Raw genomic sequence first — 49773 nt, 5'->3', positions numbered from 1 at the left:
CACCAATGCCCCCGCCTCGCACTGCGACCCCCGCCTCAACCCGGCTCAGGCCGTCGAGGTGGCGCGCGCATGGGCGACGGCCCGGGTCACGCGACCCCCCACGCGCATGGCAGGCTCCGCGCTCCACTGAACGAGCCCGCCACCGCGCTGTCCGTCCCGAAGTCCCCTCATGACCCCGAGGTCCGCCCGCGCGGGCCAGGAAAGGAACCACACCATGAGTGAAACCGTGATCCGCACCGACGACGGCACCTTCGCCATGATCAACGTCTTCGACGTGGAGCCCGACCGCCAGAAGGAACTGGCCGAAGTGATGAGCGAGGGCGCCGACCGTTTCATCCGGCACCGCCCGGGGTGCATCTCGGTGAACATCCTCACCAGCCTCGACGGCAAGCGTCTCGTCTACTACGCCCAGTGGCGCAGCAAGGCCGACATCAAGGCGACCATGGGCGACCCCGACGTCCAGTACTACCGCGACAAGGCCGCCGAACTCGCCAAGCCCGACCCGCACGCCTACACGGTGTTCTCCGTGCACCACCCGGAGAACTGACGCGCAGCCACCGGAACGGAGAAGCCAGGTCGGACAACTGCCGACCTGGCTTCTCGGCCAACCGCTAGCTTCCGATCTCCTGGCTCAGGCGTGGTGCACCTGACGGAGGAAGGCCTCGGAGAGCCGCGCCGCGGCGAACCGACCTCGACGGATCGAGTGCCGTTCGGCGAAGCCGAGGAGCTTCAGCCCGAGTTCCTCGGCGGAATCGGTGTACCCCTCGCCCAGTCCCAGTACGTCGCCCATCCCGTGGCCCCAGACCAAGGACGCCAGGGCCAGGACCCGGCCCTGCCCCATGGCCGACTGGACCCGGCCGGCCCAGTGGTTCGCATCGAGCCAGACCACTGCGTTGAAGCAGGACCACGCACTCCGCAGGCTTGCGGCAAGGCGTTCCTCCTCACGCAGTCCGGACGGCCTTTGGAAGCAGGGGACGTCCGTGTCCGAGCGCCATTTCAACGGCACCATGCTGCAGAGCCATTCCGCCTGTTCGAGGTGGAACAGAGCCAGTTGGTGGACCGATTCGACATTCGCTCCGGCTGTCTCCAGTCCCGCTACGAACGGCTCCATTTCGACGCTCGACGTGTGCTCGCCAAGGTCCGTGAGAGCTGCGGCCAGCTCCAGGAAGCCCGCGCTCTCCTCCGCCGTAATCAGGGCATTCAGATCTGCCACGGCACCGAGCTGCGGAGCCAGTGAGGGGGTGTGCCCCCGCGCCGTGCGCAGTCGCAGCACCGAACTCCAGTGCCCGGGCGCCGCGTAGCGCGTCTCGGCGAGTTCGCGATGCGCTGTCTCCAGCAGACGGCGCTGGACTTCGCCCGGGTACTCGTCCCACAGTGCTTGCCGCAGAAGGGCGTCGGCGCGGACGCCGACGAGCTCGCTCAGCTTGTGTTCAGGGATGCTCCGGCGTTTCGGCTCCGCGGACTTGGCCGCCTTGGCGAACAACCAGGAAGCCAGGTGGTCCTTCGCCCTGATCACGCTGAACTCGGAAATCGGGTTCGGTTGTCTGCCGCCGAGAACCCGGTAGATCTGCTCGACCTCGTCCACGTCAACGCTCTCTCCCGTGAGAGCCGCTTTCTCGTGGAGGACCCGGCTCTCCAGAGCACTGAGCATCCTGAACCAGGTCACGTCCTGCCCGTACGCCTGTGCAAAGGATGCGACCTTGGCGTGGCGTTCCTCGTACACATGGCGTAGGTGCGCGGCCTGTCCGTCGTCAGGGACGTGGCTGAAGATGCGCGGACCTGGCAGGACGAGCGGAGCATCCACCTCGTGCAGCAGCTCCAGGCCATGGAAGGGAGCCCATGCGTCCGCGTCCGCGTCGGCGCCGCCGGCCGACTTCACCACGGTGGTCCACTGCTTGAGCGCCGGCCCTGCGGAGTGTGTGAGTTCCGAGGACCACGACCGCTCGCGCAACATCGACACGATGGTCAGCCAACTTCTGAGGATCATCCAGTTCGGGGTGTCCATGAGCGCCTGGTCCAGGGACTCCTTGAGGGCCTTGAGGCCGTGCAGCACCTCCTGGTGCTCGCCCTGGGCATCCCGGACCGAGGCCATGAAGGAGGTGAAGAAGGAGCCGAACACGGTTTGGTCGTCGGCGGAGGACCAGGTGGCGGCCGCGTAGCGGGCGACCTCGTCCAGCGCCGCGAGCTGTTCCTGGGCGGGCAGGGAGGCTATCTGCCTCTTGTAGATGTTGGCTGCCTTGGCGGCGGCCCGCCAACGGGTGTTCGGTGGAATGGCCTCCTCGAATGCGTCGTCCTCGTCCGTCAGCAGGAGGGCGAGGAGCGCACCGAGCACCCTTCCCGCGGCCTCACCGCTGAGGATGCGATCGAGCACCTCATCGTGCTCTCGCCATGCCTGCGTCTCACCGCCTCGCGTGCCGTGCCGCCAGGCGTCGATCAGGTGCTCTGCCGTCTCCTGGGGATCCCAACTGGCCTTGGCATGCAGCAGGCTCAGCCGGTGCATCAAGTTCCGGAGTCCGCCACTGGGGGCGGCCCTGATCGACTCTTCGAGGCTGTCGATCAGGGACTGGACGAGTCGCGCGGTGCGGGAATGCAGCTCACTGTCGTCAGAGAGTTCGGCGGTACCCAGGCCCCAGCCGGCGAGGGCGAGGGTTCGACTCACCCGGCCGGGGGTGAAGTCCTGTGTGACGGCGTGGGAAACACCTTCCAGCACGAGGTTGCGGAATTCGGCCACGTCGCTGATCGCGTCGAGACGCTGTGCGCACATGAAGGTCAGCCGGTCGAGTGTGTTGATGTCCTCGTGGCTTTGCAGTGGCTGGCGGGAGAACTCCTCCCAGAGCTGCGTGAGCACCTGAGAGAAGCTGTCGTGGATGCCCGGCGTATCGGTGGAGAGCCGCGATACCACGTTGAGCTGTGCGATCCCGAGCTTCACCCCTGACAGCGGCTTGCGGGCCGTCGGGTCCGACATGCGGCCGTGGAGTGCGAGGAGTTCGCTCTCCGCGTCCTTGAGGTCGACGGGCAGGATCAGCGCGTCGTCCGATCGGGCCAGCAGGTTGGCCACGACGACCGATCGGGTGCTGGACCACTCGTTGGTGGTCAGGCCCTTCGGGAGTTCATCGAGGTCGTCGAGTGCCCGTTCCAGGGCCCGCACCACATGGAATCCGTCATGGCCCTTGCTGTCCGTACCGGCGAACTCGTGCACGTGGTTGAGCAAGTGCGCGGTGGCGTCGCCGATGATCCGGTCCACTGTTGTCTCATCCGGTTCCGGCACCCCGCAGAGAAAGTCCGGGAGATGGTTCTTCCCGAACCGGTCCTCCGGCGGCATCTGGAGTCTTCTGTGGATCTCCTTGAACGCCTCCGCGGCAGCCGGGCTGATGGCCACCTCTGATGCCTCGCCCGGCACGCTGTCGACGAGCACGCCCGACTTTCGCAGCCAGGGAATGGCGCTTTGCAGGGAACTCAGCTCGGGGGGCAGGCCGGTCACCGAAAGGGGTGGTGATCCCAGCTGCGCCCACGCGAGAAGAAAGGCGAGGGCGCCCGGGCGGGAGTCTTCCTCCAGGCGGCAGCCCGATTCGATGAGCGCCGGGCCGACCACGTAATGGGTGGCCCGGCGGATTTCCTCGGCGAGCATTCCGTCGTGTGCGGTGGTGCCCCCTGCGGTGAGGCGGAGGCCGAGCGCGGCCACTGCCTGTGTCAGCACCGTCGGGCGGAACGCGATGGACTCGTCACCGGACAGCCGCAGTGCGGCAGCCGGGTCGACGCCCGTGATCTCCCGCTCCTCCAGCAGGAGTCGCAACAGCTCAGCGCACTGGTCCAGGCTGAGCGGAGGCACGTTCACCGGCGCCGACGGCAGGAGCTGGCCGGCGCCGGTGAGCCCTTCCAGATCGCGCGCGGAGACGACCAGGACGATCGCGTCCCGGAAGACCGGATAGGCGAGGAGCCGTTCCAGGTCGTCATGGATCTTGCGGCGCCCGGAGCGGGGCGTACGCAAGGTGATGTACACGACCAAGGGCCGGCCGCCGACCCGTCGGGCCAGCTGCGCCACCGCCTGCTCGCGCAACTCCGCGAAATCGAGGGAATCCTGTGGGGTTCCGCCATTCCGGTACCGGTCCAGACCCAGCGTGAACTGAAGCGCACGAAGGGCGGGTACGGGGCTCTTGTACCGGATGAGATCGAGGTCGAGCCGCAGCACATAGGGGTCGCTGGGCATGACCGCGCGCGAGCCGTCCCGCTCCCGCACGAACATCTCCGTGAGGCACTTCTTGCCGACCCCCGGCTCGCCGGTGATCGGTACGACATTCCCCGGCCGCGACCGGGTTTGCAGCTGGCCGAACTCCTCCGGGCGGGGGAGGACGGGGCGCAGCGGCGAGGGGTAGTCCCACGGCCATTTCAGACCGAACGGAGCGGCCTTCTCGACAACGGGAGCGGCCTCAGCCGCCGCACCACTCGCTTCGGACGGGGGCGCGGCTTCGGACGCCGCTCCACTCTCCTCGGACGGGGCTACGGCTTCGGACGCTGCCCCCTTCTCCGCCGCAACCTGTGCCGGAGCGGTGCAGGGGAGAGACAGCTCCGCTGAACCGGGCGTCGGGTGGGCTTTGTTGGGCAACCAGGGGTGGTCCGCCACATGGCCGTGCAAGGTGAGTGGGATCGGTACCCGCTCATGAAGATCAGGGAGCCGCAGTCCCTCGTTGTGCTGCTCCGCCTGCTGTTTCACGGACTGCGCGAGGTCGCTGAGGCTCAGATGGGACCCACTGCGCGGGGCGGGCCGACCGGCAGCCGCGATGAACGCACCGGTGAAGAAGCTGGGCCCGTCTTCGGTGGGCGACTTCGCCTTCCAGCCCTTGTCGGCCGCCACCAGCAGAGCAATGCTCACCCCTGTTTCGCCCGGCGGCTGAAGGACCGGACGCACATGGGAGACGGCCGCTCCCGCGTGACAGCAATCCAGAATCACCATGATGTGATCGGCCTGAACTGCCGGGTCCTGCAAGATGTTTGCGATGAGGCTGAACGCCAAGCTGCCGTGATTGTCCCTGACGGACTCGGTCTTGCTGAGCGCGAGGTACAGCCCCTGCCCGTCGGCAGGTTCGATCGTGTAGCCGTGGCCCGAGAAATAGACGAGCAGGAGATCCGAGCGTTCCTTCGGCCGCAGCGCGGCGTTGCGCAGTGCTTCTCGGATGGTGTCTGTGGTCAGCGGTCCGTTCCGGTCGCTGACCGTGTCGCAGTTGCGGCTCGGCATCCCCCACTGGTCCAGCAGGTCGCGCATGGCGTCGAGGCTGTGCGGCACCGATGGTAGGTCGCCTAATCCCTCCTGCTTGAGGTGGGGATGGTAGGTGGAACACCCGATGAGGACAGCCCGTGATCGCGCCGGGTCGAAGGGGACAGGCTCGCCGGTTATGGCCAAGTCGATACTCGCTTCAGTCCTCGTCGGGCTCTGTGTCCTCGTCCATGAGGGATGACAGGGCCTCCAGGGCCTCCCGGTCCAGCTTCCTGGTCCTGACCTGCACCGTACGTGTGCCGTTGGACACCGTCCACACACTCGGCTGGAGGCGTGCCTCCAGCCACGCACCGAAGACGGAAAGCCCCGTTTCGATCAGCTGGCGGTTCTCGCTGGCAAAGACGATGGCGTCATGGAGCACGCCCATGTCGCCGGGTGCGCCGGGCTTCGTCAGCAGCTGGGGGTTGAGGCCGGCTCCGTGCCTGTGCCGACGGAGCATCTCCAGGAGGGAGGACACCTCCTCGTCGGTGCCCTCGTCGCAGGTCAGAGTAAATCGCACAGAAATGGCCCCCCAGTCCCGGAACTTCGAGCAGTTCATCAGCATAGCGGTCCGCGTGACGCCATTGGGGCGCAAGCCGTCAGCCGTCGCGATGCCGGCCCGTAGAGCTGCCGGCCCCCGTTCTGTGCGCGCTGACCTGGGCATGGCCGGCCTGCCGGGTCGTGGCGCCGCCGACCCGCTGACCGAACGGGCGTGGCCGGGCGCCGGGTTACGCGCTCACTCCGTGGGGGACGTCCGCCCCGTGCCGGTCGTCGTCTCAGCCTCAGTGGCCGGTGCGGGGGCATCTGCCGGGGAAGTGCGTGCGGCCGTGCGGGCGAGGCTGTCCTCGATACGGCGCAGGGCGTGCAGCGTTTCGGCCTGCTGATCGGGGGTGAGGTCGCCGGTCGAGGCCTCTTCGAGCTCGGCCCAGATGCGTTCGACCTCTCGGCGCAGCGCCTGGCTCGCGGCAGTCGGTTCGATGATGACGGCGCGTTTGTCGTCGGGGCAGGGGCGGCGGCGGACGAAGCCGGCGTTCTCCAGGCGTTTGATGCTGCGGGTCATGGTGGCGGCGTCGGAGTCGATCAGGCGCACCAGATCGGTCTGCCGCTGGGGGCCGATTTCCCACAGATGCATCATGACCAGCTCCTGGCCCAGGTGGAGGCCGACGCGGCGCAGCAGCTGCCCGGCGATCATGCGGTGCAGGCGGGCCACGCGGAAGATCGAGTGGCTGACCGGCCCCGCGTGGGCGGCGGCGGGCACCGGCACCGAGGAGGTGGCCGACGCCGCTGTCGGTGGCTGGCTCGGCTGGCTTTGCGCGTTGCGGTTGGTCGCCCGGCTCATCAAGATCCCATCCTAATCTCCGGCTGAAACTGATCGGACAGTAATCAGGATAGCCGCCCCTTCGCCCCTTAGGGCATCCCTGTAGGTGGCGGGTAATTCCAGGTGAACAGTGGGCGAGTGACGTGCCTCACTCATCGATGTGGGAAGCGGCAGCGTGTTTTACTTGTTCGGACAGGTAATGGTGCCTGGCGCACCAGCACGCCGATGGAGCGCCGCCGGACCGGGCGGCCTCCCGCTCCTCACCAAAGGAATGATCATGACGACCGCGTTCGACCCGATCGAGCTGGGCGGCAAGCGTCTGGCCAACCGCATAGCGATGGCGCCGATGACCCGTAGCCGCGCCTACGGGCAGGGGGCCACCGCGACGGAGCTGATGGCGACCTACTACGCACAGCGGGCAAGCGCCGGCCTGATCGTCACCGAGGGCGTCCAGCCGTCGGTGGTCGGCCAGGGCTACCCCGACACCCCGGGCCTGCACTCCGCCGAGCAGGTCGCCGCCTGGCGGCAGGTGACCGACGCGGTCCACGGCGAGGGCGGGGTGATCTTCGCGCAGCTGATGCACACCGGCCGGGTCGGCCACCCCAGCCTGCTGCCCGACGGCCTGATCCCGGTGGGCCCCTCCGCCGTCGCCGCGAAGGGCCAGGTGTACACGCACCAGGGTCCCCAGGACTTCGTCACGCCGAAGGAGCTGGCGCACGACGAGATCGTGCGGACGATCGCCGACTTCACCGACGCGGCGCGCAACGCCGTCGCCGCCGGCTTCGACGGCGTGGAGCTCCACGGCGCGAACGGCTACCTGATCCACCAGTTCCTCGCCCCCAACGCCAATCAGCGCACCGACACCTGGGGCGGCGACGTCGCGGGCCGGGTGCGCTTCGCCGTCGAGGTCGCCGCGGCCGTCGCGGAGGCGATCGGCGCCCACCGGACCGGTATCCGTATCTCCCCCGGCACCCCCTTCAACGACATCGCCGAGACGGACCCGGCGGACCTGGCGGAGACCTACACGGCCCTGGTGGCCGGTCTCGCCCCGCTGGACCTGGCCTATCTGCACGTACTCGAAGGCCCGGACCGCAGCCTGACCGAGCGCCTGCGCAAGGACTGGCCCGGCACGTTCGTCCTCAACCCCTTCACCCACCCCGCGCCCACCGGCCACGACTCCCTCGGCCTGATCGAGGACGGCGCCGCGGACCTGATCGCCTTCGGCGCGCTGTTCCTGGCCAACCCCGACCTGCCCCGCCGCCTCGCGGCCGGCGGTCCCTACAACGAGCCCGACCGGGCCACCTTCTACGGCGGCGACGAGCGCGGCTACACCGACTACCCGGCCCTGCCCGCCTGACCGCAGGTCACCGCCACCGGTCGGGGCACGGCGAACCGGCCCTCCCCGGCGGTCCCCGCCGAGCCCCGCCCCCTCTTCGACACCTTCGCCTTCGATTTCACCTTGACCTTCACCGCTCACCCGAAGGACCCGCCATGACTGCCCTCGCCCGCAGACTCCAGCACGCCGCCTACGGTGGCCCCGACGTACTCGACGTGACCGAGGTGCCGCTGCCCGAGCCCGGCCCCGGCCAGGTCCGCGTCCGCATCCACGCCGCCGGCGCCAACGCCCTGGACTCCAAGAAGCGCCGGGGCCTGTTCACTCCCGGCCAGGAGGCCCCCGCCGAACCCCAGCCCCTGGGCCTGGAGATGGCCGGAGTCATCGACGCCCTCGGACCCGGCGTCACGCAGTGGAAGACCGGCCAACCGGTGCTGGGACGCACCGCCCAGCAGGACGCCGTCGCCACCCACGCCCTGGCCGACGACGACACCGTCGTCGCCAAGCCCGACTTCCTCACCTTCGAGCAGGCCGCCGCCCTGCCGATCGCCACCGAGACCGCCTATCGCACCCTGCGCCAACTCGGCCTGGTCGCCGGCCAGACCCTGCTGGTGCACGCCGCAGCCGGCGGCGTCGGCCTCATGGCCGTCCAGCTCGCCCGCGCCCTGGGCGCCACCGTCATCGGCACCGCCGGCGAAGCCAACCACCCCTTCCTCCGCGACCTCGGCGCCACCCCCGTCACGTACGGCGACGGCCTGGCCGACCGGATACGCGCCGTCGCCCCGCAGGGCATCGACGCCGTCCTCGACGCCTCCGGACGCGACGTCCTGCCCCTGTCCGTCGAACTGACCGGAAACCCGGACAAGGTCCTCACCATCGCCGACCTCGACGCCGCCCGGCACGGCGTGCGCTTCTCCCGCGAGATGCTCCCCCTGCCGCAGGTCATGGACGACGTGCTGCCGATGATCGAGGACGGCCGTCTCCACATGCCCATCGAAGCGGTCTTCCCGCTGGAGCAGGCGGCCGACGCCTACCGCCGCCTCGACGACGGCCACCTGCGAGGGAAGATCGTCATCACCACCAGGACGCCCCTGGACCCGGCGGCGCGGGCGGTGCTCGACATGGCCATGCAGCCCGGTGTGCCCCAGCTGCACGAACTCTCCGCGGCAGAGGCCCGTTCGGTGGGGGACGAGATGTGGGTCAACCTCGGGGGCGAACCGGCCGCGGTGGCCCGGGCCGAGGACGCGGTGGCCAACGGCGTTCCCGTCAAGCTGTATTGGCCCGAGGGCGAGGGCCCGCACCCCGTACTGATCTGGATCCACGGCGGCGGCTGGACGGTGGGAAGCGCCGCCGCATCCGACGCGACGGCCCGGGACCTGTCCCGTCTCGCCGGATACCTGGTGGTCAGCGTCGACTACCGGCTCGCGCCGGAGCACCCGTTCCCGGCCGCCGTCGAGGACGTCAGGGCGGTCGCGACGTGGGTGTCCAGCGAGATCGGGGTGCTCGGCGGTGACACCACCAGGATGGCCGTCGGCGGGGACTCGGCGGGCGCCAATCTGAGCGCCGTACTCGCCAACGAACTGCCGGGCACCTTCGGCCTCCAGGCCCTGGTGTACCCCGCGACCGACCTCACCCACCCCTTCCCCTCCTACGAGGAGAACGGCGAGGGCCTGCTGCTGACCAAGGACGCGCTCGCGTGGTTCCAGGGCCACTACCTCGGCGAGGACGCCGACCCGAGGGACCCGCGCGTCTCGCCCCTGTACGCCGATGCCGCCACCCTGGCCGCCGCCCCGCCGGCGCTGGTGATCACCGCGGGGTACGACCCGCTGCGGGACGAGGGCGAGGCGTATGCACAGCGCCTGCGCGAGGCCGGTGTCACGGTGGAGCAGGTGCGCTACGAGGGCCAGATCCACGGGTTCTTCAGCATGCCGGCAGCCATCCCCACGGCAAGGGAAGCCATCGAACGCGTCACCTCGGCGCTGCGACGGGCCTGGGCCTGATGCGACGCTGACGGGCCCGGCGGCTGATCCGCCGGGCCCGTCCCGTGCCGTGTGCCGTCTGCCCGGACTCGATGCGGCCGGAAGCTGCACCGGCGGGCCCGGTAGTGGTCAGGCCCGCCGGTGTTCGGGGCCGATCCCGTGGGGTTACAGGATGCCGCGATTGACGAACGCGGTGCGTACCGAGTCCGCGGCGGCGGCGCCGTACAGGGAGTTGGCGGCGTTCACGGTGGCCTGGGCTGCCGCCGCGAACGTGGTGTTCGGCGCGTAGGAGAACTGCGACTCCAGGATCAGCGTGTCGCTCTCGGTGCGGCCCAGCGCGGCGTGGATGTCGTACAGGGCCCGTGACCAGATCTCGCCGTCCGCGTGCACCTCGCCGGCCATGTCCTGCGGGTAGTGCTTGGTGCCGTCGACACGGCGCAGGCAGTGCGGGGTGGTCGAGGTGTAGGAGGTGGCGTCCCAGTCACCGATGCAGGCCAGCGGCGTGGTGGCGGTGTCCTGGCTCACCGGCTTCGAGTTGGTGTAGGCCCAGTAGTCACCGAAACCCTCGCCGATGGCGCTGGACTCCTTGGTGGTCCCGTAGCCAGGCACCTGGGCGTCCTGGATGGCGTGCCCGTACTCGTGCCAGATCACCTCGGCGTCTTCGGCGTCGTCCACGCCGCCGGTGCCGAACGTGATCTTGTCCGTGGGCCCGTCGTAGTTCGAGTTGTCAGCGGTGAGCCCCGTGGTGCGGTAATCCTGTGGCTCGTTGTTGACGTCGCTGAAGCCCAGGCTCTGGATGTACTCCTGCGTGCTGGTGATCGCGTGGTAGGCCATCGTCTGCTCGAACCCGTCCTGGGACCGGTTGTACAGGAACGAGTTGCTGGACGAGCTGACCTGTTTCCTGCTGACGTTGTAAGCGGAGGGGCCTCGCAGGTAGCCCGTTCCGTCCAGGTTCTTCAGCGTGACCGTCTTGTAGGCCGGGCCGAACACCGCTGAGTCGGCATTGTTGTTGTCGGTGAGGGATTCGTTTTGCAGGGTCACGACCGCGTTGGGCGAGAACACCTTTCCGGTGCCGTCGATCTCCTTCACCATCGACTTGCTGGACAGCACCTTGCCGCTGTCGGCGTCGACCACGGTGCGCACCGAACCGTGGCCGGTGTCGTCGAGCACCTCCCAGGCCAGCCGGGCCGGACTGCCCGGTACGACGGACAGCGTGGCCCGGAGGTTTTTCCGGCCATGACTGCGGGCCGCGGCGAGTGAACGGGCGCGGTCGGCGCCGACGGCGGCGTTCGAGTGGGCCAGCCCGGAGACCTTCACCCGCCCGTCGGTCACGGTGGTCTTGCCCGTGCGTCGGTCCACATGCGTGGCGTAGAACCCGCCCAGGACCGGGTGGCCTTGGTAGGTCTGCTTGTACCAGTAGTGCTTGGCCAGCAACGACTGCTTGGTCGCGACCAGTTTGAGGTTGCGCGGTGCCGCTTGCGCGTGAGGTGTTGCCATCAGGGTGCCGGCTATCGCCGCCGCACCGGCCACGGTAGCCGTGGCCCATCTTCGCTTCGCCATGAACGCCTCCAGGCGTGTATGGGTGGGGGAGCGGGGGCGAATTTAGGCCAACGTGGACCTGAAGGAAAGAGGTTGATAGTAGAAGCCTGGAACATCAGGAAGATTTTCACGGCACTGTCATGCGATCCGCTCTTCTTCCGGAAGGGCGGGTCAGCCCTCAACTCCACCGTCGCTGTACGTGCGAGCGTCACCGTCCGACGCGCTCCCGCACCTCACGCGGAGGGCGGCCTCCGTGGTCAGCCGGTCACCACCAACCCCACAGTGCGGAGCAGACCAAACGAGCACGACGACCACGGCAGGGGCCTGCGTGGCAACCCGCGGGCGTACAGTCGCGCACAATCGACGAGCGCGACGCGGTCCGCGGTTTCCGCGAGCACACTCCGCCCTCGGGCTCGTGGACCTTGGGGTGCCTGGACGGGGCCGGCGGTCTCTCCCAGCCGTCACCGACACTGAGGCTCGTCTGGCCGCAGGGGCGGGGGCTTTCCTGGACCGTTAAGGAATATCCGAAGTGCGAAGAAAGCGCGCTCGATGTTCCCAGGATCTTCCCATTGGGCACCCGAAGGCCTTCCAGAATGGTCCCCTGGAAGGCCTTTAGCGCGCTGTCCTGCAATGTTGTGGTGTCCCCGGGGTGTGGCCGGAGTGACCGTCAGTAAGGAGGTCGCCCCAGGCCCAGCAGACGACTGGGAAGCCCAAGGCGTCGAGGGCGAGGCGGGCGGTCTTCACGTCGGAGGGCTTGGTGCCGGTGGCCTCGGTTATCAGATCCAGGACGTAGTGGAGGCCGGTGCCGACGAGGGCGTACCACTCGCGGTTCTGGCTGAACGTCATGCTGTGTGCTGGGGAAAGGCGTGAGGCGGCAGCTTCGACCTGGGCCCTGGTGATGGTGTGGCGCGTACCGCCGGAGATGAACTCGGCGGGTTCCGGCTTGTTTCTCAAGACTCTTCACCTTCTTCGTGGCGGGACCGGCCGGACAGATCAACCGTTCTTCTGAGGCATTTTCGTCGCACGAGCAGCGACCCGATTCTGCCTCGGCCGGGGCGCTGCGTCGTTCAGATCGCTGCTGGCCAAGTGCGAACGGCTTCCGCACGGACCTCACGCACCACCTCGTACTCGTACGGTTCATCGCCGAGACGGGAGGTCGGGTCGTCACAACCTTCGGTCCATCCGGGACCGCGTCCGACCACACCCGGAAGCGCTCGCGCTCTTCGTGCGCACGCCGAGCAGCTCGCAGATGACCATGATGGGCAGCGGGAACGCGAGGGCATGGTTAGGGGGTGTTGGTGCGAGATCGCGGAACTCCCTGACGGGATGCGTCGCAGCATGTTCGAAGCCTTCAGGCTCCAGATCCACTACGACAAGCCGCACCAACAGCGCTCGCTGCCGAGTGAAGCTCACCAGCGACACGATCGACGCAACGGCGAATCGTGACAGAGGCGATGCGAGCCGACCGTACGGGGATTCGTTTCCCGTCTGTGTTGTGCCCCCGGCAGGATTCGAACCTGCGACACCCGCTTTAGGAGAGCGGTGCTCTATCCCCTGAGCTACGGAGGCGGGGCCTTGCGCAAAACGTGGATGAATACCCTGAGTGATGTTCATCCAGTCCCCGGCAAGGGAGCGGACCGCCGCGAGCGGCGGTCCCAGACAGGGTAGCGGATGGGGCTGGGGAGCGGTGGGCGCCTTGCTCAGTTCATGATCGCGAGGCCGCTCGTCGGTCGCTGCTGAGGTCTGCTGTGCAGCGGCGGGGCGGGCGCCGCATCTTCACCTCGCACGCCGTCTCGCCGGGCGCCCTGCGCGGCGTCGGTGTACCGCTCGTCTGGCTCCCGTACGCCCAAGTCGCCGATTTGGTGACGGGGTTGGGGGGTGTGGATCTGGGGCTGTTCCTGGAGGGGTATGTGGACGGCTGGATCCGCGACGGCTGGATCGCCTTGCAGTAGTGCCGCCCGTCAGGCGCCGGCAGCTCGGCTGTCGCGCGAGGCGCGGCATGCCACGGGCGGGGTCGGTCAGCTGCTGCCGCAGGTGCAGCCGGAGGTCGGCTCGGTGGGCTCGGCGGCGGACTGGCTGCCGCAGCAGGCGTCGCTGCCCGGGATGTTGCTCTTGCCCATCTGGCTGGCGTCGGCCTTGACGACGTAGACCTCCCAGGGTTCCTTGCCGGGGCCGTGCACCCAGACCTTGTCCTGGAGGGCGTAGCAGCAGGAGGTGTCGTTCTCCTCGAAGGTCGCAAGCCCCGCTTCCACCAGGCGGTGGGTGGCGGCGTTGACCTGCTCGGTGGAGTCGACCTCGACGCCGAGGTGGTCCAGGCGGGTCTCCTGGCCCACCCTGCCTTCAATGAGGACGAGCTTCAGCGGCGGCTCGACGACGGCGAAGTTGGCGTATCCGGGGCGGCGCTTGGCCGGCTCGACACCGAACAGCTTGGAGTAGAACTCCACCGACGCGTCGAGGTCGGGGACGTTGAGGGCGAGCTGCACACGGGGCATGACGGCCTCCCAGCGCGTTGCATTGATGTTTATCGATACAAGCTTGCGCCTTGAATTGAAGTTCGTCAACATAGACGTATGTCGAAACAAGAGCTTGAGGTGCTCGGTCAGACCCAGGAGTGCTGCCCGGGGCTGCTGACCGCGCCGCTGGACGAAGAGCAGGCCACCGAGCTGTCGAAGGTCTTCAAGGCCCTCGCCGATCCGGTGCGGCTGCGACTGCTGTCGATGATCGCCTCCCGGGCCGGCGGCGAGGTGTGCGTGTGTGACCTGACGCCCGCCTTCGACCTGTCGCAGCCGACGATCTCCCACCACCTCAAGCACCTGCGGCAGGCCGGACTCATCGACTGCGAACGCCGTGGGACGTGGGTGTACTACTGGCTGCTGCCGGAGATGACCGACCGCCTCGCCGGCATCCTGACCCGGCCCGCCGGCCAGCCCCTCGCCCAGCCCGCCCAGACGCCTGCCGGGGCGGCTTCATGACCGCGAAAGCGACGGCGCAGACCGCGCCTGCGGGGCCGGTCGCGGCCCGCCTGTCGTTCCTGGACCGCTTCCTGGCCGTGTGGATCCTGCTGGCCATGGGCGCCGGCCTCGGCCTGGGGCGACTGGTGCCCGGTCTGGGGGACGCGCTGGCGAAGGTGACCGTCACCGGCGTCTCGCTGCCGATCGCGCTGGGTCTGCTGGTGATGATGTATCCGGTGCTGGCCAAGGTCCGATACGACCGACTGGACACCGTCACCCGCGACCGCCGCCTGCTGATCCCCTCCCTGGTGATCAACTGGCTCCTCGGCCCCGCCGTGATGTTCGCGCTCGCGTGGATCTTCCTGCCCGACCTGCCGGAGTGCCGGACCGGGTTGATCATCGTCGGGCTGGCCCGCTGCATCGCCATGGTCATCATCTGGAACGACCTGGCCTGCGGCGATCGCGAAGCCGCTGCCGTCCTGGTCGCCCTGAACTCCGTTTTCCAGGTCCTCGCCTTCAGCCTGCTGGGCTGGTTCTACCTCTCCGTTCTGCCCGGCTGGCTGGGCCTGCAGCAGACCGGGCTGAATGTCTCGGTGTGGGAGATCGCCCGCAGCGTCCTGATCTTCCTCGGCATCCCCCTGGCCGCAGGCTTCCTCACCCGCCGCCTGGGCGAGAGGGCCAAGGGCCGCACCTGGTACGAGACGAAGCTGATCCCCCGCATCGGCCCGTTCGCCCTGTGGGGGCTGCTGTTCACCATCGTCGTGCTCTTCGCCCTCCAGGGCGACGCCATCACCTCCAAGCCTCTCGACGTCGCCCGGATCGCGCTGCCCCTGCTCGTGTACTTCGCCCTCATGTGGGCCGGGTCCATGGCCCTGGGCAAGGCCGTCGGCCTGAACTACCCACGCACCACAACGCTGGCGTTCACCGCGGCAGGCAACAACTTCGAACTCGCCATCGCCGTCGCCATCGCGACCTTCGGCGCGACATCCGGCCAGGCCCTGGCCGGCGTCGTCGGCCCCCTCATCGAGGTGCCGGTACTGATCGGCCTCGTCCATGTCGCCCTCGCCGCCCGCCGTCTCTTCCCCGAAAACGACCCGGCCGCCGAGCCGGCCGGCCTCCAGGAGCCCGCCCGTGACTGACCCTCGCAAGCCGTCGGTGCTGTTCGTCTGCGTCCACAACGCCGGACGCTCCCAGATGGCCGCTGCCTTCCTCACCCACCTCGCCCAGGACAAGGTGGAGGTCCGCTCAGCCGGTTCCGCCCCCGCCCCCGCCGTCAACCCGGCGGTGGTCGAGGCGATGACCGAGGTCGGCATCGACATCTCCGCCCAGAGGCCGAAGGTGCTGACCACTGAGGCCGTCCAGGCATCCGACTACGTCATCACCATGGGCTGCGGCGACGCCTGCCCGATCTTCCCCGGCAAGAAGTACCTCGACTGGGCCTTGGAAGACCCCGCAGGCCAGGGTGTTGAATCCGTCCGACCCATCCGCGACCAGATCAAGATCCGCATCGAAGCCCTGATCGCCGAAATCGACACGGCACCGGAGGACTGAACGTCGTGCTCGCTGCCGACGTTCACTCCTCGATGCACCACCCGGTGCGCGCGAACGTCACATAGCGCCGTACTCCAGAGCACTGGGCCCCGATGGCCAGGACGGGAATGGCCGGCACATTCGCTTCGGCATGCACACCGGCTGCACCCCCGCCGCGCGCCGGCCGAGTCGAACGGTGAGGCGTGCTGCTGTATCGCCTGTCGCTCTGCTGTGCAGGGATGTCGCGTTGTTCAGAGCGCCGGGTGTCGTTCGCGGACCCGGCTTACGGATTCCAGAAGAGTGCCGAGGTGGAGCAGTGTGGCCTCGTCGTACCACTTCGTCACCAGTTGTACTCCGATCGGCAGCCCCTCGGGACTTGAGCCGAAGGGCACCGAGAGTGCCGGCAGGCCGGTCAAGTTGAACGGCACGGTGGCGCGCATGACGTTCCACGGCGGCACCGTCACTCCGTCGACGTCGTACTCGGTCTGGCCGTGAAGGGGGGCGGGCATGGTCACGACGGGGCACAGCAGCGCGTCGTAGCGTGCGAAGTACGTCGAGAACGCCGACTTGAGGCCTTCGACGGTGCGTTGCGCCGTCACGTAGTCGGCCAGCGGGACGTCCGGCAGCGACAGCGTGTGCCGGAGCACCGCGTGCAGTTCGTCCTCCCGGCCCGCCGTGTGCTCTTTGAAGTACGGAAGGATTTCCGGGAGGAAGAGGGTGGCGCTCAGTTGCGTGCTGTCGCAGGCATCCAGTTCCGGTAGGCGCACTTCCTCCACGTGGCAGCCGGCGTCCTCAAGTGCCTCCGCGGCGGCGGTCACGGTGGCCGACACCGCGGGGTCCACCGGGCCGAAGCCGGGCCGCACCAGCCATCCGATCCGCAGGCCCTCCCGCGAGGCCGAAACCTCCGCGGGTGCGGCGGCGACCGGGAGGTCCACGGCGTAGCCGTCCAGCCCATCGGGGCCGGCGAGTACCGCATAGGCCGCCTCGATGTCCCGGACGCTGCGGGCCATCGGGCCCACGTGCCAGTAGCGGCGCAGGATGTCCGGCCAGTGGCCGGTGAAGGGGATCCGGCCGTGGGTCGCCTTGAGTGCGACGATGCCGGTGTAGTGGGCCGGTCCGCGCATCGAGATCGCGACGTCGCTGCCGAGGCCGAGCGGCGACAGCCCCGCCGCGATGGCTGCCGACTCCCCGCCGCTCGACCCACCGGGGGTTCGCTCCGGGGCCCAGGGGTTGAGGGAGCGGCCGGAGACGAGGTTGTCGCTCTCCGTCCAGTAGGAGAACTCCGGCAGGTTGGTCTTCCCGATCGGGATTGCGCCGGCCGCCTTGAAGCGGGCCACCGAGGTTGCGTCCCGGTCCGGCACGTGGTCGGCAAACAGGTGCGAGCCACGCATGGTCCGGACGCCGGCTGAATCGAGGGAGTCCTTGATGGTGAACGGGACGCCGTGCAGCGGTCCCAGCGGCTTTTCGTGCAAGACCGCCTCGGTCGCGGCCTTCGCGGCAACCAGGGCCTGTTCGGCGGTCACCGTCACAACGGCGTTGAGCTTCGGATTGGTCTCCTCGATCCGGTCGAGGTGCGCCTGGACGACCTCCAGCGGGGACAGTTCCCGCCTCCGGATCCGAGCGGCCAGATCGGTGGCGTCCAGGAAGCAGATGTCGGTCGGCGTCATCGGCATTCACCACACGGAACCATGGACATCTGAACTCCCTTGCCTTGATTGATTCGAATGCGTGTTTGATAACGCTACCTGGGGGTGGGTGGCCCGATCGGCAGTTGCCTGCCGGGAGGTCGAGGTCTAGGTATTTCCCGGTGGCGAAGGCGGAGAGGTCCGCCTCGGGGGAGTGCGGCAGGGCTCAAGCCTGGGGAGGGCGTCCGGTTGGGCGGTCAGGACCCCTCGGCTGGGGCAAGTGCTGCTCGGTGCGGGCGGGTTGCGCCCCTGGCATGCCGATGGCGGTGGTCGGGAATCGACCACCGCCATCGTGATGCCTGACGCCATCGTGGTGCCTGACGCCGCGGTGCGGGGGAGGGGGCGTCGTCGCGGTCGTCGCCGCAGTGATCGCGTCCTCGTGCGGCGGGTGTCAGCCGCCGATGTGCCAGCTGACCGTGCCGTCCGTCGTGGTGAGGAGGGCGAGGAGGAGCAGGTCGACGGCGCCGAGGGCGATGCCCAGGAGGGCGCGGCCGCGGCGGTTGGTGCCGCGGGCCAGGGCCAGGCCGCCGAGGGTCAGGGCGCAGGGGCCGAGGAGGAGGTTGAGGACCAGGGTACCGAGCAGGCCGAGGACGAAGGAGGCGACGGCCATGCCGTCCGCGTGGTCGCGGAGGCGGGAGGCGGGGCGCTGCGGGGTCTCGGCTGCTGTGGCCGGTGCGGGCGTGGTCGTCCGCGCGGTCTGGCTGAGCGTGGTCATCGGGAGGTCACCTCGTCCTGGTGGCGGCGTTCGCGGAGGAAGAAGACGAGCAGCCAGCCGGCGATGACGGCGGCAGCGAGGAGGGTGACGGGGATGGGGAGGTGTGCCGCGGTGCCCAGCATGATCCCCATCAGGAGAAGGGCTGCGACGAGGAAGAGCATGATCTTCCTTTCCGATTCCAGAGGACAGTTGTTCACTCAGTTCCTTCAGTCTACGACTGCGCAGGAGTGGAGTAGTTCGGAGAACGGTTGTTTACTGGATGACATGAGTCACAGTCTTGGAGTCCGGCAGGCCCAGAAACAGAAGACCCGTCAGGCGTTGCTCGACGCGGCCCTCGGACTGCTGGAGGAACAGAGCCTGAGCAGCCTGGGGCTGCGGGAGGTGACGCGGGTCGTGGGGATCGCCCCGACCGCGTTCTACCGGCACTTCCGCGATATGGGTGAGCTGGGCGTCGTGCTGGTCGAGGAGGCGTTGGGGAGCCTGCATGTGATGGTGCGGGCGATCCTCGCCGAGCAGGACGGGGCCGAGGAGCGGATCGACCGTACGGTCGCGGTAGTGGAGCAGCACGTCCGCCGGTATCCGCTGCACATCCGGTTCGTCGCACGCGAGCGGCACGGTGGCGTACGGGCCGTACGGCAGGCCATCGCGGGGGAGCTGGACCGGTTCGCGGAGGAGGTCGCGGCGGCGCTCAAGTCACAGCCGGTGTCGGAAGGCTGGTGCGATGACGATGTGCGGATGCTGGCGGAGCTGTATGTGGACCGGCTGGTGACGACGGCCGCGGCACTGCTCGACGCCGAGGCGGACGGGGCGGAAGGCGCGGCCGAGCAGGTGGTCCGGGTTGCGCGTCGGCAACTGCGGCTGATCAGCATCGGCCGGCGGCACTGGCGGGAGGAGCACCAGGAGTAGGTCGTGTGCGCCAGGTCCCGCCTGGCCCGCGACTCCCGGCCTGCGATGCCTGGGCCGCGATACCTGGCCTGCGGCGCCCGACCGCGATGCGTGGCCTGCGGCGCCTGGACCGCGATGCCTCCGTGATGCGTGGGCCGCGATGCCTGGTGGACGTCCGGCTGTGTCTCGTCCGCGCGCCCGGCGTTGCGTCAGTCGCGTGCCGGGGTCACCCGTACGCGATAGGTGCCGTCGGGGTTTTCCGTGAGGACGGTGACGGCCGCGCCGCTGGTGCGGTCGGTGAAGGTTTCGCCGGGGCCGAAGGTGGCGTCGGTCAGCTCCGGGTCGACGTATTTGTTGTCCCGGTAGCAGCCGCCGCTGCGCGGGGTGGCGTCCACGATGCGGAGCGGGCCGCGGCCCGAGGGGACACGGGTGGCGACGCGGTAGATGAGGACGCCCGGTTGGCAGACCGCCGGGTCGAGCAGGCCGCGGATGCGGGCCTCGACGACCAGCGCGGTGCGGGGCGAGGTCGGGATGACGACGATCTTGGTGCCGCCGGGGGTGGAGATGGGGGTGAGGGTGTGTTCGCCGGGGGTTCCGTGGCGCGGTGCGCAGTGCACCTGCTCGGCGGAGAGCCAGCCGAGCTTCCACTTGTGCCAGCCGACGAAGTCGTTGCTCGGCCCCCAGTCCTCGTCCATCGGGTCCCAGTGCCCTACGGGGGGCGAGGAGTCGCGGTCGTCGGTGTAGTAGAGATCGGGCAGGCCGAAGCTGTGGGCGTTCTCGTGATTGAGGACGCGGAAGGCGCTCGTCCCGATTTGCCGGCTCCAGATGAAGGACGCGTTGCGGAACGGCACCCCGTCGGCGGTACGCAGCCCCATGTCGCCGCCGCTGAAGGTGACCGACAGGACCGTACGGGTCGCGGGCGGGCCCGCGTTGGGGGTGGCGATGACGTTGATGACGTCGTAGTCGCGGAAGTCGACGAGCGGGTCGACGGCGCGGACCACCTCCCGGGAGAGGGCGTGGTAGCCGCCGTCCGAGCCCGGGTCGAAGCTGGCGCCCCGCCCGATGCCGTACGCCGCGAGCGGCCGTGACATACGGAGCCACCGGAACAGCGGTATGGGGCGGTAGGTCAGCCTGCCGTACGAGCTGACGCGGAAGTACTCCGTCGCGGCGGGGAAGAATTCGGCGAAGCGGGCGCGGGGGGACAGGGTGGCGTGGGCGTCCGGGAAGTCGATGAAGAGGGTGAGCGCCCGTACGTGGCCGGATGAACGGGCGAAACCTGTCGGGGTGTCCGCGGATTCGGCGACGTCGTCGCTGATGCCGCGCAGGGCACACGGGCCGCTCGGCGGGGAGCCGGGCCCGGTGGGTATGGCCACGGCGCTGGGCGGTGAGCCCAGGGCTATCGCCGCGGCCGCGGTCACCGCTCCTGCGGCCAGAACCGCGGATACCTTGTGCTTCATATCGATCACCTTGTGTCGACGGGTGATCGCTCGCGCGCGGGGTTACGTCAACCGGAGTCATGGCGGGGCCGGACGGGTCGGTCCGGACGCGGGGGCCCACCCGCGCCGGTCGCAGGTGGGTGGGTGGGGTGAGGTGTGGTTCAGGTCACGTCGGGGCGTGAAATATCCGGGGAGGGGGTCCCCGTTTAACCAGACGTCGGATGAAGCGGGGAGCGTTTCCCCGGTTCGTTCGGTGCGCAGGGGACGGAGAGGTCCCCGACACCGGTCGTCTGACACCTGACACCTGACGCCTGACCGGGTGGTCGGAGATGTGCCGAGAACGCTGAGAGACGAGAGGAGCCAGCTGCCGTGGCCGCCACCACCGCTTGTGCGCAGTCCGGGAACGAGCAGTCCGGGAAGGAGCGGTCCGGGAAGCGGCAGGCCGAGAAGGGGGAGCAGCAGCCCCGTCTGCGGGCCGATGCCCTGCGCAACCGGGAGCGGATCATCGCGGCCGCCCGCGAGACGATGGTCGAGTTCGGGGCCGGGGTCCCGCTCGATGAAATCGCTCGACGCGCGGGCGTCGGCAATGCGACGCTCTACCGTCACTTTGCGGATCGTCTGGAGTTGATCCACCACGTCACGCTCTCCGTCATGTCCCGTACCGCGGACCGAGCGGAGCGTGCCCTTGCCGAGGAGTCCGATGCTTTCCAAGCGCTGAGGCGCTTCGCCCACGCCGCGGTGGAGGAGCGGATCGGGGCGCTGTGCCCCCTGCTCTCCGACGGCGTCGACCGCGACCACCCCGATCTGCTCGCGGCGCGCGATCGTCTGGAGGCGGCCATCGAGGCCGTCATGGGCGCCGCACGCGAGAGCGGCCAGCTGCGTACCGATATCGCGGTCGGCGATCTGATGGTCGCGATCACCCAGCTGACCAGGCCGTTGCCGGGATGGGGGTCTCCCCGGACCGAGTCCGGGGGAGGCTGCATGGACTTCGACACGTTCGTGCACCGGCATCTGCAACTGTTCCTGGACGGTCTGCAGACGCCCGCCCGCTCCGAACTCCCCGGTGCCGCAGCCACCTTGGAAGACCTGAGGCGGCGGAGCTCGTGACCCGGGCGAGCGCCATGCCGTAGCGCCTCACCTGCCGTAGCAGCTCGTCCGCTGAAGTACCTCGTCCGCCGTAGCACCTCGCCCGCTGAAGTGCCTCGCCCGTCCCGCCGTCCCGTCGATTCCTCCTTCCCGTCGTCCTGTCGTCCCGTCCTGCGTTCCCCGCGTCCCGTCGGCCGCTCGGTGCGCCGGTCCTTCGCTCCTGTTCGCTCACCGCACCACTAGGTGGATCCCGCCATGCCTGAAACAGCCACATACGTCGATCCCCGGCGCTGGAAAGCGCTGATATTCATCGCTCTCGCCCAGCTGATGGTCGTGCTCGACGCGACCATCGTGAACATCGCGCTGCCCTCCGCCCAGGAGGATCTCGGTATCACCGACGCCAACCGGCAGTGGGTGATCACCGCCTACGCACTGGCCTTTGGCGGGCTACTGCTCTTCGGCGGACGCGTCGCCGACCTGTGGGGACGCAAGCGGACCTTCATCACCGGACTCCTCGGCTTCGCGATCGCCTCCGGGCTCGGCGGGGCCGCCGCCGACCAGGCGATGCTGATGGGCGCGCGGGCGCTGCAGGGGGTCTTCGGCGCACTGCTGGCGCCGGCCGCGCTGTCCCTGCTGGCCGTGACCTTCACCGAGGCCAAGGAGCGCGCCAAGGCGTTCGGCATCTTCGGTGCGATCGCCGGTGGCGGCGGCGCCGTGGGTCTGATCCTCGGCGGGGTGCTGACCGAGTACCTGAACTGGCGCTGGACCTTCTTCGTGAACATCCCGTTCGCCGTGGTCGCCGCGACCGGTGCCCTCCTGGTCGTCCGCGAGCCCGCGGAGAGCCGTAACACCTCCCGGCTGGACGTCCCCGGCGTCATCCTGGCCACCCTCGGCCTGGTCTCGCTGGTCTACGGCTTCACCCGCGCCGAATCCGACGGCTGGCTGGCCGGCCCGACGCTCGGGCTGTTCGCCGCGGCCGCCGTGCTGCTGCTGACGTTCGTGCTGGTCGAGTCCAAGGTGAAGGCGCCGCTGCTGCCGCTGCGGGTGGTCACCGAGCGGAACCGCGCGGGCATCTACGCCTCGCTGGGCCTGGCCGTGATCGGCATGTTCGGTCTCTTCCTCTTCCTGACCTACTACCTGCAGATCGTGAAGGGCTACACCCCGGTGACGACCGGCCTGGCCTTCCTCCCGATGATCGTCGGCATGATCACCGGCTCGACGCAGATCGGTGCCCGGCTGATGACCCGGGTCCGGCCGCGGCTGCTGATGGCACCCGGCTTCACGGTCGCCGCGCTCGGCATGCTGGTGCTGACCCAGATCGACCTGGACACGTCCTACCCGGCGCTGATCCTGCCCGGCTTCCTGCTGATGGGCCTCGGCATGGGTACGGCGTTCATGCCGGCCATGTCGCTGGCCACGCACGGCGTCCAGCCGCGCGACGCCGGTGTCGCCTCCGCCATGGTCAACACCTCGCAGCAGGTGGGCGGCGCGATCGGTACGGCCCTGCTGAACACCATCGCGGCCAGCGCCACCACCGCGTACGCCACCTCGCACGCGGCCGGCGCCCGCTCGCTCGACCTGCTCAAGCTCCAGTCGATGGTGCACGGCTACACCACCGCCATCTGGTGGGCGGTCGGCATCCTGGCCCTGGCCGGCGTGATCGCCTTCACCTTCATCAACACCGGGCGGCCCGGTGGCGGTTCGCCGGTCGCCTCCTCGCAGGACGGCGAGGGCGCGGCGCTGGGCGAGGACGAGGTACCGGTGCCGGTGATGGCGCACTGATCCGACGGGAACGGTGCACTGATCTGCCAGGGATGGCGCACTGATCAGGTAGGAGGGCGGTCGAGGGGCGGTCGGCGAGCCGACGCCCCCGGCCGCGCTCTTACCGCATTCCTACCTCACTCATACGTACGCCGGGACGGGCCTTCCGGACTCCTGCGGGCACCGGACTTCCCGGGCTCATGCGTACGCCGGGGCCTCCCGGACTCATAGGTGCCGGCTTCTTCCGGCTCCGCCGAACCGTCAGCGGAGCCAGGGGAGGTCGGCACCTTTCGGCTGCAGCCCCTCGGTCATGACCTGGCAGATCTCGGCCAGTTGACCGACCTGTTCCGGGGAGAGCCGGTCGAAGATCGCGGCGCGTACGGCCGCGACATGACCCGGGGCGGCCTTCTCCAGGACCCGCATCCCCTCGTCCGTGAGGTGGGCGTTCTGGCCCCGCTTGTCGGAGGAGCAGTTCTCCCGCTGCACCCAGCCGTTCCGCTCCAGACGCGCGATCGCGTGGGAGAGCCGGGAGCGGGTGATCTTGGCGTTCTGAGCCAGCTCCGTCATCCGCATCCGCCGCCGGGGCGCGCGGGAGAGCTGGACGAGGAGGCCGTAATACACATGCGGCATTTTGGCGTCGCGCTGCAGCTGACGGTCGAGGTGATCCTCCAGGAGCGTGGTGGCGTGGAGGTAGCACTGCCAGGCGTATTGCTCCTCGTCGCTGAGCCAGTGCGGCTCGGCTGCGGCTTCGTTGCTCATACCATCCACTCTCTCACCACTCGGAGAGTTATTTAAGCTTTAACAACGTCGCCTTGGTGAGACTGTGGTGCGACGCTTGAAGATTCATTCATCGGTTCTCGATGGCTGAATGTTCCCCCGTACCGACCTGCCCACTGCCCAGTGTGACGCCGCGACGTTGTGAGGAGCGTAATGCCGGTCACGGGGTGCTTGGCCCGTGGCCGGCGGAGATGCGCCCGGGCGCCGTGGGCTCCTACGGGCGGCCGGGCGGCCGGGCGGCCGGGCGGCCGGGCGGAGCATGATCGATGGGCTGTGGCGGGGGTCGGTGGGGCAGACGGCGCAGTCGGTGCAGTCCGGCTGTTCCCAATGTGCCGTTGGTGGTGGGTGGTTGGGCCGGCCGGTCGCCTCCGTACCGGACGGGAGTGGCGCATCCATACCGGACAGGAGGTGTCGGGTATGGCGGGGAGGGTGCTGCCATGACGAGTGAGAGCGCGGGCGTCGAGGGTGTGGCGGGCAGTGCGGCGGAGGGCAGCGGCCGGGGTGATGCGGTCGGCTGGGCGGTGGTGGAGGAGGGGGAGCCGGAATTCGCCGGGTGGGTGCGGAAGCGGTTCGGGGCGTATCCGCACCATGTCCTGGCGACCCTCCGGAAGGACGGGGCGCCGCGGCTCACGGGTCTGGAGGCGGACTTCCGTCATGGGGAGTTGTGGCTGGGCATGATGGTCGGCTCGCGCAAGGCGCTCGATCTGCGGCGCGACCCCCGGTTCTCCCTGCATGCCAATCCGGGGCCGGACGCCGGACTTGCCGACGGTGACGTCAGGGTGTCCGGGCGGGTCGTGGAGGTGACCGACCCCGGGGTGGTTGCGCGCTATGCGGCGGAGGTGAAGCCGCCGGAGCCGTTCCATCTCTTCCGGGCGGAGCTGACGGAGGTGGTGCGTACGTACGTCGAGGAACCGTATGTGGTGCTGGTGAGTTGGGCGCAGGCCCGGCCGCTGCGCACGATCCGGCGGACGTCGGACGACGCGGCGCTGCGGGTGGAGTGACCGTGGGGTGACAGGTGGGCCGGCAGCGGCAGTTGTGCTGGCGGCGGACGGTTCCCCGGGGCCGGCTCAGTCAACGTTGCGGGCTCGGGTGCCGTCGGCGTCCGGTTCGAGGTGCCAGCTGATGATGCGCCGTGGATGGACGCGGATCACGTCGTTGCTGAAGAAGTCGGGCGCCATCGGGGGCGCGTCGAGGGTCAGCACTTCGGCGCGGCCGCGGATCTCCACGCCGCGGCCCCAGCCGGGCGCGATCGGGTCGTCGGCCGGCGCCATGTCGTCGATGAGCAGGGAGACTTCGGGGCGGGCCTGGGCGTTGCGGTACTTCTGGCTGCGGTGCAGCGCGGGCCCGCCGATGTCGAGGGTGTCGTCGTTGTTGAGGACGAAGCCGACCGGGCGTACCTGCGGTCCGCCGTCCGGCCCGGTGGTCGCCAGGCGGGCCAGCGGTTGGCCGGCGAGGTACGCGCGCTCCTTGGGGGTGAAGACGTGCGCGGCGGTCGCGGGAGCGCCGGCGGGGCCCGTGGTGGCGGCGTCCGCGGGCGACGTGTCCGGCGTCGGCGTCGGCTCCGGTGTCCGCTCCGGCTTCGGTCTCGGTGTCATGGCGGCGACGCTAGAACCTCAAGTGCGGTTGAGGTCAAGAGGAGTCCCCCGGCGGGTGCCCTCGGGTGGCTCGGCGGGTGGCTCAGTGAGTGGCCACGGGCAGGCGGTGGGTCCGGTGGGGCTTGTGGGGGCGGTGTTCGCCGTGTGGCTCGCGGACGCGGTGGGTGCGGAAGACGTAGAGGGACGCGACGAACATGACGGCGCCCATGGTGAAGCCGAAGGCGCACGACTTGAGGATGGCTTCCCCGCCGAGGCTGTAGCACCATCCCAGCGCGCCGCCGAAGAGCACCCCGTAGGCGATCGCCCGGGTCTCGGTGAGCAGGGACGACTGGAAGTGGGCCACCACCAGCCCGAGCACCCCGGAGACAACGAACGCGGCCAGCCCGTACAGCATGGCCGGGCCGCCCTTGGTGCCGTCGGTGTGGGTGCGGAAGATGGTGAAGAGGCCGAAGGCGAGTGCGGTGATGATCGGCAGCGATACCTTCGCCGGGATCCGCCCCGCCATCCCCGGGGGCCGCTGCGGGGCGCCGGCCCGGCCGGGTGCGGGGGCCGTCGCGCCGTGTTCGGTCTCCACGGTGCCGTGCGAGCGGGATGCCCTCGCGCCATGCCGCTGAGCGATGTGGTCCATGACGGGCTCCTCTCGGTTGCCCCGCTGCCTTCCTGTACAGGCGACACCCGGGCGTCGCCCGCGTCAACCGGAGCGGCAGGAAGAGAGCGGCAGGCAGGGAGCCGCGTGCGGGGTTTTCGCCCGGCGGGCCGGTCCGCTTCAGTCCGGGTCCGCTTCGGTCCAGGTCCTTTTCAGCCCGGGTCCTTTGCAGTCCAGGTCCTTCTGGTACCAGGCCACGTCCCAGTAGCGGCCGAATTTGCGGCCCACCTCCGTGTACGTGCCGATGTGCCGGAAGCCGAAGCGGGTGTGGAGGCGGGCGGAGGCCTCGTTCGGCTGGGTGATCCCGGCGTAGGCGCGATGCACGTCCTCGCCGGCCAGCGCCTCGAACAAGGCCTGGTACAGCAGTGTGCCGACGCCCCGGCCGGCGGCGTGCGGCGCGCAGTAGACGGTGACCTCGACGGAGGGGGCGTAGGCGGCCTTCGGGCGGAACGCGCTGCTGGTCGCGTAGCCGAGCAGCGCGCCTCCTGGGCGTCGGGTCCCGGTGGCCGCGAGCCCGCCGCAGGAGCCGTCCGCCGGTCCGTTGGGCGGCTGGTCCGCGACCCCCGGGTGCGGCGTGCCCGCGACGCCGGGTTGCGGTGTGCCGTCCGGTCCGTTATGCGGGATTTCCACCCGTTCTGTCGCCTCCTGGGCAACCAGAAGCCGGTGCGGGCCGTCTTGGGGGTGGGAGAGCAACCACGGGCGGCGCTGTGCGGGGGTGAAGGGCTCCGTGTCGAACGTGATGCAGGTCTCGCGAATGTAGTGATTGTAAAGATCGGTAAGGGCCGCCAGGTCCGCTTCGGTGCCCGCTCTGACCTGCACTTCCCCATGTTCCCGCAGCATGTGACCTCCTTGGTGGCGCCGCAGGGTACTGCATGATCAGAAAAATAGCGGGGCGGCGTGGGAATTCTGTCCGGATTCCAGCCGTTGTTTCCTTCGGACGGGCCACTCGGCAAGCATCGGGTTTCCGATGGACGATCCGGCCCGCCCCACCGTCCCGCGACCGACTCATCGCAAAGGGAGCACACGCATGGCAACCCGTGCCGTCGCCCGGCGTCAGGAAAGCACCAGCACTTCTGACGGGGCCAACAGTGTTCGCGCAATAGGCGGGGAGATCGCCGACCGCGACCTGGTCGGCATGTACCTCGACGAGATCGCGCGTACGCCACTCCTCGACGCCGCCAAGGAGGTCGAGCTGTCCCAGACCATCGAGGCGGGCGTATACGCCCAGCAGATCCTGGACGGGGAGGTCATCGACGGCAATGCCGCAGGTGCCGACCCCGAGGAGCTGGCGGCGCTGGCCGAGGAGAGCGCCAGGGCCAAGGACGTCTTCATCCGCTCCAACCTCCGGCTGGTGGTCGCGGTCGCCCGCCGCTACCCGCGCGCCGGGCTTCCCCTGCTCGACCTGATCCAGGAGGGCAACGCCGGCCTGGTGCGTGCCGTGGAGAAGTTCGACTATGCCAAGGGCTTCAAGTTCTCGACGTATGCGACGTGGTGGATCCGCCAGGCCATCACCCGTTCCATCGCCGACCAGTCGCGCACGATCCGGCTGCCCGTGCACCTCGTCGAGGAGCTGGGCCGGATCCGCCGGGTGCAGCGCGAGTTCAACCGCGAGAACGGCCGCGACCCGGAGCCGGCGGAGGTCGCCGGCGAGCTGGGCTCCACGCCCGCCCGTGTCACCGACGTCCTCGACTGGGCGCGCGACCCGGTCAGCCTCAACATGTCGGTGGACGACGACGGCGACACCCAGTTCGGCGATCTGCTGGAGGACACCTCCGCGGCCTCGCCCGAGCAGTCCGTCCTGACGCTGCTGCGCAGTGAGGAGCTGGAGGACCTGATAGACCGGCTCGACCACCGCACCGCCTCGATCATCAAGGCCCGGTACGGCATCGAGGACGGCCGTGAGCGCACGCTGACCGAGGTCGGCAAGCAGCACGGCCTGACCCGCGAGCGGATCCGCCAGATAGAGAAGCATGCGCTGCTGGAGCTGAAGCGGATGGCCCGCGACACCGGGTTCGACGCGGCCGCATAGCTCGACGGAGGACGAGCCCCGGTGCCGTTTCGGCGTCGGGGCTCTTGTGTGCCCGGGGTCGGGGGCCGGGAGCCGTCTGCCCAGGGGGACGGCAGCCCCAGAACCGCGCGGCCCACCCCACCTCCTCATCCCGCCCACCTCCCGTCCCGTCCCACGCAGCGATGTCCGTTTGAGTCCACCTGAAGCCCACTTCCGTTTACTTTCCAGATTTCCGGGCGTAGCATCCCGCTGAAACCACAGGTTCGGGCATGGGACGGATACGCACGCAGATGTATGCACCGGAACGCCAGCAGGAGATTCTGCGGCTCGCCCGTGAAGGCGGGCGGGTCGATGTGCTCTCCCTCGCGGAGGAGTTCCAGGTCACCGCCGAGACCGTGCGGCGTGATCTGAAGGCGCTGGACCGGGCCGGCCTGGTGCGCAGGGTGCACGGCGGGGCCATCCCGGCCGGCCGCCTGGACTTCGAGCCCGACCTCGCCGAGCGGGACGCCGTCGCCGCCGACGAGAAGCAGCGCATCGCCCGCGCCGCACTCGCCGAGCTCCCCGGTGGCGAGGGCGGGATCGGCAGCTCCGGGAGCGTGATCCTGGACGCCGGTACGACCGCCGCCCGGCTCGCCGCCGAGATCCCGCTGGAGGCCGAGCTGACCGTCGTCACCCACGGCCTGCCGGTCGCCGCGCGGCTGGCCGACCACCCCGGCCTCACCCTCCATCTGGTGGGCGGCCGGATCCGGCACCGTACCCGGGCCGCGGTCGACGACTGGGCGCTGCGCGCCTACCGCGAGATCAACGCCGATGTGCTGTTCCTGGCGACCAACGGCTTCTCCCCCGACGGCGGTCTGACCACCCCCGACCTCGCGGAGGCCGCCGTCAAGCGGGCGCTGATCGCCGCCGCCCGCCGTGTCGTCCTCCTCGCCGACTCCGCCAAATACGGGCAGCAGCACTTCGCCCGCTTCGGCGAGCTGTCGGACGTGGATCTGCTGATCACCGACACCGGCTTGAGCCCCGACGACGCCCTCGCCATCGAGCGCGCGGGCACGGAAGTAGTACGTGCATGATCCTCACCGTCACCCCCAACCCCAGCCTGGACCGTACGTACGAGATCCCGGCGCTGGACCGCGGGGCCGTGCTCCGGGCCACCGCCGACCGGATCGACCCCGGTGGCAAGGGCGTCAACGTCTCGCGGGCGGTCGCCGCCGCCGGACACCGCACGCTGGCCGTACTGCCGCTGGGCGGTCCCGCGGGCGCGGCGCTGGCCGGGCTGCTGGGTGCGGAGGGCATCGAGGTCGCCGGGGTGCAGGTGGCCGGGCAGACCCGCTCCAACATCTCGGTGGTCGAACCCGACGGCACGCTTACGAAGATCAATGCGACCGGCCCCGAGCTGACGCCCGAGGAGTCGGGGGCGCTGCTGCGGAGGGTCGGCGAACGGTCGGCGGGGGTCGACTGGATCGCCTGCTGCGGCAGCCTGCCGCGCGGGCTGGCGCCCGAGTGGTACGCCGAACTGGTCGCCCGCACCCACCGCGTCGGCGCCCGGATCGCCCTGGACACCTCGGGCCCGTCGCTGGTGGCGGCGCTGCGCGAGCGCCCGGACGTCGTCAAGCCCAACGCCGAGGAGCTGGCGCAGGCCGTCGGCCGTCCGCTGGCGACCCTCGGCGACGCGGTCAAGGCCGCCGAGGAGCTGCGCGCCCGGGGCGCCCGCGCCGTACTGGCCTCCCTCGGGGCGGACGGCCAGCTCCTGGTCGACGAGGGCGGCGTCCACTACGGCAGCGCCCCGGTCGCGGCCGTGCGCAGCAACGTCGGCGCGGGCGATGCCTCGCTGGCGGGCTTTCTCACGGCGGGCGGTACGGGACCGGCGGCGCTGGCCGCCGCGGTGGCGCACGGTGCGGCCGCCGTCCAGCTGCCCGGCAGCCTGATGCCGACGCCGGCCGACCTGGAAACGGCGGCGGTCACGCTGACCCGTGACGTACCCCTCGACCGGCTGCTGACGGAGCCGATGCCATGACCGCCGACCGGCGAGCCGGCGCCATGACGTCCGCTCGTGCTGCCGGTGCCCCAGCCCCCCAGCCCTCCAGCCAACCCCCAGCCACCCCCCCGTTCCGTCCCCACCGTCCCCCCCGGCGGTGCCGTGCGCAAGGGAGCCCGCGATGAGTGAGCTGATCACTGCGGAACTGGTCGACCTCGACCTGTCCGCCGAAACGAAGGATGCCGCCGCACGAGCCCTGGCCGAGCGGATGGTCGCGGCCGGCCGGGTCACCGACCTGGCGGGCTTCCTCGCGGATGTGGCCGCGCGCGAGGCCCAGATGCCGACCGGGCTGGACGGCGGGATCGGCATTCCGCACTGCCGCAGCACGCACGTCACCGAGCCGACGCTGGCCTTCGGACGCAGCGCCGCCGGTATCGACTTCGGTGCGCCGGACGGCCCGGCCGACCTGATCTTCCTGATCGCGGCGCCGGCGGGCGGCGACGCTGACCACCTGTCGATCCTCTCGACCCTCGCCCGGCAGCTGATGGACGAGACCTTCACCGACGCGCTGCGCTCCGCCACCGCACCGGAACGTACGGCGGCACTCCTCCGCGGGGACGAGGCCCCGGGGGAGCCGGCACCGGAGCGGACGGAAGCGGAACCGGCGGCGGAGACCGCCCCCTTCCGGATCGTCGCCGTCACCTCCTGCCCCACCGGCATCGCGCACACGTACATGGCCGCCGAGTCGCTGGAGAAGGCCGGGAAGGCGGTCGGCGTCGAGGTGGTCGTCGAGACCCAGGGCTCGGCCGGTTTCCAGCGGCTCGACCCGCAGGTGGTCGCGGCCGCGGACGGCGTGATCTTCGCGCATGACGTCGAGGTACGGGACAAGGAGCGGTTCACCGGGAAGCCGACCGTCGACGTCGGGGTGAAGGCGGGCATCGGCCGCGCCGCCGAACTCATCGCCGAGGTGCGCCGGAAGGCCGCCCATGGCGAGGTCGGTGCCCCGGCGCGGGCCGCCGCTCCCATGGACAAGGACGCCGGGCCGGGCGACGGCTTCGCCACCCGGCTGCGGAAATGGTTGATGACGGGCGTCAGTTACATGGTGCCGTTCGTCGCGGCGGGCGGGCTGCTCATCGCGCTCGCCTTCGCCATCGGCGGCTACACGATCAACAAGGCACCGTCCGTCGCCGACCACTTCGTCTGGACCGAGTCCACCAGCTGGGCGGCCCTGCTCTTCCAGATCGGCGGCGTCGCCTTCGGCTTCCTCGTCCCGGTCCTGGCCGGCTTCATCGCCTACGGCATGGCGGACCGCCCCGGCCTCGTCCCGGGCTTCGTCGGCGGTGCCATCGCGCTCACCGTCAACGCGGGCTTCCTGGGCGGGCTGATAGCCGGTCTGCTCGCGGGTGCGGTGGTGACGGCGATCCAACGGGTCCGCATCCCGGCGCCGTTGCGCGGCATCATGCCGGTCGTGGTCATCCCGCTGCTCTCCTCGGTGGTCGTCGGCCTTCTGATGTTTCTGGTGATCGGCAAGCCGATCGCCGCGCTGCAGAAGGGGCTGACCGACTGGCTGTCAGGTCTGACCGGCGCCAACGCGGTCATCCTGGGCGCGCTCCTCGGCCTGATGATGGCGTTCGACCTCGGCGGGCCGTTGAACAAGGTCGCCTACGCCTTCGCGGTCGGCGGCCTCGCCACCCCCAACGAGGGCAGCCTGAAGGTCATGGCCGCGGTGATGGCGGCCGGCATGGTCCCGCCGCTGGCGATGGCGCTGGCCACGACCGTGCGCGGCCGGCTCTTCACCAAGGCCGAGCGGGAGAACGGCAAGGCGGCCTGGGTGCTCGGCGCCTCCTTCATCACCGAGGGCGCGATCCCGTTCGCCGCCGCCGACCCGCTGCGGGTGATCCCCTCGGCGATGGCCGGCGGCGCGGTCACCGGCGCCCTCTCGATGGCCTTCGACTGCACCCTCCGCGCCCCGCACGGCGGCATCTTCGTCGTCCCGCTGATCGGTCAGCCGCTCCTCTACCTGTTGGCCGTCGCCGTGGGTACGGGCGTCAGCACCGCCCTGGTCATCCTCCTCAAGGGCCTGCGCAAGCGACCGCAGATCCGCCCGGCGGACTCCCCCGCCCCCGAAGGGACCGGGGTGACGGTCGCCGCCTGACCCCCGCCCCCGGAACGCTCGGGGCTCAGATGTCCAGCCGGGCCGCGATGCCGTCGAGGACGCTGTCCAGGCCGGTTTCGAAGCGCCACTGCGGGTCGTCCTTGCGGGTGGCCTCGTGGAGGTAGCGGAGGTAGGTCGGGTAGCGGCCGGTGCCCATCAGGTACTGCATCTGAGGGGCGAGAGCCAGCCGCACGTCGTCGGGGGTGGTCCAGCCCTGCTCCTTCATCAGGCAGTACTGGGCGCACTCGGCCGACACCGCGCCGTGCACATAGGAGTTGACGGTGCCCACCACGGCCATCATGGCGTCGACGTCGAGGCCGAGTCCGTCCAGCGACGACAGGGCGCGCTCGGCCACGGCCATCCGGTTGGGGGTGAGCGCGCGCAGCGCCTGCGGTGAGGAGATCTGGATGAGCCAGGGGTGGCGCAGCACGATCTCCCGGGTGCGCAGTGCGGAGGCGCGCATGACGGCGCGCCAGTGCGTCACGTCGTCGGGGAGCTTCAGGTCGGCGTAGACCGCGTCCGTCATCAGGTCGAGGAGGTCACCTTTGCCGGAGACGTAGCGGTAGGCCGCCATGGGGGCGACACCCAGCTCGGTGGCCAGACGGCGCATGGTGACGGCGTCGATGCCTTCGGTGTCGGCGAGGCGTACGGCGGCCGCGGCGATCTTCTGCGGCGTCAGAGCGGCCCGCGGGGCCGGCGCCGGGCGGTCCAGGCGTTCCCAGAGGGACACCGCGGCCGGCTCGGCCGGCTCCGGCCGCTGAGCCTTGCCCTGGGCTGCCTTCTTGCTGGCCATGGTCTCGGTTCCTTCCCGGATCCGTCCCGGAGCGTTTCGTATACAACGTATCAGGAGTAGACGTTGTATACGTCGCTGTGTACGTTGTATCTGATCGATACGTTGTACACAGCGGTAACGGCGACAGTCGTAGGAGCGGGGGGCGTACCGCATGAGCAGTGAGAGCGAGGGGGCGTCGTGAGCGTGACGAAGGAAGCGGGGGAAGCGGTCGGGCGGGCCGGGGGCGGGGAGCGGCGACGGCCGCGGTCGCTGTACTTCGGGGTGTTCGGGCTGTTGCTGGGGATGTTCCTGGCGATGGTGGACGGCATGATCGTGGGGACCGCGCTGCCCACGGTCGTCGGGGAACTCGGGGGGCTGGAACAACTGTCGTGGGTGGTGACGGCCTATCTCCTCACCACCGCCGTGGCGACGCCGATCTGGGGGAAGCTGGGCGATCTCTACGGCCGCAAGGGCACCTTCATGGCGGCGATCGCGCTCTTCCTGGCCGGGTCGATGCTGGCCGGGCTGGCGCAGGACATGGGGCAGCTGATCGCGTTCCGGGCCGTGCAGGGGCTGGGCGCGGGCGGGTTGATGGTCGGCGCACTGGCGATCATCGGGGTGCTGGTGCCGCCCCGGGAGAGCGGCCGGATGCAGTCGATGATCGGCGCCATGATGCCGGTCGCGTTCATCGGCGGTCCGTTGTTGGGCGGGTTCCTGACGGACCATCTGAGCTGGCGGTGGGCGTTCTATGTGAACGTGCCGATCGGGGTGGTGGCGCTGGTGATCGTCGGGGTGGGGGTCCGGCTGTCCGGTACCGGGCGGAGCCGGGCGAGGATCGACTACCTGGGCGTGGTGCTGCTGTCCGTCGCCATCCTGGCGCTGACCCTGATGGCCAGTTGGGGCGGTGTGCGCTACGGGTGGGGATCGCCGCGGATTCTCGGGCTGGCGGCGGTGGGCGTGGCGGCGTCGGCCTGGTTCGTACGGGTCGAACGGCGGGCCGCGGAGCCGGTCATCCCGCCCCGGCTGTTCCGCAGCCGCAACTTCACCGTGGCGCAGATACTGAGCTTCCTGACAGGCGGGGTGATGCTCGGCGCGACCAGCTATCTGCCGCAGTACATGCAGTTCGTGCAGGCCCTGTCGCCGACGGCCAGTGGTCTGCTGTTGCTGCCGCTGATGTTCGGGATGCTCGGCGTACAGCTCGGCACCGGGGCGCTGATCGGCCGCAACGGCCGCTACCGGCGCTATCCGATCCTGGGAGGCGCGGTGCTGACCGTCGGTCTCCTGATCCTGCTGCCGCTCGGTACGGACACCGCCGTGGCGCTCGCCTCGGCGCTCACCGCCGTCGCGGGCATGGGCATCGGGTTCCTCATGCAGAGCACCATGATCATCACCGTGAACAGCGCGGAGCCGCGGGACATGGGGGCCGCCAGCGGCACGGTGACGCTGCTGCGGACGCTCGGCGGCTCGCTCGGCGTCGCCCTGCTGGGCGCCGTCTTCACCGGCCGGCTGCGCAGCGGACTCGCCGACCGGGTGGGGGAGGGCGCCGCGCGGCGGCTGACGGCGGGCGCCGGGCAGCTGACGCCCGAGATGCTGGGCACCATGACCGGGCCGGTGCGGAGCGCCTACCGGGCGGCGGTCACCAGCGGGCTGCACGGCGTGCTCCTCGGCGCCGCGGTGCTGGCCGTCCTCGGCTTCGGGGTCGCCTGGTTCGTACGGGAGGTGCCGCTGCGGAGCGCGGAGGAGCCGGCGGGCTGACGGCCGGCGGACCGGTCAGGCGTACCGGAAGACGAACGGCGGCGGTGGCCGGCCCCCTGGGGGACCGGCCACCGCCGTCGTGCGTCAGTCGCGGGCGCCGTTCGTCAGGCCGCGCTGCCCGCCTGCCACTCGGACCACGGCATGTTCCAGCCGTTGAGGCCGTTGTCCGGCTTGACGGTCTGGTCGTGCGAGTTCTTCACGATGACGACGTCGCCGACCAGCGACTCGTTGAAGAACCACTTGCCCGGGGTGTCGCCACCGCCGCCCTTCTGGTCCCGCAGACCGACGCAGCCGTGGCTGGTGCCGGAGTTGCCGAACACGGACGGGGAGCCCCAGTAGTTGCCGTGGATGAAGGTGCCGGACGACGACAGCCGCATGGCGTGCGGCACGTCAGGGATGTCGTACTCGCCCTTGCCGTTCTCGTTCTTGAAGCCGACGGTCGAGCCGTCCATCCGGGTCTTCTCGAACTTCTCCGAGATCACCATCTGGCCGTTGTACGTGGGGTGCTCGGCGCTGCCGCCGGAGATCGGGATGGTCTTGTAGGTCTTGCCGTCCCGCTTGACCGTCATCTGCTGGGTGTTCATGTCGACCGTGGAGACCTGCGAGCGCCCGATGGTGAAGGACACCGTCTTGGACTGGACGCCGGTGATGCCCTGGCCGCCCTTCACCCCGTCCAGGTCGATCTTCATGGTGATCTTGGAGCCGGCCTTCCAGTAGTCCTGCGGCCGGAAGTCCAGGCGCTGGGCGCCGAACCAGTGGCCGACGACCTGCTGGCCGCTGCTGGAGGTCACCGTGATGTGGGACTGGACGTCCTTCTTGTTGGTGATCGCCTTGTCGAAGTTGAAGGACACCGGCATGCCCACGCCGACGGTCTTGCCGTCGTCGGGGGTGTAGGAGCCGATGAAGCTGTCGGCCGAGGAGACCGTGGTGAAGGTGGCGTTCTCGGTGGCGGCCCGGCCCTTGGCGTCCTTGGCGTTCGCCACGAGCTTGTACTTGGTGCCCCGCTCCAGCTGGACACCGGGCTTCCAGGACGTGCCGTCGGACGATATGGCGCCGGCGATGACCTTGCCGGTGTCGGCGGCGGTGAGCTTCACGTCGGTCAGCTTGCCGCTGGTGACCTTCACCCCGGTGTCGTTGATGCTGGCGTCGGTGGCGCCGTCCTTCGACGAGACCTTGATCTTGGCGTCGGAGGCGTTCTTGGCGGCTGCCTCATCCGCGGCGGCCTGGCCGTTCTTGCCGTCGTCGCCCCCTGCCGAGGCGTCCCCGCCGCAAGCCGACAGGGCCAGCGCACCCGCTGCGAACAGGGCCGTCACGGCGAGCGTGCGACGCATCCGGCGGTGACGGCGCGGCGCCCCGGCGGCCGACTGCTCGTCCGTCAGGAGCAGCTGGTGCGGGGTGCGGGACCGAGCGGGCGCGGGATTGTCCGGCGTTGTCACGAGCTGCTCCATACAGGGGTGTTGTGGATTCCGTGCTGATAAACAGCACGAGTGGGCGGATTCGGTTGCGGGTGCGGCCTGCTTGTGAGGAAGCTCACGCGCGCGGTGGTAGGGGGTGGTCGGCCGGCCCTGACAGCCAGGTTCGCAGCGCGGGGCCGTTTTCGTCCAGGCGGGGTGGAGCGGAGGGTTGGGTCACCGGGGTCCCCGAGAGGCGGAGCGGACTGGTGACTTGGGGGATCCGGCCCTCGCCGACCGGGGTCACCGGATCGAGACCGAGCCGCGCCGCCAACGCCAGGGCCTCGGAGAGGGTGTTGACGGGCCCGCAGGGCACCGATGCCGCGGTCAGTCGCTCGGCCCAGGTCTGCGGCGTATCGGCGGCCAGTAGGTTTTCGAGTGCTTTGATGAGATCTGTACGGTTTTGTACGCGATCCTGATTGCGGACGAACCGGATGTCGTCGGCGAGCTCCGGTGCGCCCAGGGTCTGCGTCAGTGCCCGGAATTGACGGTCGTTCCCCGCCGCCACCGCGAGCAGCTCCCCGTCCCGGCAGGCCAGCGTCTCGTACGGGGCGATGCTCGGATGGCGGTTGCCCATCGGGCCCGGATCGCGGCCGGTGGCCAGATGGCCGGACGCCTGATTGACCAGCGAGCCCAGCAGCGATGAGAGCAGATTCACCTCCACCAGCTGGCCCTCGCCGGTGCGGTCGCGGTGCCGCAGCGCCGCGAGGATGCCGGTGGCGGCGTCCTTCGCGGTCAGCACGTCCACCAGGGCGACGCCCGCCTTCAGCGGTGTCCCGCCGGGCTCACCGGTGATGCTCATCAGCCCGCCGACGGCCTGGACGACGAAGTCGTAACCGGGCAGCCGGGCGCCCGGGCCGGCGCCGAAGCCGGTGATGGTGCAGTGCACCAGGCCGGGGTTGGCGGCCCGGGTGGCGGTGTGGTCCAGGCCGAAGCGGGCGAGTGAGCCGGGGCGGAAGTTCTCGATCAGCACGTCGGCCCGGCGGGCCAACTCGCGGGCCGCGGCCGCGTCGTCCGGGTCGCCGAGGTCCAGGGCCAGGCCGCGCTTGGAGCGGTTCGCGGCGTCGAAATACGCCGCGGTGCCGCGCCGGGGCGCACCGTCTCCGTCCGGCTCCGGGGCCGGGCCCTCGGGGTCGGGGACGAACGGCGGGCCCCAGGCGCGGGTGTCGTCGCCGGTGCCCGGCCGCTCCACCTTGATCACCTCGGCGCCGAGGTCGGCCAGCGTCGCGGCGGCCAGCGGCCCGGCCAGCACCCGGCTGAAGTCCGCGACGAGGATGCCGTCCAGGGCGCGGGCGGGCGGGCCGCCGGCAGGGGGCTGCGGGGCGGCGTCGGCGGGCGGCCGGGGCGGCTGCGGCACGGTGCGTTCTCCTCATGTCGCGGACGAGGTGCCGCCATCGTCCGGGGGTGCGCTGCGCCGGGGGAAGCCTCCGGCATGTCCAACGGGGCGGGGCGGTTCCTGCCAGGGTGGCGTCTTGGGTCGCCGCAAGAAGGTATCGAGCCGGAAATGTAGCGAAATGCCATAGGAGATGCGTCACTTCGGGACTTAAGTCCCAAGATCCCCTGTCGGAAGTCCTGAGGTGTGGTGTCTACTGGCGTGAGCCCAGCGCCGTACCCCTCCGGGAGGACCGCATGCTCCCCGTCTCGATTGTGCAGCAGATCGGCCTCGGCGTGCTTTTCGCGCTGGCCGTCGTCTGGACCGTCGGGCTGACCAGAATGCTGCGCCGGGGCCGGTACGAGGCGGCCCTGTGGCGCGACCAGCAGGAGATGCGGGCCCGGTACGCGCCGCGCGAGCGGTCCGCACGGCCCGGCCCCGAGGCGCTGCCCGGCCGGCCGGAGCTGCTCGGTTCGGTGCCGCGGCAGACCGGTCCGCCCGGGCCGCCGTCGGAGTGCGTGCAGCTCAGCGACGCCGAGCGCACCGCGTTCGAGGGGCTCGTACGGCAGTTGACCAGCCGCAGTTGAGCCGGCGGCCGGGCCCCCGGGACGGGCTCAGCGCCCCGGGCCCAGCCGCAGCAGGGCCAGTGCGGTCAGCATCTGCACCGAGACGGCTGCCGTCGACTTCCACGTCGACAGATGGTGCTGGCCCCGTATGAGCAGCACCGCGAGGAGATAGCCGAAGCCCCAGGTCGTCCAGGTCGCGGCCTGCACGAAGGTGGCGTCGGTCGGCAGCCAGGCGGCGATCGCCAGCCGCGGCAGATCCGTCACCCAGAACAGGACGATGAACAGGCTCGCGGTCGGCGCGAAGCGGCCTATGCCACCGAGCGTGCGGGCGATGGCGTGGGCGACCGCGCCCAGGGCGAGGCTGGCGGTCAGCACCCCCGCCTCGGCCAGCCCGACGAGCTGAAGTGCCGCGGTGCGGTCGACGGCCCACTGGGTGTGGAAGGCGTCCATCGACACCACCCCGATGGCGCCGCTGATCAGCGACAGCAGTATGGCCGCGCTCCAGGCGCTGCGGTCCCGCGCCTCGTCCAGCACCTCCACCGGCCGGTACCACAGCCCCAATATCAGCCGGTGCCACCACAGCCGGCGGCGTGGTGCGGGCTCGGGAGGAGCCGGCTGGACGAGCGTGGGCGGCGGGTGCTGGGGAGACGGGGAGGGGGGCGGTGCGGGCATAACGCCGTTTCTACCACCGGCCAATTCGCCACGATGCGGGGGCGTCGAGCGGGACCACGGCCGGTACGGATGAGAGGCTCTGCCGGTGACTGTGCAGACACCGGAGCACGACGAGGCGCACGGCGGCGGACTCGGCAGCCGGCTCAACTGGCTGCGGGCCGCGGTCCTCGGCGCCAACGACGGCATCGTGTCCACCGCCGGACTGGTCGTCGGGGTCGCCGGCGCCACCGATGAACGGGCCGCGCTGCTGACGGCGGGGCTGGCGGGGCTGCTGGCCGGATCCATGTCGATGGCGGCCGGTGAGTACGTATCGGTCTCCACCCAGCGGGACTCGGAGAAGGCCGCGCTGGCGCTGGAGAAGCGGGAGCTGGCGACCGAGCCGCAGGCGGAACTCGTCGAGCTGACGGAGCTGTTGGAGGGCAAGGGGCTGGACGGCCAGCTGGCCCGGGAGGTCGCCGAGCAGCTCACCGAGCACGATGCGCTGCGCGCCCATGCGGAGGTGGAGCTGGGCATCGACCCCGACCAGCTCACCAACCCCTGGCACGCGGCGGGCGCGAGCTTCCTCGCGTTCACGGTGGGGGCGCTGCTGCCGCTGCTGGCGATCGTGCTGCCGCCGGCCGGGCAACGGCTGTGGATCACGGTGGTGGCGGTACTGGCGGCGCTGGCACTGTGCGGCTGGAGCAGCGCCCGGATGGGTGCCGCACCGGTGGGCCGCGCGGTGCTGCGGAACGTCGGGGGCGGGGCGCTGGCGATGGCCGTGACGTATGCGGCGGGGTCGGTGCTGGGGGCGGTGGGGGTCTGACCGGCCGGCCGCGGCGGGTCTGTGGTGGCGCGGTCCGGGGCCCGTTCGCATCACCGGTACGAGTGAGCGGCCGATCCCCCGTCAATCCGCCCCGTAGAGGTCGCGGTACGCGGGGAAGAGGCCGCCGGGGCCGGCCACCGTCGTTGCTGCCAGGGCGGCCCGGACCACGGCGCGGCAGACCACGTCCGCGCCGGCGGCCAGGATCTCGTTGAGGGCGCCGGCCTCCGCGTGGATGCCGAAGGCGGCGTCGGCGAGGGCCTCTTCGGAAGCGAGCGGACGGGCGGCGGTGGACAGGGCGAAGACCGTGTCGCCGTCGGACAGCAGATGCACCGGGCGGACCGCGCGGGCCAGCCCGTCGTGTGCGGTGCCGGCGAGTTTCTGGGCCTGGGCGCGGGTGAGGGCGGCGTCGGTGGCGACCACCGCGAGGGTGGTGTGGAGGGGCGGGTGGACGGACGCGGCCGAGCGGACCGCGGATATCTCCCCGGCCTCGGCCAGCCGGCGCAGCGCGGCGGCGTGCACCTCGGGGTCGGGACGGCCGGTACGGCCCTCGTACAGCCGGCCGTAGAGGGCGCCGGTGCGCGGGTCGGCGACCGAGCCCACGGCGTTGACGGCGGCCAGCGCGGCGACGGTGGTGCCCGACGGCAGGACCGCGCTCGCGGTGCCGGTGCCGCCCTTGAGGCCGCCGGCCACCGCGCCCGTGCCGGCGCCCGTGTTGCCCTCGGCGACCGGGGAGCCGGGCTCGGTGAGCGCCGCGGCCGTGACCGCGGCCCGGCCCAGCGCGGCGTCCGGGCGGGCCCGCCAGTCGCCGCCGCGCCCCAGGTCGAACAGGGCCGCGGCCGGGACGACCGGGACGACCTGCGCGGGGTCGGGGCCGACGCGGAAGCCGCGACCCTGTTCCTCCAGCCAGGCGACGACCCCGGACGCGGCGTCAAGACCGAAGGCGCTGCCGCCGGTCAGGACGACCGCGTCGATGCGCTGGACGAGGTTGCGCGGGTCCAGCGCGTCGGTCTCCCGGGTGCCGGGCCCGCCGCCGCGGACCTCGACGGCCGCGACGGCGCCGCCGTCGGGGGCCAGCACGACGGTGGTGCCGGTCAGGTACCCGTCGCCGGTCCGCTCGGCATGGCCGACCCGGAGGCCGAGGACGTCGGTCAGGGCGTCCTGCGGTCCCGTGGCGTGCGGCGCGCCCGGTGGCTGCTCAGTAATTGGCCGGTCCCATCACGATGACCGGGTGCAGGTCGGGGTCGAGGGTGCGCAGCAGTTCCCGCATCACCGCGGGCTTGAGGCTCACACAGCCCTGGGTGGGGCCGTCGTGGTCGACATGCAGCCACACCCCGCCGCCCTTGGCGTCGCCCCACGGACGCTGCTTGTCCATGGGGGAGGTGCCGGGCTCCCGGTTGTAGTTGATGGCGATGACGTAGTCGAAGGCGCCGGCCAGCGGCTCGCCGTCCACCCCCGTGCCGTCGGCGACGAAGCCGTTGTTGCGGTCGTAGGGGAGCCGGGTGCCCTCGGGGGCGGCCAGCCGTCCGCCCGCGTCGGTGAGCGAGAAGACACCGATGGGGGAGCGCAGATCGCCGTAGCGGTGGTCGTCGGTCCAGCCGTGGGCGGCGTTGTGCGCGCCCCAGACGGGGCCCGGCGTCCAGTCGTCCGACCCCTCCTCGCGGGTGTAGAGGACGACACGGGACTCGAAGGAGTCCATGCCCTTGCCCGTGACGACCAGAACCTGTCGGGAATTGGCCGGTATCCGCTTCCTGGCGGCTTCGCTGAGGCCGGGGATCTGCCGCCCGGCGGGACCGTTCGGTGCGGCGTTCGGGGCGGTTTTCGGCGCGGCCGCGGGAGTACGTGGCGTGTCCGGGCCGGAAGCAGTCGTGGACGTGGTGCTCTTGGCGTCGGTCCCGCCACTGTGGTCGTCCCCCGAGGCCGGCCACGCCCACAGGGCGGTGCCTACCAGGGTGGAGAGGGCGAGACCGCTCACGGCCTTGCTGCGCCGGGACAGTCTCGTCCGCGCGCGGCACTGAGCGTGGCGTGCCATGGCTGGCGTCTCCTCAAGTACGGACGGCGGTCTGCCCCGGGGCTTTCTGTAGTTCTCCACAGGGGCACTCCCTGTCATAAAAAGGGCAATCTGCACCCTACCGCTTCAGCATCGGTGCGCCTCCGCTGGCTCAGGCGCCCCCCGGGGAACACGAGAGCGAAGCGGCGGGAAGTGGGGTCCATTGGTGGGTAATTGACGGGGACTCGACGGGCCGGGGGTGCGGCCCGGGCGCGGACCGCGCTGGTGGCGGGGCCTCGCCCGGCCGGGGGACGAAGATGGCTCGATCTGATGCAGGATCAGGGCGGGAACGGGGCTGTACGGCCGTTCGGCACGCTTATGGCGGAGCGGCGCGGCGCGCCGCGGGAGACCACCGCGGGGGCGGGTCCGGGGCACCTCCCGGAGATCGGTGACGGCACGATCCCCGAGACGGGTGACGGGGCGGGGCGTCCCAGCTCCGGCTACTCCGCCGGTGCGGTGTCCTGACGGGACGTGAGGTGGACACCGGCCGCGACGGTCGCGGCGGCCACCAGGCCCGCGGCCGGCACCGCGGCGCGCCCGGCGACGGTGCACGCCAGGACCAGCAGCGCCGACACCGGCAGCACCAGCTGCTGGGCCGCGCCGCGCTTGTGGTGCCGGGAGTGGATCAGCCACACCGTGCACAGGAACAGCGCGCCCGGCACCGTGACGCACGCGGCCGCCTGGTACGCCGACAGGTCCGTCCTGCCGACCGGCTCCCGCACCGCGACCTCGATGCCCGCGCCGATCGCGGCCGCCGAGCCGAACACGAGGTAGTGGCCGTAGCCCCACAGGAACGCCTGACGGCTCGTGCGCAGATGGCGGTGGACGGGCACCGCGAAATAGATCCAGTACGCGGCGAAGACCAGCAGCAGTCCGCCGCCCGCGATCGGCAGCAGACTGCCCGGCGCGTGGTGCTCGTCCAGCGCCGCCTGCACGGCGAGCGTGGCCGCCGCGATCGTCTCGCCCAGCACGATGATGGTGAACAGGCCGTAGCGCTCCGCGATGTGACGGGCATGCCAGCTCGTCTGCCAGCCCCGCTCGGCCAGGCCGGGGACGGCCAGCTCCAGCGCTCCCACGACCACGAACACCACGGGCACGGCCGCCTTCGGCAGGAGCAGCAGCCCCAGCCAGCCGACCTGGCACACCGTCACCCCCAGGGCGTAGGAGAGCGCGGTGCGCCGCTCGGCGCCCCGGCTGCCGTACGCGGCCCGCAACCACTGGGTGACCATCGCCAGCCGCATCACCAGGAACCCGCACCACACGAGGGTGAAGTCGCTCTCGGCGAAGGCCCGCGGCACGCCGGCGGCCAGGATCAGCACCCCGGCCATCTGGACCAGCGTCACCACGCGATAGAGCGGATCGTCGGTGTCGTACGCCGAGGCGAACCAGCTGAAGTTCATCCAGGCCCACCAGATGGCGAAGAAGAGCATCAGGTAACCGGCGAGGCCGTGCCCCGGATGCCCCTCGGCCAGCGCCTCCGCCAGCTGTCGGCCCGCCTGGGCGATCGCCACGACGAAACACAGGTCGAACAAGAGCTCCAGCGGGGTGGCGGCGCGGTGTTCCTCGTCGCGTCGGCGTGCGCGCATGGGGACCGGCACCACCTCGGCTCCTCTCGTCGGCCGGAGCGGCCGCCCTCAGTACAGCGCGGGCGGGCCGCACCGCCAACGAGGGGAGCGGGAGGCGGCGTGTCGTGCGGGGGCGGCGGCTACTCGGCGACCGCGTCCACGATCGAGGGGAAGGCCGAGGTCGGCAGCACCCGGGTCAGCCGGAACCCCTCGGCCGACAGCAGGGTCGCGAACTCCTCCGCGGTGCGCTCCTGCCCGTCGACCACGGCCATCATCGCCACGTCCAGGGTCTTGCCGAAGTGCGGCGCGTTGCCCGGCGGCAGTACGGAGTCGATGACCAGCAGCCGGCTGCCGGCCGCCATCGCCCGGTGGCAGCTGCGCAGGATGCGCCGACAGTCCTCGTCCGGCCAGTCGTGCAGGACCTGCTTGAGGACGTAGACGTCCCCGCCCTCCGGTACGGACGCGAAGAAGTCCCCCTCCTGGACGTGCCAGCGACCCTTCAACTCGTCGCCGTCCAGGAGGTGGTGGGCGAGCGGCGGTGCCTGGTCGAAGAGCACTCCGGTCAGTTGTGGATGGCGGCGCAGCACGGCGCGCAGCAGTCCGCCGCGTCCGCCGCCGACGTCCACGACAGTGGCGCCGGTCGCGGGGAACGGATAGACCGCCGCCACCGCCTCGTCGACCGCTGCGGACAGCGACGACATCCCGTCGTCGAAGAGCCGGCGGGTGTCCGGCTCCGACTGCAGATAGGTGAAGAGGGGCGCCCCGTAGAGCCGCTCGAAGGAGGTGCCGCCCTCCTGTACCGCCTCGGGCAGATCGGCCGAGGTCCGCCGGAAGAGGTCGTCGGTCATCATCATGACCCCGTCGTGCAGCGAGTCGGGGACACCGGTCCGCAGCAGGGCGGCGGTGGGCGTCAGCTGGAAGGCCCCCGCGGTGTCCTCCCGGAAGATGCCGCGGGTGGCGAGGTAGCGCAGGACGCGGCGCAGGTGCGGGGCGTGGGTGCCGGTGGCGGCGGCCAGCTGCTCGGCGGTGCGCGGGCCCTCGGCGAGGTGGTCGGCGATACGGTGCTGCGCCGCGGTGCGCAGGGCGGCGGAGAAGAGATGGCCCATGGCCTGGTCCATCAGGTGAGCCGTGAGGTCGCGGGGCTCGCCGGTCGTTCGGTCGGGGGAAGTGGCCAACGTCAGCCTCCAGTCAGCGGCTTGGGCTTGCTGGTCCCGGTCGCAGGGGGTGATCCACGGTTGCAGCCGCGCGCTGCGGTGTCACGGGCGGGCTCCGGGTCAACCGCGAAGTCCGGCCAGGGCAGCGTGGGGTGGCGGGTTCTTCGTGGTCGGCCTGGGGCCCTAGGCCCTGTCGTCACATTCCCGCCTGCCCCGCGGCGTCTGGCACGCACGCTCGCCGCGTTGTCGGGCTCGCCCCGATACACCCAGTATCGGGGCGACCCTCCGCCTTGCGATCGCACGCACCAGACGCCGCGGGGCCCGCCCTCCGGGCGAACGACGGGAATGTGACGACAGGCCCTAGGGGACGGATCCGGGGGATGCCAGGGATCCGGTCTCGATGCGGCGCGGCCGTTCGTGGTCGAATGCGCGTATGAGCGAGCGCGACACGACAGGCACGACCAGCCCGAACGATGACGCCGAGCACCGCAACGACTCCGCACCGGCCGCCACCGACCTGGCCGCCGCCCCGGCTGCTGCTCCGGCCGCCGCCGTCCTGGCCCCGCTCGGCGACCGCCTTGCCGACCTCGTGGCCCTCTACGAGGACCTGCACCGGCATCCCGAACTCGGCTTCCAGGAGACCCGCACGGCCGCCGAGGCCGCCCGCCGGCTGACCGCGTCCGGCTATGACGTCACCACCGGCATCGCCGGGACCGGCGTCGCCGGCGTGCTGCGCAACGGGCCGGGCCCCGTGGTCCTGCTGCGCGCCGACATGGACGCACTGCCCGTCACCGAGAACTCCGGTCTGGACTACGCCTCCACGGTCCCCGGCCGGATGCACGCCTGTGGGCACGACGTCCATGTGACGTGTCTGCTGGGCGCCGCCGATCTGCTCGCGGCGGGCCGCGACCACTGGTCCGGCACGCTGATCGCGCTCTTCCAGCCCGCCGAGGAGGTCGGCGGCGGCGCCCGCGCCATGATCGACGCCGGGCTCTACAGCAAGGGCCTGATCCCCACCCCCGAGGTGGTGCTGGCCCAGCATGTCGCCCCGCTCGCCGCCGGGCTGATCGCCTACTGCCCCGGCCCGTGTATGGCGGCCGCCGACACTCTGGAGATCACCTTCCACGGCACCGGCGGCCATGGCTCGCGGCCCGAGACCACCGTCGACCCGATCCTGATGGCCGCGTCCTTCGTCCAGCGGGTGCAGTCCGTGGTGGCCCGCGAGGTCGCGCCGAAGGACGGGGCGGTGGTCACCGTCGGCTCCTTCCACGCCGGGGACTCCGCCAACGTCATCCCCGACCGGGCCGTCGTCCGGCTCAGCATCCGTACCTTCGACGACGCGGTGCGCACCGCCGTGCTGGCCGCCGTCGACCGCATAGCCCGGGCCGAGGCCGCCGCCTCCGGCGCGGACCGCGCCCCCGAGACCGTGGTCCTGGACACCTTCCCCGTCACCGTCAACGACTCCACGACGCTGCGGCAGGTCAACGACGCCTTCACCGAACTCTTCGGCGCACAGCGGCTGTTCCCGTACGAACCGGCCACCGGCAGCGAGGACGCCGGACTGCTGGCGACCGCCGCCGGGGCCCCGCTCTACTACTGGTGGCTGGGCGGCTGGGACCCGGAGGAGTTCCATACGGCGCTGGCCGCCGGCCGGCTGGCGCAGGACATCCCGTCCAACCACTCCCCGCACTTCGTACCGGTCGTCCGCCCGACCCTCACCATGGGCGTGGAGGCACTGACCGCCGCGGCGCTCAACCAGCTGGCGGGGTCGGCGTCGGCGTCGGCTTCGGCGGAGGGGGTGGGCTGAAGGCCGCGGCGGGGACGGTGGGTGGGGCGGGCTGAGGACCGCAGACCTTGCCCTTTGACCTTGTCCTTTGACCTTGCCCTTGGGGGAAGCCCCAGCATCGGCTGCACCGGGCGAGGCGCCCGGTACGAGGAGGACGGACGGGCGGATGGACGGGGCGGTGGACGGTCGATGGACGGGTGGACGGAGGCGGCGGGCAGAGGCGCGTACGGGGGCGCGGACATGACTCCGTACGAGGACGGTCAGTTGCTGACCATCGGGGCGTTCGCACGGGCCTCCCGGCTCTCGCCGAAGGCGCTGCGCCTCTACGACGAACTCGGCCTGCTGCCCCCGGCCCAGGTAGACCCGCACAGCGGCTACCGCCACTACGCCCCGGCCCAACTGGAACGGGCCCGGCTGGTGGCCTGGCTGCGCCGGCTCGGGATGCCGCTGGCCCGCATCCGTGAGGTGTGCGAGCTGGCGCCGGCCGCGGCGGCCGGGGCGGTCGCCGCGTACTGGGCGCAGGTCGAGGCCGACACCGAGGCCCGCCGGGACCTGGCCGCCTTCCTCGTCGATCAGCTGAAGCGGAAGGACACCGATATGACCTCTCCCCGTACGCCCCGTACTCCCCTGACGATGCGTTGCGCCGCCCTGACCGACCGGGGACTGGTACGCCCGGCCAACCAGGACGCGGCCTACGCGGGACCGCGGCTGCTGGCCGTGGCCGACGGTTACGGCCCGCGCGGCGGCCCGGCCGCCACCGCCGCGATCGACGCCCTCAAGGGCCTGGAGCACCAGGACCTGACCTCGGAGGATCTCCTGGGCGCCCTGGAGGGGGCGGCCCGTCGCGCCCACCGCGCCGCCCCCTCGGCGGACGAGGCGACCGGCAGCACCCTCACCGCGCTGCTGCGCTCCGGCAGCCGGCTGGCGCTGCTGCACATCGGGGACTCGCGTGCCTATGTGCTGCGCGACTCCGGTCTCTTCCGGATCACCCACGACCACAGCCTGGTCCAGTCGCTGATCGACGAGGGCCGGCTCACCCCCGAGGAGGCTCCCGCACACCCGCAGCGCGCCCTGTTGCTGCGCTCGCTCGACGCGGACACCGAGTTCACCCCCGATGTGCAGCTGCTCGAAGCACGGCCCGGGGAGCGCTATCTGCTGTGCACCGACGGCCTGACCGGAGTGCTGCCGACCGAGACGATTCAGGACGTGCTGACCGCGGCCGACACCCCCGACCAGGCCGTACGGGAGCTGATCCGCCTGGCCCACGAGGCGGGAGCGCCGGACAACGTGGCCTGCGTGGTGGCGGAGATGACGGCGGCGTAGCGCAACCGGGGGCGCGCCGTAGGGCAACCACGAGCGCGCCGTAGTAGGGCGGCCGAGGGCGCGCCGGCCGGCCTCTCCAGCCGGCCGCCGCGCTCCGGGCTCGTCCGGGCGGGGGTGTGCGCCGTTCACGCCACGGCGTCGGAGCGCTCGGCCAGGCCGCGACGAGCAGCCGCATCCCCCACCCCGCCCTTGAGGCCTCTGAAGCCCCAAGTCCCAAGCCCCTATGGCCCTCAGGCCCCTAAGCCAACCCCTTCAACATCCCCTTGAAGTAGAGCTGCGGCAGGCCGTAGCGCTTGAGGAACCACATGTCGGTGCGTTCCCGGGTGGTGTCGAGGAAGGGGATCGAGGGGGTGGGCTGCAGGTCGTAGTCGAACTCGGCGAGCAGCATCTTGTGCCGGGCGGTGACCAGGGGGCAGGAGGTGTAGCCGTTGTAGCGGGCGGTGGCGGGGCGTCCGCGCAGTCCGGCGAGGAGGTTGGCGACGACGACCGGGGCCTGCTTGCGGATCGCCGCGCCCGTTTTGGACGTCGGGAGATGGGCGACGTCCCCGAGGGCGAACACGTTCGGGAAATCGGGGTGTTGGAGGGTTTCCCGGTCGGTCTTGACGTAACCGTGCGGGGAGTCGGGGTCGGTGAGCGGGCCGTCGGCCAGCCATGCGGGGGCGCGCTGCGGCGGTACGGCGTGCAGCAGGTCGTAGTGCACGGTCTCGGTCTTGCCGGTGCCGTGGTCCGTGATCTCCGCCTCGCGCGCGGCGCCGTCGAGGCGGGTCATCTCGGAGCTCAGCCGCACCTCGATGCCGTACCGCCGGGCCGTCTCCGTCAGCGCACGGTCGAAGACCGGCACCTTGAACATCGCGGGTTCCGGGAGCACCAGGATGGTGCGGATCGCGCCCAGTACGCCGCGCTTGCGCCAGTGGTCGGCCGCCAGATACGCGATCTTCTGCGGGGCACCGCCGCATTTGACCGGCCCGGACGGCATGGTGAACACCGCCGTGCCGCTCCGCATCCGGCGGATCAACTCCCAGGTGAGCGGGGCGAGATCGGGCCGGTAGTTGCTGCTCACCCCGCCGTGGCCGAGGGCCGCGGACAGACCGGGCACACCGTCCCAGTCGAGCTGCAGGCCGGGGGCGAGGACCAGCCGCCCGTAGGACAGCACCCGGCCGGAGGCGGTGGTGACCGTACGCGCGGTGGGGTCGACCGCCGTGGCGCGCTCGCGCAGCCAGCGCACCCCAGGCGGTATGACGTCCGCCTCGGTGCGCAGCGAGGCGCGCAACGGGGCCTGGCCGCCGCCGACCAGCGTCCACAGCGGCTGGTACCAGTGCGTTTCGGAGGGCTCCAGCAGGGTGACGTGCCGGATGCCGGCACGTCGTAAGCGGGCGGCGACGGTGATGCCTGCGGTGCCGCCGCCGACGATCAGGACCTGGTGGTGGGACGGAGCGGCGGATGCCGGTGCCATGTGTACCTCCTGGAGGGTGGTGGAAAGGGACGGGTCGATACGGGGCGGGCCGGGGTCACGGGGCCCAGAGGTGCGGGAGGGCGACGGCCGCCATCGCGACGGCGAGGACCGTGACGAGGCCGGCGAAGGCCGTGGTCAGGGCCTGCGGGTGCAGGCGGGCGGTGAGGCGGTTGCCGAGGTTGCTGCCGACCGCCGCGCAGGCCGCGAATCCGGCCAGCAGCGGCCAGTCCAGGGTGCCGGTGCCGGCCCGGGTGCCCAGCGCGGTCAGTGAGTTGATGAGGATGACGAGCAGCGAGGTCCCTATGGCGACCGGCATCCGCCGCTCCGTCCCACCACCAGGTCCTGATCGTCGGCGACGGTGATGCCTGCGGTGCCGCCGCCGACGATCAGGACCTGGTGGTGGGACGGAGCGGCGGATGCCGGTGCC

At 70.9% G+C, this 49773-nt stretch carries 44 protein-coding genes and 1 tRNA gene; 20 read left to right on the top strand and 25 right to left on the bottom strand.

Features of this window, described 5'->3' with window-relative positions:
* Window positions 1-214 precede the first annotated feature (214 nt).
* Window positions 215-547 carry an antibiotic biosynthesis monooxygenase family protein gene (locus EST54_RS17945; protein ID WP_129248651.1) on the top strand — a complete coding sequence of 111 codons (333 nt, stop codon included), beginning with the start codon at window positions 215-217 and terminating at the stop codon, window positions 545-547.
* Between the two features lie 84 nt (window positions 548-631).
* Here the strand turns inward: EST54_RS17945 and EST54_RS17940 are convergent, their stop codons facing one another.
* The 3 genes from EST54_RS17940 to EST54_RS17935 all read right to left on the bottom strand — a co-directional run bounded on the left by EST54_RS17940 (window position 632) and on the right by EST54_RS17935 (window position 6590).
* Entirely contained in the window at window positions 632-5398 is a 4767-nt protein-coding gene (locus EST54_RS17940) for a caspase family protein (protein ID WP_161989296.1), read from the bottom strand.
* Between the two features lie 13 nt (window positions 5399-5411).
* Window positions 5412-5771 carry an effector-associated constant component EACC1 gene (locus tag EST54_RS34275; RefSeq protein WP_161989295.1) on the bottom strand — a complete coding sequence of 120 codons (360 nt, stop codon included), beginning with the start codon at window positions 5769-5771 and terminating at the stop codon, window positions 5412-5414.
* A gap of 216 nt (window positions 5772-5987) precedes the next feature.
* Window positions 5988-6590 (bottom strand): MarR family winged helix-turn-helix transcriptional regulator, encoded by a 603-nt coding sequence (locus EST54_RS17935; protein WP_129248649.1) that lies wholly within the window; start codon window positions 6588-6590, stop codon window positions 5988-5990.
* A 256-nt stretch (window positions 6591-6846) separates the two neighbouring features.
* Here EST54_RS17935 and EST54_RS17930 point away from each other — a divergent pair, with 256 nt between their 5' ends.
* Complete coding sequence (locus tag EST54_RS17930) at window positions 6847-7926, top strand: alkene reductase (protein WP_129248648.1); 1080 nt, start codon at window positions 6847-6849, stop codon at window positions 7924-7926.
* Between the two features lie 134 nt (window positions 7927-8060).
* Window positions 8061-9902: an alpha/beta hydrolase fold domain-containing protein gene (locus EST54_RS36350; protein WP_203525463.1), complete on the top strand. Its 1842-nt coding sequence runs from the start codon at window positions 8061-8063 to the stop codon at window positions 9900-9902.
* A gap of 144 nt (window positions 9903-10046) precedes the next feature.
* On the opposite strand, the gene EST54_RS17915 is transcribed toward EST54_RS36350, so the two are convergent.
* The 3 genes from EST54_RS17915 to EST54_RS17905 all read right to left on the bottom strand — a co-directional run bounded on the left by EST54_RS17915 (window position 10047) and on the right by EST54_RS17905 (window position 12989).
* On the bottom strand, window positions 10047-11441 hold the full coding sequence (locus EST54_RS17915; RefSeq protein ID WP_129248647.1) for a M36 family metallopeptidase: 1395 nt from the start codon (window positions 11439-11441) through the stop codon (window positions 10047-10049).
* 591 nt (window positions 11442-12032) lie between these two features.
* The gene (locus EST54_RS17910; RefSeq protein WP_129248646.1) at window positions 12033-12374 is read right to left on the bottom strand and encodes a hypothetical protein; all 342 of its coding nucleotides are present in this window, start codon (window positions 12372-12374) and stop codon (window positions 12033-12035) included.
* Between the two features lie 542 nt (window positions 12375-12916).
* Window positions 12917-12989 (bottom strand) — tRNA-Arg (locus EST54_RS17905).
* 179 nt (window positions 12990-13168) lie between these two features.
* On the opposite strand from EST54_RS17905, the gene EST54_RS17900 reads away from it, so the two are divergent.
* Window positions 13169-13372, top strand: a complete 204-nt coding sequence (locus tag EST54_RS17900) for a hypothetical protein (protein WP_129248645.1) — start codon at window positions 13169-13171, stop codon at window positions 13370-13372.
* Between the two features lie 66 nt (window positions 13373-13438).
* Here EST54_RS17900 and EST54_RS17895 read toward each other — a convergent pair whose 3' ends face one another.
* Window positions 13439-13912 carry an ArsI/CadI family heavy metal resistance metalloenzyme gene (locus EST54_RS17895; protein ID WP_129248644.1) on the bottom strand — a complete coding sequence of 158 codons (474 nt, stop codon included), beginning with the start codon at window positions 13910-13912 and terminating at the stop codon, window positions 13439-13441.
* Between the two features lie 78 nt (window positions 13913-13990).
* Between EST54_RS17895 and EST54_RS17890 the strand changes: the two genes are divergently transcribed.
* Genes EST54_RS17890 through EST54_RS17880 form a run of 3 tightly spaced genes read left to right on the top strand, consistent with a single transcriptional unit; the run spans window position 13991 to window position 15922 of the window.
* Window positions 13991-14392, top strand: coding sequence for an ArsR/SmtB family transcription factor (locus EST54_RS17890; RefSeq protein WP_129248643.1), 402 nt, complete (start codon window positions 13991-13993; stop codon window positions 14390-14392).
* On the top strand, window positions 14389-15510 hold the full coding sequence (gene arsB / locus EST54_RS17885; protein WP_129248642.1) for an ACR3 family arsenite efflux transporter: 1122 nt from the start codon (window positions 14389-14391) through the stop codon (window positions 15508-15510). Before EST54_RS17890 ends, arsB begins: the two co-directional genes overlap by 4 nt.
* Entirely contained in the window at window positions 15503-15922 is a 420-nt protein-coding gene (locus EST54_RS17880; protein WP_275543274.1) for an arsenate reductase ArsC, read from the top strand. The genes arsB and EST54_RS17880 overlap by 8 nt, the downstream gene beginning before the upstream one ends.
* 230 nt (window positions 15923-16152) lie before the next feature.
* Here EST54_RS17880 and EST54_RS17875 read toward each other — a convergent pair whose 3' ends face one another.
* From EST54_RS17875 to EST54_RS34460, 3 genes are all read right to left on the bottom strand, one after another.
* Window positions 16153-17568, bottom strand: a complete 1416-nt coding sequence (locus EST54_RS17875) for an amidase (RefSeq protein ID WP_129248640.1) — start codon at window positions 17566-17568, stop codon at window positions 16153-16155.
* A 409-nt stretch (window positions 17569-17977) separates the two neighbouring features.
* Window positions 17978-18301, bottom strand: a complete 324-nt coding sequence (locus EST54_RS34090) for a hypothetical protein (RefSeq protein WP_154074025.1) — start codon at window positions 18299-18301, stop codon at window positions 17978-17980.
* Entirely contained in the window at window positions 18298-18498 is a 201-nt protein-coding gene (locus tag EST54_RS34460) for a hypothetical protein (protein WP_129248639.1), read from the bottom strand. The genes EST54_RS34090 and EST54_RS34460 overlap by 4 nt, the downstream gene beginning before the upstream one ends.
* A 67-nt stretch (window positions 18499-18565) precedes the next feature.
* Between EST54_RS34460 and EST54_RS17860 the strand changes: the two genes are divergently transcribed.
* A complete protein-coding gene (locus EST54_RS17860; RefSeq protein WP_129248638.1) occupies window positions 18566-19207 on the top strand; it encodes a TetR family transcriptional regulator in 642 nt (213 codons plus the stop codon).
* Between the two features lie 188 nt (window positions 19208-19395).
* Here the strand turns inward: EST54_RS17860 and EST54_RS17855 are convergent, their stop codons facing one another.
* Window positions 19396-20643 (bottom strand): M6 family metalloprotease domain-containing protein, encoded by a 1248-nt coding sequence (locus EST54_RS17855; RefSeq protein ID WP_129248637.1) that lies wholly within the window; start codon window positions 20641-20643, stop codon window positions 19396-19398.
* A gap of 348 nt (window positions 20644-20991) precedes the next feature.
* On the opposite strand from EST54_RS17855, the gene EST54_RS17850 reads away from it, so the two are divergent.
* Both EST54_RS17850 and EST54_RS17845 read left to right on the top strand, forming a co-directional pair.
* Window positions 20992-21729, top strand: coding sequence for a TetR/AcrR family transcriptional regulator (locus tag EST54_RS17850; protein WP_372448250.1), 738 nt, complete (start codon window positions 20992-20994; stop codon window positions 21727-21729).
* A 234-nt stretch (window positions 21730-21963) separates the two neighbouring features.
* A complete protein-coding gene (locus EST54_RS17845; RefSeq protein ID WP_129248636.1) occupies window positions 21964-23490 on the top strand; it encodes an MFS transporter in 1527 nt (508 codons plus the stop codon).
* A 240-nt stretch (window positions 23491-23730) separates the two neighbouring features.
* Here EST54_RS17845 and EST54_RS17840 read toward each other — a convergent pair whose 3' ends face one another.
* Window positions 23731-24228, bottom strand: coding sequence for a MarR family winged helix-turn-helix transcriptional regulator (locus EST54_RS17840; protein ID WP_129248635.1), 498 nt, complete (start codon window positions 24226-24228; stop codon window positions 23731-23733).
* Window positions 24229-24683: 455 nt separating this feature from the next.
* On the opposite strand from EST54_RS17840, the gene EST54_RS17835 reads away from it, so the two are divergent.
* Window positions 24684-25247, top strand: a complete 564-nt coding sequence (locus EST54_RS17835) for a pyridoxamine 5'-phosphate oxidase family protein (RefSeq protein ID WP_129248634.1) — start codon at window positions 24684-24686, stop codon at window positions 25245-25247.
* Between the two features lie 66 nt (window positions 25248-25313).
* On the opposite strand, the gene EST54_RS17830 is transcribed toward EST54_RS17835, so the two are convergent.
* From EST54_RS17830 to EST54_RS17820, 3 genes are all read right to left on the bottom strand, one after another.
* The gene (locus EST54_RS17830; protein WP_129248633.1) at window positions 25314-25841 is read right to left on the bottom strand and encodes a PPOX class F420-dependent oxidoreductase; all 528 of its coding nucleotides are present in this window, start codon (window positions 25839-25841) and stop codon (window positions 25314-25316) included.
* Window positions 25842-25923: 82 nt separating this feature from the next.
* Complete coding sequence (locus tag EST54_RS17825) at window positions 25924-26469, bottom strand: hypothetical protein (RefSeq protein WP_129248632.1); 546 nt, start codon at window positions 26467-26469, stop codon at window positions 25924-25926.
* A 138-nt stretch (window positions 26470-26607) separates the two neighbouring features.
* The gene (locus EST54_RS17820) at window positions 26608-27327 is read right to left on the bottom strand and encodes a GNAT family N-acetyltransferase (RefSeq protein ID WP_129248631.1); all 720 of its coding nucleotides are present in this window, start codon (window positions 27325-27327) and stop codon (window positions 26608-26610) included.
* A 187-nt stretch (window positions 27328-27514) separates the two neighbouring features.
* Between EST54_RS17820 and EST54_RS17815 the strand changes: the two genes are divergently transcribed.
* From EST54_RS17815 to EST54_RS17800, 4 genes are all read left to right on the top strand, one after another.
* Complete coding sequence (locus EST54_RS17815; RefSeq protein WP_129248630.1) at window positions 27515-28516, top strand: sigma-70 family RNA polymerase sigma factor; 1002 nt, start codon at window positions 27515-27517, stop codon at window positions 28514-28516.
* 269 nt (window positions 28517-28785) lie between these two features.
* Window positions 28786-29568 carry a DeoR/GlpR family DNA-binding transcription regulator gene (locus tag EST54_RS17810; RefSeq protein WP_129248654.1) on the top strand — a complete coding sequence of 261 codons (783 nt, stop codon included), beginning with the start codon at window positions 28786-28788 and terminating at the stop codon, window positions 29566-29568.
* The gene (gene pfkB / locus EST54_RS17805; protein ID WP_129248629.1) at window positions 29565-30512 is read left to right on the top strand and encodes a 1-phosphofructokinase; all 948 of its coding nucleotides are present in this window, start codon (window positions 29565-29567) and stop codon (window positions 30510-30512) included. The genes EST54_RS17810 and pfkB overlap by 4 nt, the downstream gene beginning before the upstream one ends.
* A 142-nt stretch (window positions 30513-30654) precedes the next feature.
* Complete coding sequence (locus EST54_RS17800; protein ID WP_129248628.1) at window positions 30655-32628, top strand: PTS fructose transporter subunit IIABC; 1974 nt, start codon at window positions 30655-30657, stop codon at window positions 32626-32628.
* A 25-nt stretch (window positions 32629-32653) separates the two neighbouring features.
* Here the strand turns inward: EST54_RS17800 and EST54_RS17795 are convergent, their stop codons facing one another.
* On the bottom strand, window positions 32654-33421 hold the full coding sequence (locus EST54_RS17795) for a TetR/AcrR family transcriptional regulator (protein ID WP_129248627.1): 768 nt from the start codon (window positions 33419-33421) through the stop codon (window positions 32654-32656).
* Between the two features lie 177 nt (window positions 33422-33598).
* Between EST54_RS17795 and EST54_RS17790 the strand changes: the two genes are divergently transcribed.
* The gene (locus EST54_RS17790) at window positions 33599-35155 is read left to right on the top strand and encodes an MDR family MFS transporter (protein ID WP_275543273.1); all 1557 of its coding nucleotides are present in this window, start codon (window positions 33599-33601) and stop codon (window positions 35153-35155) included.
* Window positions 35156-35259: 104 nt separating this feature from the next.
* On the opposite strand, the gene EST54_RS17785 is transcribed toward EST54_RS17790, so the two are convergent.
* Together EST54_RS17785 and EST54_RS17780 are read right to left on the bottom strand one after the other, a co-directional pair.
* Window positions 35260-36603: a L,D-transpeptidase gene (locus tag EST54_RS17785; RefSeq protein WP_129248626.1), complete on the bottom strand. Its 1344-nt coding sequence runs from the start codon at window positions 36601-36603 to the stop codon at window positions 35260-35262.
* Window positions 36604-36685: 82 nt separating this feature from the next.
* Window positions 36686-37963 (bottom strand): CaiB/BaiF CoA transferase family protein, encoded by a 1278-nt coding sequence (locus EST54_RS17780; RefSeq protein WP_129248625.1) that lies wholly within the window; start codon window positions 37961-37963, stop codon window positions 36686-36688.
* A 272-nt stretch (window positions 37964-38235) separates the two neighbouring features.
* Here EST54_RS17780 and EST54_RS17775 point away from each other — a divergent pair, with 272 nt between their 5' ends.
* On the top strand, window positions 38236-38565 hold the full coding sequence (locus tag EST54_RS17775) for a hypothetical protein (protein WP_129248624.1): 330 nt from the start codon (window positions 38236-38238) through the stop codon (window positions 38563-38565).
* A gap of 27 nt (window positions 38566-38592) precedes the next feature.
* Here the strand turns inward: EST54_RS17775 and EST54_RS17770 are convergent, their stop codons facing one another.
* A complete protein-coding gene (locus tag EST54_RS17770; protein ID WP_239013226.1) occupies window positions 38593-39216 on the bottom strand; it encodes a YIP1 family protein in 624 nt (207 codons plus the stop codon).
* Window positions 39217-39301: 85 nt separating this feature from the next.
* On the opposite strand from EST54_RS17770, the gene EST54_RS17765 reads away from it, so the two are divergent.
* Window positions 39302-40018 carry a VIT1/CCC1 transporter family protein gene (locus EST54_RS17765; protein WP_129248623.1) on the top strand — a complete coding sequence of 239 codons (717 nt, stop codon included), beginning with the start codon at window positions 39302-39304 and terminating at the stop codon, window positions 40016-40018.
* Window positions 40019-40099: 81 nt separating this feature from the next.
* Here the strand turns inward: EST54_RS17765 and EST54_RS17760 are convergent, their stop codons facing one another.
* From EST54_RS17760 to EST54_RS17745, 4 genes are all read right to left on the bottom strand, one after another.
* The gene (locus EST54_RS17760; protein ID WP_129248622.1) at window positions 40100-41221 is read right to left on the bottom strand and encodes a P1 family peptidase; all 1122 of its coding nucleotides are present in this window, start codon (window positions 41219-41221) and stop codon (window positions 40100-40102) included.
* On the bottom strand, window positions 41214-42047 hold the full coding sequence (locus EST54_RS17755) for a L,D-transpeptidase family protein (protein WP_129248621.1): 834 nt from the start codon (window positions 42045-42047) through the stop codon (window positions 41214-41216). Before EST54_RS17755 ends, EST54_RS17760 begins: the two co-directional genes overlap by 8 nt.
* Window positions 42048-42505: 458 nt before the next feature.
* Window positions 42506-43651 (bottom strand): low temperature requirement protein A, encoded by a 1146-nt coding sequence (locus tag EST54_RS17750; protein ID WP_239013227.1) that lies wholly within the window; start codon window positions 43649-43651, stop codon window positions 42506-42508.
* Window positions 43652-43770: 119 nt separating this feature from the next.
* Window positions 43771-44805, bottom strand: a complete 1035-nt coding sequence (locus EST54_RS17745) for a methyltransferase (protein WP_129248619.1) — start codon at window positions 44803-44805, stop codon at window positions 43771-43773.
* Between the two features lie 412 nt (window positions 44806-45217).
* Between EST54_RS17745 and EST54_RS17735 the strand changes: the two genes are divergently transcribed.
* Window positions 45218-46591: an amidohydrolase gene (locus EST54_RS17735; RefSeq protein WP_129248617.1), complete on the top strand. Its 1374-nt coding sequence runs from the start codon at window positions 45218-45220 to the stop codon at window positions 46589-46591.
* A 219-nt stretch (window positions 46592-46810) separates the two neighbouring features.
* A complete protein-coding gene (locus EST54_RS17730; RefSeq protein WP_129248616.1) occupies window positions 46811-47893 on the top strand; it encodes a MerR family transcriptional regulator in 1083 nt (360 codons plus the stop codon).
* 238 nt (window positions 47894-48131) lie between these two features.
* Here EST54_RS17730 and EST54_RS17725 read toward each other — a convergent pair whose 3' ends face one another.
* Together EST54_RS17725 and EST54_RS17720 are read right to left on the bottom strand one after the other, a co-directional pair.
* Window positions 48132-49346: an NAD(P)/FAD-dependent oxidoreductase gene (locus EST54_RS17725; RefSeq protein WP_129248615.1), complete on the bottom strand. Its 1215-nt coding sequence runs from the start codon at window positions 49344-49346 to the stop codon at window positions 48132-48134.
* A gap of 55 nt (window positions 49347-49401) precedes the next feature.
* Window positions 49402-49662, bottom strand: coding sequence for a sulfite exporter TauE/SafE family protein (locus EST54_RS17720; protein WP_244942549.1), 261 nt, complete (start codon window positions 49660-49662; stop codon window positions 49402-49404).
* Between the last annotated feature and the right edge of the window lie 111 nt (window positions 49663-49773).

The organism is Streptomyces sioyaensis, from assembly GCF_004122735.1.
In the GTDB taxonomy this organism is placed as follows: domain Bacteria; phylum Actinomycetota; class Actinomycetes; order Streptomycetales; family Streptomycetaceae; genus Streptomyces; species Streptomyces sioyaensis.
Note: the sequence above shows the minus strand (reverse complement) of the source record. Positions and strands in the feature narration are given on the sequence as shown.

Excerpts from the sequence above, each read along its gene's own strand:
- arsB (WP_129248642.1), top strand. The coding sequence starts at position 14,389 with ATGACCGCGAAAGCGACGGCGCAGACCGCGCCTGCGGGGCCGGTCGCG.
- EST54_RS17915 (WP_129248647.1), bottom strand. The coding sequence starts at position 11,441 with ATGGCGAAGCGAAGATGGGCCACGGCTACCGTGGCCGGTGCGGCGGCG.
- EST54_RS17935 (WP_129248649.1), bottom strand. The coding sequence starts at position 6,590 with ATGAGCCGGGCGACCAACCGCAACGCGCAAAGCCAGCCGAGCCAGCCA.
- EST54_RS17840 (WP_129248635.1), bottom strand. The coding sequence starts at position 24,228 with ATGAGCAACGAAGCCGCAGCCGAGCCGCACTGGCTCAGCGACGAGGAG.
- EST54_RS17875 (WP_129248640.1), bottom strand. The coding sequence starts at position 17,568 with ATGACGCCGACCGACATCTGCTTCCTGGACGCCACCGATCTGGCCGCT.
- EST54_RS17785 (WP_129248626.1), bottom strand. The coding sequence starts at position 36,603 with ATGGAGCAGCTCGTGACAACGCCGGACAATCCCGCGCCCGCTCGGTCC.
- EST54_RS17735 (WP_129248617.1), top strand. The coding sequence starts at position 45,218 with ATGAGCGAGCGCGACACGACAGGCACGACCAGCCCGAACGATGACGCC.
- EST54_RS17835 (WP_129248634.1), top strand. The coding sequence starts at position 24,684 with ATGACGAGTGAGAGCGCGGGCGTCGAGGGTGTGGCGGGCAGTGCGGCG.
- EST54_RS17770 (WP_239013226.1), bottom strand. The coding sequence starts at position 39,216 with ATGCCCGCACCGCCCCCCTCCCCGTCTCCCCAGCACCCGCCGCCCACG.
- EST54_RS17810 (WP_129248654.1), top strand. The coding sequence starts at position 28,786 with ATGTATGCACCGGAACGCCAGCAGGAGATTCTGCGGCTCGCCCGTGAA.
- EST54_RS17830 (WP_129248633.1), bottom strand. The coding sequence starts at position 25,841 with ATGACACCGAGACCGAAGCCGGAGCGGACACCGGAGCCGACGCCGACG.
- EST54_RS17725 (WP_129248615.1), bottom strand. The coding sequence starts at position 49,346 with ATGGCACCGGCATCCGCCGCTCCGTCCCACCACCAGGTCCTGATCGTC.
- EST54_RS17930 (WP_129248648.1), top strand. The coding sequence starts at position 6,847 with ATGACGACCGCGTTCGACCCGATCGAGCTGGGCGGCAAGCGTCTGGCC.
- pfkB (WP_129248629.1), top strand. The coding sequence starts at position 29,565 with ATGATCCTCACCGTCACCCCCAACCCCAGCCTGGACCGTACGTACGAG.
- EST54_RS17800 (WP_129248628.1), top strand. The coding sequence starts at position 30,655 with ATGAGTGAGCTGATCACTGCGGAACTGGTCGACCTCGACCTGTCCGCC.
- EST54_RS17860 (WP_129248638.1), top strand. The coding sequence starts at position 18,566 with ATGAGTCACAGTCTTGGAGTCCGGCAGGCCCAGAAACAGAAGACCCGT.
- EST54_RS17845 (WP_129248636.1), top strand. The coding sequence starts at position 21,964 with ATGCCTGAAACAGCCACATACGTCGATCCCCGGCGCTGGAAAGCGCTG.
- EST54_RS36350 (WP_203525463.1), top strand. The coding sequence starts at position 8,061 with ATGACTGCCCTCGCCCGCAGACTCCAGCACGCCGCCTACGGTGGCCCC.
- EST54_RS17730 (WP_129248616.1), top strand. The coding sequence starts at position 46,811 with ATGACTCCGTACGAGGACGGTCAGTTGCTGACCATCGGGGCGTTCGCA.
- EST54_RS17815 (WP_129248630.1), top strand. The coding sequence starts at position 27,515 with ATGGCAACCCGTGCCGTCGCCCGGCGTCAGGAAAGCACCAGCACTTCT.
- EST54_RS17855 (WP_129248637.1), bottom strand. The coding sequence starts at position 20,643 with ATGAAGCACAAGGTATCCGCGGTTCTGGCCGCAGGAGCGGTGACCGCG.
- EST54_RS17795 (WP_129248627.1), bottom strand. The coding sequence starts at position 33,421 with ATGGCCAGCAAGAAGGCAGCCCAGGGCAAGGCTCAGCGGCCGGAGCCG.
- EST54_RS17720 (WP_244942549.1), bottom strand. The coding sequence starts at position 49,662 with ATGCCGGTCGCCATAGGGACCTCGCTGCTCGTCATCCTCATCAACTCA.
- EST54_RS17820 (WP_129248631.1), bottom strand. The coding sequence starts at position 27,327 with ATGCTGCGGGAACATGGGGAAGTGCAGGTCAGAGCGGGCACCGAAGCG.
- EST54_RS17775 (WP_129248624.1), top strand. The coding sequence starts at position 38,236 with ATGCTCCCCGTCTCGATTGTGCAGCAGATCGGCCTCGGCGTGCTTTTC.
- EST54_RS34090 (WP_154074025.1), bottom strand. The coding sequence starts at position 18,301 with ATGACCACGCTCAGCCAGACCGCGCGGACGACCACGCCCGCACCGGCC.
- EST54_RS17890 (WP_129248643.1), top strand. The coding sequence starts at position 13,991 with ATGTCGAAACAAGAGCTTGAGGTGCTCGGTCAGACCCAGGAGTGCTGC.
- EST54_RS17895 (WP_129248644.1), bottom strand. The coding sequence starts at position 13,912 with ATGCCCCGTGTGCAGCTCGCCCTCAACGTCCCCGACCTCGACGCGTCG.
- EST54_RS17945 (WP_129248651.1), top strand. The coding sequence starts at position 215 with ATGAGTGAAACCGTGATCCGCACCGACGACGGCACCTTCGCCATGATC.
- EST54_RS17825 (WP_129248632.1), bottom strand. The coding sequence starts at position 26,469 with ATGGACCACATCGCTCAGCGGCATGGCGCGAGGGCATCCCGCTCGCAC.
- EST54_RS17750 (WP_239013227.1), bottom strand. The coding sequence starts at position 43,651 with ATGCGCGCACGCCGACGCGACGAGGAACACCGCGCCGCCACCCCGCTG.
- EST54_RS17755 (WP_129248621.1), bottom strand. The coding sequence starts at position 42,047 with ATGGCACGCCACGCTCAGTGCCGCGCGCGGACGAGACTGTCCCGGCGC.